44 protein-coding genes and 1 pseudogene (1 of these 45 running past the window's edge) are annotated in these 57,671 nt (G+C 64.7%); 22 read left to right on the forward strand and 23 right to left on the reverse strand.

Annotated elements, in window-relative coordinates:
- Positions 1 to 146, reverse strand: partial view of a ribonuclease PH gene (rph, locus tag ABD050_RS22630; RefSeq protein WP_343891786.1) — the start only. It extends 571 nt beyond the left edge of the window; the window shows 146 of its 717 coding nt (coding positions 1–146); its start codon is at positions 144 to 146; its stop codon lies beyond the left edge, outside the window.
- Between the two features lie 132 nt (positions 147 to 278).
- Between rph and hrcA the strand changes: the two genes are divergently transcribed.
- From hrcA to ABD050_RS22650, 4 genes are all read left to right on the forward strand, one after another.
- A complete protein-coding gene (gene hrcA, locus ABD050_RS22635; protein WP_343891787.1) occupies positions 279 to 1,322 on the forward strand; it encodes a heat-inducible transcriptional repressor HrcA in 1,044 nt (347 codons plus the stop codon).
- Between the two features lie 18 nt (positions 1,323 to 1,340).
- Complete coding sequence (grpE, locus tag ABD050_RS22640; RefSeq protein ID WP_343891788.1) at positions 1,341 to 1,901, forward strand: nucleotide exchange factor GrpE; 561 nt, start codon at positions 1,341 to 1,343, stop codon at positions 1,899 to 1,901.
- 52 nt (positions 1,902 to 1,953) lie between these two features.
- Positions 1,954 to 3,186: a threonine synthase gene (locus ABD050_RS22645; protein ID WP_343891789.1), complete on the forward strand. Its 1,233-nt coding sequence runs from the start codon at positions 1,954 to 1,956 to the stop codon at positions 3,184 to 3,186.
- A 182-nt stretch (positions 3,187 to 3,368) separates the two neighbouring features.
- The gene (locus ABD050_RS22650) at positions 3,369 to 6,683 is read left to right on the forward strand and encodes a PAS domain-containing protein (RefSeq protein ID WP_343891790.1); all 3,315 of its coding nucleotides are present in this window, start codon (positions 3,369 to 3,371) and stop codon (positions 6,681 to 6,683) included.
- Here the strand turns inward: ABD050_RS22650 and ABD050_RS22655 are convergent, their stop codons facing one another.
- A complete protein-coding gene (locus tag ABD050_RS22655; protein ID WP_343891791.1) occupies positions 6,684 to 7,832 on the reverse strand; it encodes an SET domain-containing protein in 1,149 nt (382 codons plus the stop codon).
- Positions 7,833 to 8,069: 237 nt separating this feature from the next.
- Complete coding sequence (dapE, locus tag ABD050_RS22660; protein WP_343891792.1) at positions 8,070 to 9,209, reverse strand: succinyl-diaminopimelate desuccinylase; 1,140 nt, start codon at positions 9,207 to 9,209, stop codon at positions 8,070 to 8,072.
- 11 nt (positions 9,210 to 9,220) lie between these two features.
- On the opposite strand from dapE, the gene ABD050_RS22665 reads away from it, so the two are divergent.
- On the forward strand, positions 9,221 to 9,667 hold the full coding sequence (locus ABD050_RS22665; RefSeq protein WP_343891793.1) for a cupin domain-containing protein: 447 nt from the start codon (positions 9,221 to 9,223) through the stop codon (positions 9,665 to 9,667).
- A gap of 28 nt (positions 9,668 to 9,695) precedes the next feature.
- On the opposite strand, the gene ABD050_RS22670 is transcribed toward ABD050_RS22665, so the two are convergent.
- Positions 9,696 to 10,361: a glutathione S-transferase family protein gene (locus ABD050_RS22670; RefSeq protein ID WP_343891794.1), complete on the reverse strand. Its 666-nt coding sequence runs from the start codon at positions 10,359 to 10,361 to the stop codon at positions 9,696 to 9,698.
- A 33-nt stretch (positions 10,362 to 10,394) separates the two neighbouring features.
- Positions 10,395 to 11,558, reverse strand: coding sequence for an acyltransferase family protein (locus tag ABD050_RS22675; protein ID WP_343891795.1), 1,164 nt, complete (start codon positions 11,556 to 11,558; stop codon positions 10,395 to 10,397).
- 118 nt (positions 11,559 to 11,676) lie between these two features.
- Between ABD050_RS22675 and ABD050_RS22680 the strand changes: the two genes are divergently transcribed.
- Positions 11,677 to 12,258: an acetate uptake transporter gene (locus ABD050_RS22680; RefSeq protein ID WP_343891796.1), complete on the forward strand. Its 582-nt coding sequence runs from the start codon at positions 11,677 to 11,679 to the stop codon at positions 12,256 to 12,258.
- A gap of 39 nt (positions 12,259 to 12,297) precedes the next feature.
- Here ABD050_RS22680 and ABD050_RS22685 read toward each other — a convergent pair whose 3' ends face one another.
- From ABD050_RS22685 to ABD050_RS22720, 8 genes are all read right to left on the reverse strand, one after another.
- Positions 12,298 to 12,759 carry a GNAT family N-acetyltransferase gene (locus ABD050_RS22685; RefSeq protein WP_343891797.1) on the reverse strand — a complete coding sequence of 154 codons (462 nt, stop codon included), beginning with the start codon at positions 12,757 to 12,759 and terminating at the stop codon, positions 12,298 to 12,300.
- Positions 12,760 to 12,761: 2 nt separating this feature from the next.
- The gene (yihA, locus tag ABD050_RS22690) at positions 12,762 to 13,403 is read right to left on the reverse strand and encodes a ribosome biogenesis GTP-binding protein YihA/YsxC (RefSeq protein WP_343891798.1); all 642 of its coding nucleotides are present in this window, start codon (positions 13,401 to 13,403) and stop codon (positions 12,762 to 12,764) included.
- Positions 13,404 to 13,431: 28 nt separating this feature from the next.
- Positions 13,432 to 15,180, reverse strand: coding sequence for a membrane protein insertase YidC (gene yidC / locus ABD050_RS22695; protein WP_343891799.1), 1,749 nt, complete (start codon positions 15,178 to 15,180; stop codon positions 13,432 to 13,434).
- 40 nt (positions 15,181 to 15,220) lie between these two features.
- Positions 15,221 to 15,433, reverse strand: a complete 213-nt coding sequence (gene yidD, locus ABD050_RS22700) for a membrane protein insertion efficiency factor YidD (RefSeq protein ID WP_343891800.1) — start codon at positions 15,431 to 15,433, stop codon at positions 15,221 to 15,223.
- A gap of 139 nt (positions 15,434 to 15,572) precedes the next feature.
- On the reverse strand, positions 15,573 to 15,926 hold the full coding sequence (rnpA, locus tag ABD050_RS22705) for a ribonuclease P protein component (RefSeq protein ID WP_343891943.1): 354 nt from the start codon (positions 15,924 to 15,926) through the stop codon (positions 15,573 to 15,575).
- Positions 15,923 to 16,057 carry a 50S ribosomal protein L34 gene (rpmH, locus tag ABD050_RS22710; RefSeq protein WP_010162954.1) on the reverse strand — a complete coding sequence of 45 codons (135 nt, stop codon included), beginning with the start codon at positions 16,055 to 16,057 and terminating at the stop codon, positions 15,923 to 15,925. Before rpmH ends, rnpA begins: the two co-directional genes overlap by 4 nt.
- Before the next feature lie 87 nt (positions 16,058 to 16,144).
- A complete protein-coding gene (locus tag ABD050_RS22715) occupies positions 16,145 to 16,426 on the reverse strand; it encodes a hypothetical protein (RefSeq protein WP_343891801.1) in 282 nt (93 codons plus the stop codon).
- A 189-nt stretch (positions 16,427 to 16,615) separates the two neighbouring features.
- Positions 16,616 to 16,816: a hypothetical protein gene (locus tag ABD050_RS22720; RefSeq protein WP_343891802.1), complete on the reverse strand. Its 201-nt coding sequence runs from the start codon at positions 16,814 to 16,816 to the stop codon at positions 16,616 to 16,618.
- 118 nt (positions 16,817 to 16,934) lie between these two features.
- On the opposite strand from ABD050_RS22720, the gene ABD050_RS22725 reads away from it, so the two are divergent.
- The 5 genes from ABD050_RS22725 (at position 16,935) to ABD050_RS22745 (ending at position 22,514) form a co-directional block, all read left to right on the forward strand.
- A complete protein-coding gene (locus ABD050_RS22725; protein ID WP_343891803.1) occupies positions 16,935 to 18,443 on the forward strand; it encodes a YifB family Mg chelatase-like AAA ATPase in 1,509 nt (502 codons plus the stop codon).
- A gap of 538 nt (positions 18,444 to 18,981) precedes the next feature.
- Positions 18,982 to 19,890, forward strand: a complete 909-nt coding sequence (gene rarD / locus ABD050_RS22730) for an EamA family transporter RarD (protein ID WP_343891804.1) — start codon at positions 18,982 to 18,984, stop codon at positions 19,888 to 19,890.
- Positions 19,891 to 20,022: 132 nt separating this feature from the next.
- Positions 20,023 to 20,172, forward strand: coding sequence for a hypothetical protein (locus ABD050_RS22735; RefSeq protein WP_343891805.1), 150 nt, complete (start codon positions 20,023 to 20,025; stop codon positions 20,170 to 20,172).
- Positions 20,173 to 20,294: 122 nt separating this feature from the next.
- Positions 20,295 to 20,828: a DUF805 domain-containing protein gene (locus ABD050_RS22740; protein WP_343891806.1), complete on the forward strand. Its 534-nt coding sequence runs from the start codon at positions 20,295 to 20,297 to the stop codon at positions 20,826 to 20,828.
- A gap of 231 nt (positions 20,829 to 21,059) precedes the next feature.
- Positions 21,060 to 22,514, forward strand: a complete 1,455-nt coding sequence (locus tag ABD050_RS22745; RefSeq protein WP_343891807.1) for an AMP-binding protein — start codon at positions 21,060 to 21,062, stop codon at positions 22,512 to 22,514.
- A gap of 14 nt (positions 22,515 to 22,528) precedes the next feature.
- Here the strand turns inward: ABD050_RS22745 and ABD050_RS22750 are convergent, their stop codons facing one another.
- On the reverse strand, positions 22,529 to 23,221 hold the full coding sequence (locus ABD050_RS22750) for a TetR/AcrR family transcriptional regulator (RefSeq protein WP_343891808.1): 693 nt from the start codon (positions 23,219 to 23,221) through the stop codon (positions 22,529 to 22,531).
- Positions 23,222 to 23,449: 228 nt separating this feature from the next.
- Between ABD050_RS22750 and ABD050_RS22755 the strand changes: the two genes are divergently transcribed.
- From ABD050_RS22755 to ABD050_RS22770, 4 genes are all read left to right on the forward strand, one after another.
- The gene (locus tag ABD050_RS22755) at positions 23,450 to 24,742 is read left to right on the forward strand and encodes a serine hydrolase domain-containing protein (protein ID WP_343891809.1); all 1,293 of its coding nucleotides are present in this window, start codon (positions 23,450 to 23,452) and stop codon (positions 24,740 to 24,742) included.
- A gap of 69 nt (positions 24,743 to 24,811) precedes the next feature.
- Positions 24,812 to 27,490, forward strand: a complete 2,679-nt coding sequence (locus tag ABD050_RS22760) for a TonB-dependent receptor plug domain-containing protein (RefSeq protein WP_343891810.1) — start codon at positions 24,812 to 24,814, stop codon at positions 27,488 to 27,490.
- 159 nt (positions 27,491 to 27,649) lie between these two features.
- Positions 27,650 to 28,936, forward strand: a complete 1,287-nt coding sequence (locus ABD050_RS22765; protein ID WP_343891811.1) for a serine hydrolase domain-containing protein — start codon at positions 27,650 to 27,652, stop codon at positions 28,934 to 28,936.
- Positions 28,933 to 30,267, forward strand: a complete 1,335-nt coding sequence (locus tag ABD050_RS22770) for a spinster family MFS transporter (protein WP_343891812.1) — start codon at positions 28,933 to 28,935, stop codon at positions 30,265 to 30,267. The genes ABD050_RS22765 and ABD050_RS22770 overlap by 4 nt, the downstream gene beginning before the upstream one ends.
- Positions 30,268 to 30,365: 98 nt before the next feature.
- On the opposite strand, the gene ABD050_RS22775 is transcribed toward ABD050_RS22770, so the two are convergent.
- Complete coding sequence (locus tag ABD050_RS22775; RefSeq protein ID WP_343891813.1) at positions 30,366 to 31,457, reverse strand: LacI family DNA-binding transcriptional regulator; 1,092 nt, start codon at positions 31,455 to 31,457, stop codon at positions 30,366 to 30,368.
- 464 nt (positions 31,458 to 31,921) lie between these two features.
- On the opposite strand from ABD050_RS22775, the gene ABD050_RS22780 reads away from it, so the two are divergent.
- Entirely contained in the window at positions 31,922 to 33,610 is a 1,689-nt protein-coding gene (locus ABD050_RS22780) for a carboxylesterase/lipase family protein (RefSeq protein ID WP_343891814.1), read from the forward strand.
- 53 nt (positions 33,611 to 33,663) lie between these two features.
- On the opposite strand, the gene ABD050_RS22785 is transcribed toward ABD050_RS22780, so the two are convergent.
- On the reverse strand, positions 33,664 to 34,173 hold the full coding sequence (locus tag ABD050_RS22785; RefSeq protein ID WP_345840387.1) for a DUF3237 domain-containing protein: 510 nt from the start codon (positions 34,171 to 34,173) through the stop codon (positions 33,664 to 33,666).
- Between the two features lie 109 nt (positions 34,174 to 34,282).
- A pseudogene (locus tag ABD050_RS22790) lies at positions 34,283 to 35,435 on the reverse strand (aldose epimerase family protein).
- A 196-nt stretch (positions 35,436 to 35,631) separates the two neighbouring features.
- Between ABD050_RS22790 and ABD050_RS22795 the strand changes: the two are divergent.
- Positions 35,632 to 37,983: a glycoside hydrolase family 95 protein gene (locus ABD050_RS22795; protein WP_343891816.1), complete on the forward strand. Its 2,352-nt coding sequence runs from the start codon at positions 35,632 to 35,634 to the stop codon at positions 37,981 to 37,983.
- A 24-nt stretch (positions 37,984 to 38,007) separates the two neighbouring features.
- On the opposite strand, the gene ABD050_RS22800 is transcribed toward ABD050_RS22795, so the two are convergent.
- Genes ABD050_RS22800 through ABD050_RS22810 form a run of 3 tightly spaced genes read right to left on the reverse strand, consistent with a single transcriptional unit; the run spans position 38,008 to position 45,289 of the window.
- A complete protein-coding gene (locus tag ABD050_RS22800) occupies positions 38,008 to 40,707 on the reverse strand; it encodes a glycoside hydrolase family 3 C-terminal domain-containing protein (RefSeq protein WP_343891817.1) in 2,700 nt (899 codons plus the stop codon).
- A gap of 56 nt (positions 40,708 to 40,763) precedes the next feature.
- Positions 40,764 to 42,308, reverse strand: coding sequence for a tryptophan halogenase family protein (locus ABD050_RS22805; protein ID WP_343891819.1), 1,545 nt, complete (start codon positions 42,306 to 42,308; stop codon positions 40,764 to 40,766).
- Between the two features lie 56 nt (positions 42,309 to 42,364).
- Entirely contained in the window at positions 42,365 to 45,289 is a 2,925-nt protein-coding gene (locus ABD050_RS22810; protein WP_343891821.1) for a TonB-dependent receptor, read from the reverse strand.
- Positions 45,290 to 45,616: 327 nt separating this feature from the next.
- On the opposite strand from ABD050_RS22810, the gene ABD050_RS22815 reads away from it, so the two are divergent.
- The 5 genes from ABD050_RS22815 to ABD050_RS22835 all read left to right on the forward strand — a co-directional run bounded on the left by ABD050_RS22815 (position 45,617) and on the right by ABD050_RS22835 (position 52,479).
- Entirely contained in the window at positions 45,617 to 46,303 is a 687-nt protein-coding gene (locus tag ABD050_RS22815) for a SapC family protein (RefSeq protein WP_343891822.1), read from the forward strand.
- 2 nt (positions 46,304 to 46,305) lie between these two features.
- Entirely contained in the window at positions 46,306 to 47,340 is a 1,035-nt protein-coding gene (locus tag ABD050_RS22820; RefSeq protein WP_343891823.1) for a cupin-like domain-containing protein, read from the forward strand.
- Positions 47,341 to 47,873: 533 nt separating this feature from the next.
- Positions 47,874 to 48,947 (forward strand): alpha/beta hydrolase, encoded by a 1,074-nt coding sequence (locus ABD050_RS22825; RefSeq protein WP_343891824.1) that lies wholly within the window; start codon positions 47,874 to 47,876, stop codon positions 48,945 to 48,947.
- 54 nt (positions 48,948 to 49,001) lie between these two features.
- Positions 49,002 to 50,543, forward strand: a complete 1,542-nt coding sequence (locus ABD050_RS22830) for a glycoside hydrolase family 43 protein (RefSeq protein ID WP_343891825.1) — start codon at positions 49,002 to 49,004, stop codon at positions 50,541 to 50,543.
- A gap of 37 nt (positions 50,544 to 50,580) precedes the next feature.
- Complete coding sequence (locus tag ABD050_RS22835) at positions 50,581 to 52,479, forward strand: NPCBM/NEW2 domain-containing protein (protein WP_343891826.1); 1,899 nt, start codon at positions 50,581 to 50,583, stop codon at positions 52,477 to 52,479.
- 9 nt (positions 52,480 to 52,488) lie between these two features.
- Here the strand turns inward: ABD050_RS22835 and ABD050_RS22840 are convergent, their stop codons facing one another.
- The 3 genes from ABD050_RS22840 to ABD050_RS22850 all read right to left on the reverse strand — a co-directional run bounded on the left by ABD050_RS22840 (position 52,489) and on the right by ABD050_RS22850 (position 57,426).
- On the reverse strand, positions 52,489 to 53,229 hold the full coding sequence (locus ABD050_RS22840; protein ID WP_343891945.1) for a FadR/GntR family transcriptional regulator: 741 nt from the start codon (positions 53,227 to 53,229) through the stop codon (positions 52,489 to 52,491).
- A gap of 183 nt (positions 53,230 to 53,412) precedes the next feature.
- A complete protein-coding gene (locus ABD050_RS22845; protein ID WP_343891827.1) occupies positions 53,413 to 55,008 on the reverse strand; it encodes an alpha-N-arabinofuranosidase in 1,596 nt (531 codons plus the stop codon).
- Between the two features lie 78 nt (positions 55,009 to 55,086).
- Positions 55,087 to 57,426, reverse strand: coding sequence for a beta-L-arabinofuranosidase domain-containing protein (locus ABD050_RS22850; RefSeq protein WP_343891828.1), 2,340 nt, complete (start codon positions 57,424 to 57,426; stop codon positions 55,087 to 55,089).
- Positions 57,427 to 57,671 lie beyond the last annotated feature (245 nt).

Raw genomic sequence — 57,671 nt, forward strand, 5'->3', positions numbered from 1 at the left:
GGCGGGACTTTCTCCTCGACCGACGCAGTCACCAGCACCTTGGTGTCGCCAAACCCGATCAGGACCGAGCCCTCGGCATGCTTGGTGAAGCGCGGTTCGATGGTGATCGCGCGCATTTGGTCGGGGGTGCGGCCGGATGGGCGCATTGGGAATCTCCTGAGACTGGTCGGGCACGGCACCTAGACGCGCGGACGCGAACGCGCCAGTGTTAGCGGATGATCTGTTGGTATATCGAGACCCACATTGAGAGTGGGAGCCTGCGCACCTAGATGGTTGGCATGCCCGCCCCGCCCATCACCGAGCTCAATGATCGCGCCCGCGACGTGTTTCGCGTGGTCGTCGACAGCTATCTCACCACCGGCTCCCCGATCGGATCGCGGACGATCGCGCATCTTTCCGGCCTGAACCTGTCGCCCGCGTCGATCCGCAACGTGATGCAGGATCTGGAAGAGCTCGGCCTGCTCGCAGCGCCGCATACCAGCGCCGGGCGGATGCCGACCGAGACCGGGCTCAGGCTGTTCGTCGACGGCATGATGCAGGCGCTCGAACCCTCGCCCGAGGAACGGGCTGCGATCGAATCGCGCGCGCACCAGGCCGGCCCGGTCGAGGAAGCGCTGGCCGCGACCACCGCGGCGCTTTCCGGCCTCTCCGCCTGTGCCGGGCTGGTGTTGGTCCCCAAGCGCGAGCTGGTGCTGCGCCAGATGAGTTTCGTGCCGCTCTCCGCCGACAAGGCGCTTGCCGTATTGGTGAGCGAAGAAGGCTCGGTCGAGAACCGGGTCATCGACCTCCCGGCCGGGGTCAACCTATCGGCGCTGGTCGAGGCCGGCAATTACATGACCGCGACGCTCGCCGGCCTTACGCTCGCTCAGGCGCAGGCAAGGATCGAGCGCGAGATCGGCGAGGAGCGCGCGCTGCTCGACAGCGTCGCGCGGACCTTGATCGACCGCGGCCTTGCGATCTGGAGCGAGGATGGCGATCGCCGCCCGGTGCTGATCGTGCGCGGTCAGGGACGGCTGATCGATGCGGCGGCCGCTGCCGATCTCGAACGGATCAGCGATCTGCTCGACGATCTCGAGGGCAAGCAGGAGATCGCGCAGCTGCTCGACAGCGCCGGCGCGGGCGATGCGACCCGGATTTTCATCGGTGCCGAGAATAAACTATTCTCGCTTTCGGGGTCATCGGTCATTGCGAAACCTTTCCGGGGGCTCGATGGGCGCGTGGTCGGCGTGGTGGGCGTAATCGGGCCGACTCGGTTGAACTATGCCCGCGTCGTGCCCATGGTGGATTTCACCGCCGCGACGCTGGCGCGGCTGATGCCATAACAGGACATAAGAGAAGACATGATCGAGGACGAAAAGATCGAGACCGCTGACAGCAACGACGCGGCCGACCTGCGCGAGGAAACCGCCGAGGGCGCGCCCGAGCTTGCCGAGCATGATCGGGTGGCAACGCTCGAGGCTGAGCTGGCCGAGGCGAAGTCGTCGCTGCTCTATGCTCATGCCGAGGCGCAGAATGTCCGCCGTCGCGCCGAAAAGGAAGCGACTGACGCCCGCGCTTATGCCGCGACGGCGTTTGCCCGCGATCTGCTCTCGGTTGCCGACAATCTCGCCCGCGGGCTCGAGGCGATCCCCGCCGAACTGCGCGAGGACGAGAAGCTGAAAAATGTGGTCGCCGGGCTCGAGGCGACCGGGCGCGAGCTCGAAACCGTATTCCAGCGCCACGGCATCAAAAAGATGACGACGCTCGGCGAGGCGCTCGATCCGAATTTCCACCAGGCGATGTTCGAGATCCCGAGCGACAAGCGCCCCGGCACGATCGTCCAGGAAATGCAGGCCGGGTACATGATCAAGGATCGGTTGTTGCGGCCGGCTCTGGTCGGGGTGGCGAAGAAGCCGGAGTGACCCTTTGGAAGCCCCGCTCCTTCGGGGGAGGGGCTTGCTGGAGTTGCCGGTCATGGCCCTGAACACAAACCTCACCACCGGTCGCCCGACCTTCGTCACCCATCTCGAATGTTCGATGACGGGCGAGCGCTACGAGGCGGACATGCTGCACGGCCTGTCGCGGGTCGGGCGGCCGCTGCTGGTTCGCTATGATCTCGAGGGGGTCGGCGCAGCGCTCTCCAAGGAAGCGCTGACCTCCCGCGAGACTGACCTGTGGCGCTGGCGCGAACTCCTGCCGGTTCGCCACACGAGCGACGTCGTCAGCCTCGGCGAGATCGAGACGCCGCTGGTGCCGATCCCGAAATCGGGCGGCAGCCCCAATGTGCTCGTCAAGGATGAGGGGCGGCTCCCCACCGGCTCGTTCAAGGCGCGGGGGCTGGTGATGGCGGTGTCGATGGCCAAGGCGCTCGGCGTGACGAAGATCGCGATGCCGACCAACGGCAATGCCGGCGCTGCGCTTGCGGCCTATGCCAGCCGGGTCGGGATCGAGACGATCATCTTCTGTCCCGACGACACGCCCGAGATCAACGTCCGCGAGGTCGCGGCGCAGGGCGGGCGGGTCTACCGCGTCAACGGGTTGATCGACGATTGCGGGGCGATCGTCGGCAAGGGCGCCGCTGAGGGGCGCTGGTTCGATTTCTCAACTCTCAAGGAGCCCTATCGGATCGAGGGCAAGAAGACGATGGGGCTGGAACTCGCCGCGCAGTTCGGCTGGAAACTCCCTGATGCGATCTTCTATCCCACCGGCGGCGGCACCGGGCTGATCGGCATGTGGAAGGCGTTCGACGAGCTCGAGGCGCTTGGCTGGATCGGGCCCGAGCGGCCACGGATGTTCGCTGTGCAGGCATCGGGCTGCGCGCCGATCGTCCGGGCCTTCGAGGCCGGCGAGGAACATGCCGAGCGCTGGGAGGATGCGGCGACCGTCGCGGCCGGCATCCGCGTGCCGCGTGCGGTGGGCGATTTCCTCATTCTGCGCGCAGTGCGGGCAAGCGGCGGCCGCGCGGTGGCGGTCGGCGATCCGGCGATCCTCAAGGCGGTCGAGGACTGCGCCCGGCGCGACGGCTTGCTGCTGTGCCCGGAAGGCGGTGCGACTCTCGCCGCCTACCGCGAGGCGCTGCGAACCGGCCTGGTCGATGAAGACGAGCGCGTCGTGCTGTTCAATTGTGCGACCGGGCTGAAATATCCGCTGCCCGAGGCGCCGCAGACGCTCGACCGCTTTGCCGAAATCGATCTGGGCGCGCTGTGACCTTTCGAGGTTAATGCCGCCGATCCCGATATTACCCGGCGGCCCGCATGTTGACAGCTGCGGCGCGGGATGTGCACGGTCCGAAGCGGCCGTAAAGCACCGACCGACGCCATGTTTACCGTTGCCGGGAGGACCGTCACCGATGGCTCTTCGCAGCCGATGCGCATCCCGGTGATCTGGTGATGCCGGCGCTTGGCTTCCTTGATGGCGGCGGCGAGATGAGCGCGTTGATTCGCGCATTCGACTGGTCGGCGCACCCCCTCGGCAAACCGAGCGACTGGGCGCTTCCGCTCAAGATTGCGGTCAGCCTCTGCCTTCATTCGAACTTTCCGACTGCGATCTACTGGGGCTCCGACCTGCGCGCGCTGTACAATGATGCCTGGGCGGCGACCTTCCCCGAGCGGCATCCCGAGGCGCTCGGCCAGCCGGGCGCCGAAGCCCGCCATGACAGCTGGGCGGTGATCGGGCCGCAACTCGAAACGGTGCTTGCCGGTGGCCCGGGCTTTTTTGCCGCTGACCTGAACCTGCCGATCCTGCGCGACGGAAAGCGCATCGACAGCTGGTGGTCCTACAGCCTTTCCCCGATCCGCGACGAGAATGGCAAGACCCTGGGGGTCGTCTGCCAGGGCAATGACATCACCGCCAAGATGCGCGCCGAAGCAACGCTCCGCGCAAGCGAGGAGCGGTTGCAGATGGCGCTCAATGCGTCGGGCGATGTCGGCACCTGGGAGTGGGACCTGACTACCGACACCGTCGTTGGCGACGAACGCATGGCGCGCCTTTACGGCGTGGATCCGACGCTCGCGCAGGTGGGAGCGCCGGCGTCGGCCTATATCGCGCATATCCATCCCGATGATTTCCCGGCGTTCAGCGCGGCGATGCAGGCTGCCTTCGCCAGGGAAGGCGCGGTGTCGCACGAATTCCGCCTGGCGCTGCCCGACGGCACCGAGCGCTGGCTCTCGGTGCGCGGCCGGGCGAATAACGGGCCGGACGGGCGGCCGCAGCGCTTCGCCGGCCTCAGCCTCGACATCAGCGACGCGAAGCGCACCGAGGCGGCGCTCCGGCATGCGAAGGATGAGCGCGAATTCATCCTGTCGCTGGTCGAGCGCCAACGCATGCAGCAGGATGCCGACGATGTGATGCAGATTGCGGCCGAGGCAGTCGGGCGTCGCCTCGGCGTCAATCGCGCAGGGTTCTTCCGGGTGATTGACGATCGGATCATCGATTATGGCGCGTGCTGGGTCGATGGCGTTCTTGGGCCGCTCACCGGTTCGGTGCCGTCGTTGAGCACTGGTGCGGAGCTCGGCGAGGCGATCCGTGCCGGCAGGACCCTGGTCTTCGGCACACCCTCCGATGCCGGCAGCCTGCTCGAGACAGCACTCGATACAACCGGCACGAAGGCCGGCGTCGTCGTACCCTTCATCCGCAACGGGCGATGGGAGGCCGGTTTCTATCTCAGCCATGCCGAGCCGCGCGCCTGGGCTCCGGCCGAGGTTGCGCTGGTCGAGGAAATCGCGCAACTCAGCTGGGATGCGGTTGCCCGGGTTCGCGCGACCGCCAGCCTGCGCGCGGTGAATCAGAGCCTTGCCGGCGAAGTGGCGCGAAGCACCGCTGAGCGGGATCGGATCTGGGAGGTCAGCCGCGATCTGCTCGGCGTGCTCGATCTGAAGGGCGTCTGGAAGAGCGTGAACCCGGCCTGGACCAAGATGCTCGGCTGGCCGCAGGAAGAGATTATCGGCCGCACCTCGGAATGGCTTCACCACCCCGACGACCAGGAAGCGACTCACCGCGCGATCGTGCGAGTCATTAGCGGCGAGGAGGTTTCCGGGTTCGAGAACCGGTATCGTACAAGGGCGGGCAACTACGTTACTCTGTCCTGGCAGGCGACGCGCGCCGAGGATCGCATCTATGTCACCGCACGCGACGTGACCGAGGATAGGCGGCAACAGGCGGCTTTGCTTGCGGCTGAGGAACGCACCCGACTGGTGATCGAGGCGATGGATGGGGTCGGGGTGTGGACCTATGATATCGCGGCCGACCGCTTCTACAGCGATATGGGCTTCGCCATCCTCTATGGCTTCGAGCCGGAGCAGGTCGCCAAGGGGGCGACGATGGCCGAGATCCTGGCGCGCACCCATCCCGAGGATCTTCCGCGTCTTCAGGCGACGATCGCGCGAGCGGGCAAGTCGCGCGGCGACAACGAGTTCGAATATCGCTTGTTGCTGCCTGACGGCACGATCCGCTGGATCATGTCACGGAGCCACATGCTGGTCGACGCGGCGGGCAATCCGGAGAAGGTGATCGGCGTCGGGCTCGACGTGACCCGCCAGCGCGAGCTCGAGGAACGGCTCCGCCAGTCGCAGAAGATGGAGGCGGTCGGCCAGCTCACCGGCGGGCTGGCACATGATTTCAACAATCTCCTCACCGCGATCTCGGGCGCGATGGAGATGATGCAGATGCGGTTGAAACAGGGCCGGATCGCCGATCTGCAACGCTATATCGGCGCCGCGCAGACGGCGTCGGGCCGCGCCGCTGCGCTGACTCACCGGCTTCTGGCCTTTTCGCGCCGCCAGCCGCTTGACCCCAAGCCGGTCGACGTCAACCGGCTGATCGCTGATATCGAGGATCTGGTGCGCGGCACGGTAGGCCCGGGCGTGCAGGTCGAGGTCGATGGAGAGCCCGGCCTCTGGCCAACCCTGGTCGACCCCAACCAGCTCGAAAATGCCCTGCTCAATTTGTGCATCAACGCGCGAGACGCGATGCCGGAAGGCGGCCGGCTGACGATCCGGACATCGAACGTCTCGCTCGACGAGCGCGCGGCGCACGACCATGATCTGCCGCCCGGCCAATATCTGTCGCTGTCAGTGAGCGACACCGGTACCGGCATGACCCCGGAGGTGATTGCGCGCGCCTTCGATCCCTTCTTCACGACCAAACCGATGGGGCAGGGCACCGGCCTTGGCCTGTCGATGATCTACGGCTTCGCGCGCCAGTCGGGTGGGCAGGTCCGGATTCAGTCCGTGGTCGGGGAGGGCACGGTGATGCACCTCCATCTCCCCCGGCATCATGGTCTGGTCGAGGATAGCGGCACGATGGGCCGGCGCGGCGAGATGGAACGGAGCGACAAGGGCGAGGCAGTGCTTGTCGTGGACGATGAGGTCACCGTGCGCATGCTCGTCGCCGAAATCCTCGATGATCTCGGCTATGCCTCGATGGAGGCCGGCGACGGCGCCGAGGCGCTCGCCTTCCTGCGTTCCAATGCGCGGATCGACCTGCTGATCACTGATGTCGGCCTGCCCGGCGGGATGAACGGGCGCCAGATTGCTGACGCCGCGCGCGCCGTCCGGCCGGAGTTGCCGGTGCTGTTCATCACCGGCTTTGCCGAGAATGCGGTGGTCGGCGACGGGCCGCTCGAGCCGGGAATGGAGCTGGTGACCAAGCCCTTCTCGATGGAAGCGCTTGGCGCCCGGATCAGGGAGATGATCGAGCGGGCGTGATCAGGCGGCCCTGTCCCGCTGCGGCACCACATCGTCACGACGGCGCAGATAGGGCGCGACCAGGTTTCGAGCGCGAAACCATTCCTGGCGCTCGGGCGCCAGGGTCTCGAAATTGCCGATCACCCGGCGGCAGTCGGTGCTGCGGCACTGGCAGATCATGTGCCAGTTCGATTCCTTGAGCGTCGTCGAATAATCCCAGGCGATCTCCTCGCCCGGCGCGATGGCGCGGATCGCGACGAGGAAAACGCCGCCGGCGGTGAAGCGCAGCCCGGCATTGGGTGCGCAGCTATGGTTGATCAGGTCGTCGATCAGCCCCGACGGCCCCATATAATGGTCTCGCGTCACCTGGACGAAACGGTCGCTCGCGCCGCGCATCAGGCTCGGCACCCGGTCGGCGCGGAAGCGGCGCCCGGTGAAGCGGATGATCTGCTCGCCCTCGGCAAAGCCCCGCGCCGCATAGACCGCCTTGCCGAGATGGGTCTCGCCGACCGAGAACAGGTTGGTCGCCGGGCTATAGGCGTCCAGCACGAAGAAGCGGCCATTGCGAAAACCGAGCGAGCGCAGTGGGTTGATCGTCGCCAGCCCGACCATGAACCAGATGCTCGCATGGCAGAGCAGCTCGACGAACAGATAGGCATATTCGCCGATCTGGCTGTGTCCGCCGCTGTGCCGGGCGACGAGCAGGGTCGCGAGATCGCCGACTGCCCACAGCCCCCAGGCCGGCGACCGCTCCCGGGTCCGGTCAGCCCAGACGCTTTCCCAGGTTGGCCAGAAGCTGACCGGCACTGCCGCGACCACCAGCATATGCGCCCAGAATGCATTGCCCGAGCCGATCCAGATCGCGAGCGCGGCCAGGCAGGCGGCCATGCACAGCAATTCGCCGCGGCTCGGCAGGCTCCAGTCAGAGCGACGCCATATCCCGATCGTCACGACAATGCAGGCGAAAGCAGACAGCGCCAGCAGCCAGCTTTGCACGACATGTGGATTGACTGCCGCATAGGTCCCGGCCTCGACCGCGGTCGCTGCGCTCCAGATCAGCCAGGAGGCGCGATTGGGGTGGACGAGCTGACGCCGAAGGCCCGTCAGATAAACGGCATATCCCCCAAGGCTGCAGATGATCGCGACAGGAAACCAGGGATCGATCGGCATGTCCGCTTACCATTATGGTTAAGTGGGCGTTACGATATGGGGCGACTCGCGTCTATCGAAAACCCAGGAGTCACCACGAGTCGTGGGGAATCCGGAGTCATCTGAATCACTTGGTTGGTGTGCGAAGGCATCATGCCGGACTTGTTCCGGCATCCATTGGTCTGCCGGGGCAACCATCGTCGAATCGGCGGACGGGTGGACCCCGGAACAAGTCCGGGTGACGTATTCGGCGGTGCGCTATGTTGATGCCACCCGGGTCAGAATATCCGCATAGATATCCGCCAGCGCCGCCAGATCCTCCACCGCCACCGCTTCGTCGAGCTTGTGCATGGTCGCATTCACCAGCCCGAACTCCACCACCGGGCAGAGCCTCGACAGGAAGCGCGCGTCCGAGGTGCCGCCGGTGGTGGACAGTTCGGGGCGGAGGCCGAGCCGGGCTTCGATCGCATCGCCGATCAAGGTCGAGAGCGCACCGGGTGCCGTGACGAAGGCGTCGCCCGAGACGCGGGCGATCATCGTTGCGGCAGGCGCATGGCGATGGACGATCGCCTCGATCCGCGCGGCGAGATCGTCGCCCCGGTGAAGGTCGTTGTAGCGGATGCTGAGCCGGGCCGAGGCCTGGGCCGGGATGACATTGGTCGCCGGATTGCCGACGGTGATGTCAGTCGCCTCGATGTTCGAGGGCTGGAACCACTCGGTCCCCGTGTCGAGTATGATCGCATCGATCTCGGCGAGGATCGCAACCAACTTCGGAATCGGGTTATCGGCGAGCTGCGGATAGGCGACATGGCCCTGTTTGCCCGGCACATCGATCCAGATATTGACCGAGCCGCGCCGGCCGATCTTGATCATGTCCCCCAGCCGCTGCGCCGAAGTGGGTTCGCCGACCAGGCAGAAATCGGGCTTCAGCCCGCGCTCGGCCATCCGCTCGATCAGCGCGCGGGTGCCGAAAATGGCGGGGCCTTCTTCGTCCCCGGTGATGATCAGGCTGGTCGTGCCGGTTGGCGGCGTCCGTGCCGCTGCGGCGACGAAGGCGGCAATCGCGCCCTTCATGTCGACCGCGCCGCGCCCGTGGAGCAGGCCGCCGCGGATCTGCGGTTCGAACGCGTCGCTCGTCCAGCCGGCGCCCGGCGGCACGACGTCGAGATGCCCGGCAAAGGCGAAATGCGGTGCGCCCGACCCGCGCACCGCGAGCAGATTCTCGACCGGCCCGTCGGGCGCCTCGCCCTCGATGAAGCGTTCGACCATGAACCCGAGCGGGATCAACGCCGCTTCGAGCACGTCGAACACGCGCCCAAGCGCGGGGGTCACGCTCTCGGCGGCTATCAGCGCCTTGGTGAGATCGACGACATCGGGCATTCTGGGTGTGGCATCCATGGGAGGCGACATTGCCCAAGCTCGATCTCGATACAATCCCACAGACCAATGCGACCGGTTATCCCCCGCAATATGCGACGGCGGTCGAAGGCCGCTGGTACCGCCGCCTCGGCCCGGCGAGCGGGCTCAGCGAATTTGGCGTCAGCCACGTCACGCTGAAGCCGGGCGCCTGGTCGTCGCAGCGCCACTGGCATGAGGGCGAGGACGAATTCGTCGTCATGTTGAGCGGCGAGGCGGTGCTGGTCGATGATTCCGGGGAGCATGCGATGAAGCCGGGTGACTGCGCGTCCTTCCCGATGGGAGACGGCAATGGCCATGTCCTCCAGAACCGCAGCGACTCGGACTGCGTGTTCATCGCGGTGGGCCGCAAGGGGGATAGCGACTGCCACTATCCCGATATCGACATGCATTTGTTCAGCGGCGAGGGGTTCAGACGAAAGGACGGAAGCGCCTTCTAATGCCTGCCTCGAGCCTGTCCGGGGATGACTAAGCCGTCGCCGGCGCCTCGAACTGCTCGATCACCCATTCCTCCTCCTGCGCCCCGGCAATCCAGTCCTGCATGAAGGGATGTTGCAGCACTGCGTCCATATAGCCGGCGGCGAAGCGCGCGATCGGCAGGCCGTAGGTGACGATCCGAGTCACGACCGGTGCGTACATGATGTCGGCCGCGCTGAAGTCGCCGAACAGGAACTTGCCCGTCCCGCCGAACCGCGCCCGGGCCTGTGCCCAGAGCTCCATGATCCGCGCGAGATCGGCGATCACGTCTTCGTCGGGGCGCTTGGGCGGGAAGACCTGGCGGATGTTCATGCTGTGCTTGCGGCGGAGCGCAGTGAAGCTCGAGTGCATCTCAGCCGACATGGAGCGCGCCATCGCGCGGGCGGCCTCGTCCTCGGGCCAGAATTTCGCCCTTTCGGTCTTCTCGGCGAGATATTCGATGATCGCGAGGCTGTCCCACACCACCGCTTCGCCGTCCCACAGGATCGGCACCTTGCCCGAGGACGGGGCGAACTCGTCCCCTTCGCGGCGCTTGTCCCAATCGGCGTCGTAGAGCGGCACGACGACCTCCTCGAAGACGAGGCCCGATTGCTTGCAGGCGAGCCAGCCGCGCAGCGACCAGGAGGAATAGGCCTTGTTGCCGATAATGAGTTTCATGGGCGCCGGGATAGCCGCACCCATTCGCCGGGGCTAGAGCCGGAAATGGATTCCCCGGCGATGCAGCGGGGCGACCGCCGCGAGAACCAGGGCAAGCAGCACCAGCGAACACAGGAAGGACGCGAGCCAGGGATCGGTCACGATTCCGACGATCCGCGCAAAGACCCAGCCCATCGGCGTGACGAATCCTTGCCCGGCGGGCACGATTGCCTTCATGCCGGCAATGGCGAGCAGGACGGACAGGCTATAGGCCAGGATGGCGTTCATCCCGAGCACGCGAAACGGCGCAAGCCGGCGGTCGATCCAGGCGCGGCGCGTTGCCGCCATGCACAGGGCAAAGATGATCGCCGATGCGCCTGAGGTCACCAGCGCGAAGCTGCTTGTCCACAGCCGCTTGTTGATCGGAAAGACCGGATCGAGCAGCAGCCCCGAAACGAGCAGCGCCACGCCGCCGATCGCGACCCAGAATGCCGCGCGCCCGGGCTGCCGACGCCAGGCGACAGCCGCGAACATCCCGAACAGCACATTGGCAAGCGCGGGGAAGGTCGAGAGCAGCCCTTCCGGATCATAGACGATCTTGCCCCGCGCATCGGTGCCGCCGCCCCACATATGGGCCGTGGTCAGCACGGCGCGATCGACATAGCCGGCAAGATTGCCCTCGGGCGTCAGCACGCCGGCGCCGATTCCGGGCACCGGGATCAGGGTCATCGCCGCCCAATAGGCCGCCAGGATCAGGAAGGCGGCGCTCGCGATCACCGGCAGGTTCAATCGCGAGAGTCCGTCCTGCCCGCGCCGCGCCGTCAGTATCGCCAGCGTTGCCGCCATGCCGTAGCACAGGCCGATCCGCTGCAGCACGCCGGGAAGGCGGAGCGTCGCGAGGCTCGGCTCCTCGATGAGCGCGAAGGCGAGCCCGAGCCCGATCAGCGCCAGCACGCGCCGGCCGATCCGGCCCCACAATATCCGGCGATCGCCCGGGCCGATCCGGCGCGGAAAGGACAGGCCGAGCGCAGCCCCCACCGCGAACAGAAACGCTGGAAAGACTATGTCGGTCGGCGTCCAGCCATGCCAGGGCGCATGGTCGAGCGGCCACCAGATATGGTCCCAGGAGCCGGGATCGTTGACGATGATCATCCCCGCGACCGCAAGCCCGCGGAAGACATCCAGAGCGGCCAGGCGCGGGGGTGAGGTGTCGGTCACCGGCGCCGGATAGACGGGCCGCGGCACGGCCACAACCGCCCACCGCTTGACATCGCATGGTAACGCTACCAGCCTCATTGTCCGAGCACGGGGAGCGTGCCGGAAGGGGAGAGGAAAAATGTCCGATACGATTGCACCGACGGCTGCGCCCGCCAACCCGGCCGCGCTCGGCCTGGTCGGCTTCGGCATGACGACAGTGCTGCTGAGCCTGGTCAATGCCGGCCTGTTGCCCGCCGGCGGGGAGGGCGTGGTGATCCCGATGGCGCTTGCCTATGGCGGGCTCATCCAGATCTTCGCCGGGCTGATGGAATTCAAGCTCGGCAACACCTTCGGGATGACCGCCTTTCTCAGCTATGGCGCCTTCTGGTGGTGGTTCGCGCTGCTGCTGATCTTCGCGCATACCGGGGTGATCGACATTTCACAGGCGGGGCCGACGGTCGGCGTCGCGCTGCTGCTCTGGGGCGGGTTCACTTTCTATCTGTGGATCAGCACCTTCAAGCTCGCGCGAATCCTGTTCCTGGTGTTCACGACCCTGTGGGTCACCTTCGCGCTGCTCGGGCTTGGCGCAGTGCTCGGCCAGCCCCAGCTGACCCATATCGGCGGCTGGCTCGGCCTCGTCTGTGGCACGCTCGCCATTTACGGCAGCTTCGGCATGGTCACCAACGCCACCTGGGGACGGACGGTTATTCCGCTGGGCTAATTCTGGTGCGCCTGGGGGCGCTGCGCTCGCGTGTGCCCCTCAGAGCAGCTTGCGATAGACCAGGAAACCCGATCGGTCGGCGACCTTGTCGTAGAGCGTCATCGCGACTTCGTTGGTCTCATGGGTTTGCCAATAGACGCGGGGTGACCCAACCTCGCGCGCCCGCGCGTAAACGCCCTCGATCAGCGCACGGCCGACACCGCGGCCGCGCGCCGACTCGGTCGCGAACAGGTCCTGCAGGTAACAGACCGGCGCGATCGCGATGGTGCTCCGGTGCAGCAGATAATGCGCAAGGCCAAGCAGAGCACCGTCCTGCTCGGCGACCAGGCCGTGCACCGGCTCATAGGCGTCGAAGAAACGGCTCCATGTCGTCCTGGTGATGTCGGCAGCGAGCGCGGTGTCGCCGCTGCGACCGTAAAAGGCGTTATAGCCTGCCCAGAGCGGCAGCCACTGGCCGTAATCCGAGCGGTCGACCGGACGGATTGTCAGGCCCTGGATCACGCTCAGCCGATCGCCTCGATCACCGCTGCCCGCAGCTCGGCAATGCCGAGCCCCGTCTCCGCGGATGTCGCAAGGATATCGGGGTGTGCGGCCGGCCGCTTGCGCGCCTCGGTCGCCACTGCTTCGGTCACCGTTTCGAGCTCGGTCGGCTTGATCTTGTCGGCCTTGGTCAGCACCAGGCGATAGCTGACGGCTGCCTTGTCGAGCATCTCGAGGATCTCGCGGTCGACATCCTTGATGCCGTGGCGTGCATCGATCAGCACCAGAGCGCGCTTCAGCGTGTCGCGACCGCGCAGGAAGTCATTCACCAGGAATCGCCATTTCTTGACGACATCCTTGGGCGCCTTGGCGAAGCCATAGCCGGGCATGTCGACCAGCCTGAAGGCAAGCGGCTCGCCGACATCGAAGAAGTTCAGCTCCTGGGTCCGCCCCGGCGTGTTCGAGGTCCGGGCAAGCGCGTTGCGGCCGGTCAGCGCGTTGAGCAGCGACGACTTGCCGACATTCGAACGTCCCGCGAACGCGACTTCGGGCACGTCGGCCTCGGGCAGGAATTCGAGGCTGGGCGCCGATTTCAGGAAGGCGACCGGACCGGCGAAGGTTTTCCGGGCGGCTTCGAGAGCTTCGGGTGGGAAGGGGGCGGTCATCCGGTTCCGTCCCGTGCGGGGGAGGATATCACTTCGCCACCGCCACTTTCATCCCCGGATGCCGCGCATAGAGCAGGCGCTGCTGGAGGATGGTCAGGCAGTTGGAGGTGATCCAGTAGACCTGAAGGCCGACCGCGAACGGCGCCATCACGAACATCAGCACCCAGGGCATGAACGCGAAGACCTGCTTCTGCGCCTCGTCCATCGGCGCCGGGTTGAGCTTGAACTGGAAGAACATCGAGATGCCGAGCAGGATCGGGATCACGCCGATCGCGATCATGTGCGGGGGAGTGAAGGGAAGCAGCCCGAACAGGTTGAGCGGGGTCAGCGGATCGGGCGCCGAGAGATCCTTGATCCACAGCGCGAAAGGCTGGTGCCGCATTTCGATCGTTACCAGCAGCACCTTGTAGAGCGAGTACATGATCGGGATCTGCAGGAAGGTCGGCAGGCAGCCGGCGAGCGGGTTGACCTTCTCGGCCTTGTAGAGCGCCATCACTTCCTCCTGCTGGCGCGCCTTGTCGTCCTTGTGCTTCTCCTGGAGCGCCTTCATCTTGGGCTGGATCGCCCGCATGTTGGCCATCGAGGCGAACTGGCGCTGCGCGATCGGGAAGAGCAGGCCGCGGATCGTCAGCGTCAGCAGGATGATCGCAACGCCGAAATTGCCGACCATGCGGAACAGCCAGTCGAGATAATAGAAGATCGGCTTCTCGACGATCCTGAACCAGCCCCAGTCGATCGCCTTGTCGAAATTGCGGATGCCGAGATCGTCCTGGTAATGATCGGTCAGCCGCACTTCCTTGGCGCCGGCGAAGAAGCGCGCACTCTGCGCGGCGACCTTGCCCGGCGCGACGGTGACCGGCTGCGCTGCGTAATCGGCTTGATAGGCCTCGCCATTGGCGGCCGGAAAGCCGGAATGGACTGACGCATTCTGGTCCGGGATCAGCGCGGTCAGCCAATATTTGTCGCTGAAGCCGAGCCAGCCGCCGGTCGCGTCGAAATAATTCGCGCCGGGCTTGGCGTTGCTGCCGAACAGCTTGCCGAAGAAGCTGGCTTCCTTGCCAGCGAGATTGGGGTAGCCGATGTCATAGGTCGCGCCCGTGCCGAACACGCCGATCGGGCCGACATGGTTGGTCCAGGCATCGACATCCTTGGTCGCGCCAAGCCGCGAGATGAGACCATAGGGGCGAACCATAACCGGCGTGGCCCCGGCATTGCCGACCTTCTGGGTGACCGAGAACATATAGTGCTGGTCGACTCCGATCACGATCTGGAAGATCAGCCCTTGCGGATTCTTCCAGCTCAAAGTGACCGGCTGGCCCGGCGTGAGCTCGGCGTGGTCAGCGGTCCAGAGCGTGTTCTTGTCCGGCACGACGACATTGTTGCCGGTCCAGCCGAAGCCGGCGAAATAGCTGTCGGCGCTACCGGCGGGCGAGAGCAGACGGATCGGCGGCGAATTCTTGTCGATCGTTTCCTTGTAGGTGCTCAGCACCAGATCATCGATCCGCGCGCCCTTCAGGTTGATCGATCCGCTCAGGGCGGGCGTTGCGATTCGGACGCGGGGGCTTTCAGCGAGCACCAGCTTGCGGTCGCGTACCGCACCGGCGGCGCCTGCGGCAGGCGTGGCGGGCGCCGCGACAACCTGTGTCTTGCCGGCTTCGATCTTCGTGACCGGCGGGTTGGCGGCCGGGAAGAATTTCGACGTTATCACCGGCCAGCCGAACAGGATCAGCGCCGCGAACAACGCGAACAGGATGAAATTCTTTTGGTCTTCTTTCACGCGAAGCTTTCCCGTCCGTGCTGGGGTGTCGTGGTGATCGTCATGGAACCGGATCGATGCCGAACCCGCCCCAGGGATGGCACCGTGCGATCCGTTTCACCGCCAGCCACCCGCCCCTGAGCGCGCCATAGCGGCGAAGCGCCACGATTGCATAGGTGGAACAGGTGGGGGTGTAGCGGCAGCTCGGCGGCAGGATGGCCGACGGGCCGACCTGCCAGAAGCGGACCAGCGCGATGAGAAGACGGGCGATCATTGAGCTGCCCCAATTTCTTCGTTATCCCGGACTTGTCCCGGGGTCCATCGGGCCGCAGCCGCGGCGCCGAATTTCGGGTCGCAGCCCTTGCCGAGAAAGGGATGCCGGAACAGGTCCGGCATGAGGAAAGAACGACACCTCACCGCGCCACCTTCGCCAACGCCTTGCGTAGCTCGGCGCGGAGCAGCGCGAAATCGCGCTCCACGCCGCCGTTGCGGCCGATCAGCACATGGTCCGCGCCGCGTACCCCCGATTCGGGGAGCAGCTCGCGGGCAAGGGCGCGCAACCGGCGCTTCATCCGATTGCGAACGACCGCATTGCCGATCTTCTTGGTGACGGTATAACCGATCCGCATCATCGGATCGCCATCGTCGCGCGCACGCATCAGCAGGACGAATCCCGGCATCGGCGCCCTTTTCCCCGCATTCGCTGCGAGAAAATCACGGCGGACGCGCAGGCCAACAACTTCGCCCTTACGGGCGGCGGTCGTCAGGCCGACAGCTTCTTGCGGCCGCGATTGCGGCGAGCGCGAATCACGTTGCGGCCGCCCGGAGTCGCCATCCGCGACCGGAAACCGTGCCGGCGCGCGCGCACCAGATTGCTCGGCTGAAAGGTCCGCTTCATCGTTCATTCCCTGGTCGTCTGAATAGAAAAGGGCCGCCACGCGGACGGCCTCGTAGCGGGTGCCCTTAGGCAAAGGTGCCGCCCAAGTCAACGCGATTGCTCTGCTCGCTCCCGCGCCCGGCGTCTCGCCGCGCTGGCCCGGCGCAGGCCGATATCGGCATAGTGGCCAAGGCGCGGCCAGCGCCGTTTGGTATGGACGAAGCGCCGCTTCGCCCAGTGCGAGTTCTGCAATACCAGCGCCAGCCCGCCGGCAAACACGAACACGCCGCCTGGCCCGGGAATCGCGCCGACGAACGGAGTAGCGACGATCAGCAGCGCGCCGGTCCAGAACAGGGCGAAGCGCAGGGCAGGGTGGCGGCTGTTACGCATGGCACCCGATGTGGGCGCAGTGTGTTGCTTTGACAAGACAGATGGGTCGAATCTCCCGGCCAGCCCCGGTTCCGCTCCGTCGCATCGCGCGTCCCGCGGCTCGTGCCGCGATGCCGTCTTCCCCGCCGGAACCCGATTGGTACGGCGCGGCGTGTAATCGTTGCGAAGCCGATTCGGTCCGCCGGGCTCCTACAATGCCGCGTCGCCCACGAACGGCAAGGTGACGAGTTGGTACAACAGGCGTTGCAGTTCGAGCGTGCACCGCTCGACGCTGATGCGCAGCGCGTGCCGTTCCTTCGGGCTCGTTGCTGCGAGCAATGCCGCCAGATCGATGTCGAGCGCGGCGCTCACCGCGTCGATATTTCGTGTCAATCCAACCACGTCGATCATGTTCGTCCCTTGCATCGCATTTGGCTCGATACGCGCGGGAAGCCGATCCGGATGCAACCGGGCGTTTGCAGCGGCAAAAAAACCGCTAAGGTCCGCGGGTTGTCCGGGGGAGTGGCGGATGGTCGCGAGCGTATCGACAGTGGCGTATCTCGGCCTCGAGGCACGGGCGGTCGAAGTCCAGGTCCAGCTCATCCCCGGGCTTCCCGCCTTCCATGTCGTCGGGCTCGGCGACAAGGCAGTGGGGGAAAGCCGCGAACGCGTGCGCGGCGCGATCGCGGCGATGGGGCTGTCGCTGCCGCCCAAGCGGATCGTCGTGAACCTCTCGCCGGCCGATCTGCCCAAGGAAGGCTCGCATTTCGATCTGCCGATCGCGCTTGCCCTGCTCGGCGCGATGGGCGTGATCGATGCCGAGACATTGGCCGATTATGTCGTGGTCGGCGAGCTCGGCCTCGACGCCCGGATCGCGCCCTCGCCCGGCGTGCTGCTCGCGGCGCTCCACGCGTCGGAGATCGGCAAGGGGCTGGTCTGCCCCGCGCCGCAGGGGTCGGAAGCGGCATGGGCCGGCTCGATCCAGGTGATCGCAGCGCCGGACATTCTGTCGCTGATCAATCATTTCAAGGGCCATGGCCTGCTCTCGCCGCCGCAGCCGGGCGAGGCGGACGACGTGGCCGGCGGCCCGGATCTCGCTCAGGTAAAGGGCCAGGAGACGGCCAAGCGTGCGCTCGAAATCGCAGCGGCCGGCGGGCACAACCTGCTGATGATCGGCCCGCCCGGCGCGGGCAAGTCGCTGATGGCGTCGTGCCTCCCGGGAATCCTCCCGCCGCTTGACCCGGCCGAGGCGCTCGAAGTGTCGATGGTGGCAAGCGTCGCCGGCACGCTCAACGGCGGGCGGCTGACCCGCACCCGGCCCTATCGCGCGCCGCATCATTCGGCCTCGATGGCGGCTTTGGTGGGCGGCGGGCTTAAGGTGAAGCCGGGCGAAGTCAGCCTCGCTCATCTCGGCGTGCTGTTCCTCGACGAGCTGCCCGAATTCCAGCGCGCGGTGCTCGATTCGCTGCGCCAGCCGCTCGAGACCGGCACGGTGAGCGTGGCGCGCGCCAACGCCCATGTCACCTTCCCGGCGAGAGTCCAGCTTGTCGCTGCGATGAACCCCTGCCGCTGCGGCCATCTCGGCGACGCGGCGCTCGCCTGCTCGCGCGCGCCAAGATGCGCGGCCGATTACCAGACCAAGGTTTCCGGGCCGTTGCTCGACCGCATCGACCTGCACGTCGAAGTCCAGGCGGTGAGCGCTGCCGATCTGGTCCTCCCGCCACCCGCGGAAGGATCGGCCGAGGTCGCGGCCCGCGTGGCGGCAGCCCGGGCGCTGCAGGCGGCCCGCTATGCCGATCATCCGATCCGGACCAACGCCGAGATTGATGGCGTACTGCTCGAAACGGTCGCGACGCCTGACGAACCGGGCCGCAAGCTCCTCGCCCAGGCCTCGGAAGCGATGCGGCTGTCGGCGCGTGGCTATACCCGCATCCTGCGCGTCGCGCGGACGATCGCCGATCTTGCCGGGAGCGAGGGGGTGGGGCGGATCCATGTCGCCGAGGCGCTGAGCTATCGGCGGCAGGCACCGCGGAGTTAGCAGGGCGATTACGGGGAGGGCCCGTTATCGAGGCAGGCTGATAAAGGCGCGCGCGATAGTCGGGCGTGCGATTGTCGGGCGGGGCATTGCGCCAATGCCGAGACGCTGGACTCTATGGGGCGGCGCGCTGTTGATGTCCTGCGTCGCCATCGGGAATCCGGCTGTGCGACGTTGATCGAGGGTGAGGCCGGATTTCCGCCGTTGTGGCAGGTTGTTTGCTGAAATCGAATGGTGTGAAACACCAGCCATCGAACAGCATGGCGACCTGCGTTGCGTCCTAGCGGTTCTGTTCAGACATAGGCACCCAATCGACTCAATTGGTTAAGTCGTCGTGAAGCATGTAACGCATTGCCTGATATCTCCAATTTGGCGGCATCTCTGATCAGCGGTGTGGTCTGCCGAGCATCGTGCGGGGGATAGGATCCAGTTTATCGGAGGCGATGGGTATCGTTTCTCCCATCTTCCGATGAAGGCGTCTTTGCGGGCCGCAAGATTTTCCTCCCTTGCGACGCGCGGTCTCCCCGCCGAGAGGCCGGCCATGACCCGGTCCCAATCCGCCACGAACGGCGGCATCCTGCTCGGCATCGGCGCCTATGTCTTCTGGGGCCTGTTGCCGCTTTATCTCAAGCTGCTGAAGTCAGTGCCCGCCGCACAGGTGCTCGCGCACCGTATCCTCTGGTCGCTGCTGCTGCTCGCCGTCATTGTCGTCCTCATGCAGCGCGTCGGCGCGATCCGCGCCGCCGCGCGGGGACGCACGGTGCTGCTGCTGACGGCGAGTGCCTTTCTCATCGCGGTCAACTGGCTGGCGTATATCTGGGCGGTCCAGAACGGCCATGTGCTCGAGGCGAGCCTCGGCTATTTCATCAATCCGCTGATCAATGTCGCGCTCGGCGTCGCTGTGCTCGGCGAGAAAGTGCGGCGCGTGCAATGGTCTGCGGTGGCGCTGGCGGCGCTCGGCGTTGCGATCATGGCTGCGTCGGGCGGCGGCGCGATCTGGATATCGCTTGTCCTCGCGCTCAGCTTCGGCACCTACGGCCTGCTCCGCAAGATCGCGGCGATCGACGCGCTTGGCGGCCTGTTCGTCGAAACACTCCTTCTCGCGCCTTTCGCCGCCGGCGCCCTGATCCTGGCGAGCGCGCAGGGCGACGCCGCCTTCGGCCATGATCGCGGGCTTGATACGCTGCTGGTGCTCGCCGGAGCGGTCACCGCAATTCCGCTGTTGATGTTCGCCGCCGCTGCGCGCCGAATGCCCTATGCGACGCTCGGCCTGCTGCAATATATCGCGCCGACCCTCCAGTTCGCTGAAGCGGTGCTGCTGTTCAGCGAGCCCCTTCACCCGGCCGATATGGTGGCGTTCAGCCTGATTTGGATCGGGCTCGTCATCTACGCGGCCGATGGCCTGCGCGCCGCGCGCGCCGTCGCAGTGCGGCCTGCCGTGACCGCCTGACCTCGATTCGACGCCCTTGGCCGAACGTGATGGTGGCGGGCTCTGATCCGTCCGCGCCATGGCGGGGCGGGAGCAGCGAAGCCGATGCTTAATCAGGCGCGCGCTTCGCTGATTTGATGTATCGGGAACCGCATGAGGCGCCCAATCAAACTCTGGCTTTATATCGCGCTCGGCGTGAGCCGCATCCTGTGGACTGCATTCCTGCTGCTGTTCGATCGCGGCGGCGCCAGGACGTTGCCGGCGGCCGGGCCAGTCAAGCCGACCGATCCTGCATCGCCCTGATCTTGTCGCGTGCGGGCGGTCGTTTTTGCGTGTTGCGCCCGTAACTTCAGCTAGGGATTGCAGTTCTTGCCCATTCGGGTCAGGTTCTCGTTGCGCACGACGCGCAACAGGGGAGACTTGCGATGGAATGGATGTTCCTGCCGCTGAAGCGGTATGCACAGTTCAGCGGCCGCTCACGCCGCAAGGAATATTGGATGTGGGTGCTGTTCACTGTTCTTGCCGGGATCGTGTTGGGTTTCATCGACAGGATATTGGGGCTCGGCGGTCGCTCGGTGGTGTTGCCGCAGCCCGGCTCGAGCGGCGTCTTCTATAGCGCGTTCATCAATCGCGGCTTGCTTGCCAATCTGTTCACGCTCGCGACCATCATTCCAAGTCTTGCGGTATCTGTCCGACGGCTGCACGACACCAATCGCACGGGCTGGTGGCTCCTTCTGCCGGTGTTGCCCTATTTGATCGGTTTCGTTCTGCTCTTCACCGGAATGGCGACTGCGAACCAGTCGCTGACGATTATCGGCGGAGTTGGTGTTTTCGCCGGGGTCATCTGCGCGATCGTCCTGCTCGTCTGGTATTGCACCGCCGGCACGCCCGGCCCGAACGATTATGGCGACGATCCGCTGAGCGACACGCCCGAGGAACTGGCCCGGACCTTCGAATAGGCTCGGAGCGCTCGTCCGACTATATCATGCCCGCTGCCGTCCGGTATTTGCCGGGCGGAAGCGGGCAGTGGTTCGCTGGGAAAGGGCGCTGGTATCGGCTGAATTCCGCTTGTGATTAATTTAGCACTAAATTAATGAAGTAGGACTTATCCGAGCTTTCGCTCGGTCCGGACCTGTCAAAAAAGGAGCGCCGGGCTCGGGGGAGAGGGCTTACCGAAAGGCGTTTCCGCAGTGTCAAATGATGGTATCGCGCTAGGCTCCATTCTGGCGCACCATGCCCGTCGATCCCCATCCCGAACCGCGCTGGTCTTGGGTAATGTCGCTGTCGGTTATGACGAGCTTGACGCACGGTCGAACCGACGCGCGAGGATGATGGCAGCGCAGGGCGTAGGTCATGGCGATTTCGTGACGGTCGCGCTTCCCAATGGCCTGGAGTTCTACGAGACCAGCTTCGCGATCTGGAAGCTGGGTGCCATTCCGAATATCGTTTCCGCCAAGCTCGCGCGTCCGGAAATGGACGCGATCCTGGATATTGTCCGCCCCAGATTGTTCGTCGGCCCGTCGCCCCGCTTCGACGTCCCCACGCTTCTCGCAGTTCCGGCAGCCCTGGACCAATATTCGGCCGAGCCGTTGCCGGAAGCGGTTTCGCCGCACTGGAAGGCGATGACGAGCGGCGGCTCGACCGGGCGGCCCAAGGTCATCGTGGACGCAATGCCGGCACGGTGGAATCCGGAGCAGGGCTTTTTGTGCCAGCACCCCGGCGACGTGATCCTCAACCCCGGGCCGCTCTATCACAACGCGCCGTTCCACTGCATCCATATGGGTTTGTTCGTTGGCGCTACGATCGTCGAGATGGGCAGGTTCGACGCGCTGCGCGCGCTCGAACTGATCGATGCCCACAGAGTGAACTGGGTGACCATGGTGCCGACGATGATGCATCGTATCTGGCGGCTGGGTCCGGAAGTCTTGTCACGCTTCACGCTGCCGAGCCTGCGCATGATGCTGCACATGGCTGCCCCTTGTCCCGCATGGTTGAAAGAGGCGTGGATCGGCTGGCTCGGCAGCGAGCGGGTCTGGGAATATTACGGCACGACCGAGGCGACCGGATCGACGATGATCTCCGGTACTGACTGGCTCGCCCATCGCGGCTCGGTAGGCCGGGTCCGCGACGGATATGCGGTCAGGGTCTTGAACGGGGATGGGCAGCAATGCCCGGTCGGCGAAGTGGGCGAGATCTATTTTCGCCCGCAGGGCGGTGCGGGATCAACCTACCATTATCTGGGGAGCACACCCAAGCGGGTCGGCGAATGGGAAACGCCGGGCGATCTCGGGTGCCTCGACGCGGAAGGCTATCTCTATCTTTCAGACCGTCGCAACGATCTGATCATCTCCGGTGGCGCGAACATCTATCCGGCCGAGGTCGAGGCGGCGATCGACGAGCATCCCGATGTGCGGACCAGCGCCGTGATCGGGTTGCCTGATGAGGAGTGGGGTGCGCGCGTCCACGCCATCGTCCAGCCGATCGAAGGCGCCGTTCTTGGGCAGGCCGAGTTCGCTGCGTTTCTCGCCGAGCGGCTCACTGGGTACAAGCTGCCCAAGAGTATCGAGTTCACCGGCGAGTCATTGCGCGACGAGGCCGGGAAAGTGCGCCGCGTCGCGCTTCGCGACGCGCGGCTTGGCGGGTAACGGAACGATACGGGCTAGTCCGCCGCCGCCTGCCTCCGGTTATAGACAGCCTCCAGGCCGCCGGTCATGAAGGTGACGAACCGGTCCCGGACTGCCTCGAAATCGTCGGACTTGCATAGATTGTCGGACAGGCGATCGATGCGCCCCGTGCGCGACAGGATCAGCGAATAGGCGCCGGAGGTGAACTGGAAGCTCCAGAACAGATCCTCGGGCTGGGCATCAGGCAAGGCCTTCTGCAGAAGGTCGATCAGCCGCAGCACCAGGGGATCGAAATAGGTGTCCATCTTCTCCGCGCCATAGCCGGGCGCGTTGTTCACCTGCGAGAAGATCCGGCCGAAGTTGCGCCAGCCTTCGTCGCCGTTGATGTAGACGTCGAACGCCCCGTCATAATAGGCGCGCAGCGCGCCCTCGACGGTCGGATGGTCTCCCACTTCAGCTTCATAGGCATCGAGGCCGGCGGTCCGCGTCGTGACCGCATATTCCACCCGGCGCTCGAAGACGGCGTCGAACAGTGCTTTCTTGCCGTCGAAATAATAATGGATCAGCGCTGCATGGATTCCCATCCGGTCAGCGACATCCTTGATGGTCACCCCGAAATAACCGAGCTGCGCGAACAGCTCTTCGCTCGTGTCGAGGATCAGCTTCAGGCTCGCAGCCCGCTGTTCGGCGCGTGTGCGGCGACCCTCGGGTTTCTGCGCTGCTGCCATAAGCTTCGGCCTTCCTGATCGGGCGCGTCGGGGGGAGATGCCTCCACCCGATCATTCATGATGACGATGGGGCGGTGGCCTCATCCGGTCAAGCCGCGCTATGGTGCGTCGATATTTGATTTAGCACTAAATCAATGAACTTGACATGGGAAGGCGTGTCGGCCTAACGCTTGGCCAATGGGACGACGGCCATCGGCCGGCGAAATCACCAGGCGGAGAGGCCGAGAGATGCGCACCAAGCTGATAGTGACAGCCTCGGTTGTTCTCGCCCTGGCGGCCGGCGCGCCCGTCGCGGGATGTGAGGCGTTGCCGTCCCAGGCTGCCTCCGCCACCGCTGACGTCTCGCTGCCGGCGCTGCAATCGCTGCTCGATTCCTATGTCAGCTCCGGCAAGGTGCCGGGGATTGTCGTCGCCATCGGTCGGGGGGACGCGCCCCCGGCATTCGTCTCTGCCGGCACTATTTCCGATGATCCGGGCGCGCCCAAAGCAGGCCCCGACAGCCTGTGGCGCATCTATTCGATGACCAAGCCGATCACCGCGACCGCGGCGATGATCCTGGTCGACCAAGGCAAGCTCAGGCTCGACCAGCCGATCAGCGACTTCATCCCCGCCTTCAGGACGATGCGTGTCCTGGACTCACCGGCGACGTCGCTTGCAAGCCACCCAGCGACTCACCCGATCACTGTCCGCAATCTTCTCACCCACACCAGCGGTCTTGGCTATCAGATCCTGGGCACCGGCCCGTTGCCGAAAGAATATCAGCGGCTTGGCCTGCTGGGCGGGCGTGTGGACCCCGAGGCGAGCAAGGCGCAACCGAAAACGCTGGCTGAATTTGCCGACCGGCTCGCCGGCGTGCCCCTGCTGGCCGAGCCGGGGACCCAGTGGCACTATTCGGTCAGCATGGACGTGCTGGGGCGAGTCATCGAAGTCGCGTCGGGCATGCCATTCGATCGCTTCGTGAATACCCGGGTGCTTCGCCCGCTCCGCATGACCTCGACCTATTGGACGGCGCCGCAAGCCGAAGCCGCGCGACTGGCGACCAGCTACGCCTGGGTGGGCGGAAAGCGGGTGCCGGTCGACCCGGGTATGAGCTCGCTGTGGTTGTCTCCGCCGCTGGTGCCCTATGGTGGCTCGGGTCTCGTCTCCTCGGCACGGGATTATGACCGATTTCTCCAGATGCTCGCCGGGTCAGGCAGCGTCGGCGGCGCGCGCATCCTGAAGCGCGAAACCGCGCAGCTCGCCATGTCGAACCTCCTGCCGGAGGGCGTCCGCATCGTGGAGAACGTCACGCCGGCCAGGACTGTTGCCGAAGGCTTCGGCGCTGGCGGTTCGGTTTATCTCGCTGACGTTCCTCAAGGCGTTCGCGCCGGAACATATGGCTGGTTCGGCGCGGCAGGAACCATCGCCTTCATCGATCCAAGACAAGATCTGCGAGTAACAGTCATGGTCAATTACTTTCCGATGAAAGAATGGCCTCTGTACGACGACGTCGTGAGTGGGCTTTATTCTAAGCATAACTAACAAAAATACCGGAAATAATTCCTAGTAAAGATCGAAATTTGCCAAATTCAAGGGGAGGATTTTATGCTAATGACTTGGAAAACCAAGAAGCGAATGGCGCTGTCGGGTACATCGCTCATCGCCGCCATGCTTTTTACATCTGGACCGGGATGGGCCCAGGCGGCGAACGCGGCGCCGCAGGACGCCAGCGGAAATCCCGCGGCAGATACCTCCCTTGCGCAATCCGCCAGCGATACCGCGCCGACCGCAGCGTCGGATGAGACGCATGACATCATCGTAACCGGCACCAGCATCCGGGGCGTGCCGCCGGTCGGCTCGAACCTCATCAGCGTCTCCCGCGACGACATCAAGACCATCGGCGCGGCGACCACGCCGGACCTGCTCGCCACCGTGCCGCAGCTGAACAGTTTCAACAGCGCGCCCAGGGCCAATAATGGCGGCGCGGGGTCGTTCGCGCCGGGCCTGCGCAGTCTGCCGCCAGCCGCGACCCTGGTGCTCATGAACGGTCACCGCCTGGTCGCCGGGGGGGCGAACGAAACAAACCCTGATTACCCGCTCATCCCGGACCTGGCGATCGAACGGGTCGAGATCGTCGCGGACGGTGCATCGTCAATCTATGGTTCGGACGCAGTCGCCGGGGTCGTGAACTTCGTCACCCGGAAGAGCGCTTCCGGCGTGGAGGCCAATGTCCGCTACGGGATGGCGGACAATTATCACTCGTTCAGTGCAAGCGGCCTGATTGGCCATGATTGGGGAAGCGGGTCTGTCCTGCTTGCGTATCAGTACGCGGAAAACAGCAATATCAGGGGCGGTGATCGCGATTACCGCGTTCAGGACTTCAGGCCCTATGGTGGCGTCGACACGCGCGCCACGGCCTGCCCGTCACCCAATGTGGTGGTCGGGGCGACCGTCTATGCGGCGCCCGCCCTTGCGCCGAATACGATCAATCACTGCGACAACGGTGCCGTCGCCGACCTCTTCCCGAGTTCCCGCGTGCATAGCGCGTTCCTCACCGCCCATCAGGGCCTTGGCGCTCACGTCACGGTCTGGGGCGACCTGCTCTATTCGGATCGCAAGGACATCGTGCGGAGCGCGCCACCGGTCCAGGGGGTGACGATCTTCAGCAGCAATCCGTTTTTCCGGGCACCGCCCGGCAGCGGGGCCACCGTCGAGACCGTCTATTTTCGTCCCGACAATCTCTTCGGCGCTGATCACCTCAACAACACTTACCACACCAAGGTCGGCAATTCGTCCGCCGGCGTCGATGTGCGGTTGCCGCGCGACCTGAAACTGAGCGTCTACGGGACGTACGACTGGGCGACGAACGACGCCTTCCTGCCCTCGATCAGCCCGGTGGCGCTCGCGGTGGCGGGGTTCGGCACCACCGCAGCCACGGCGCTCGATCCGTTCGGTTCGGGCACATCGCCGGCGGTTACCGCCGCCATCACCAATAATCCGACCGCAGTGACGATCCAGCAACGCACCAAGCTGGCCGCGGTCAAGCTCGATGGGCCGCTGGCCGACCTGCCGGGCGGACAGCTGAAGATCGCGGTGGGCGCCGAGTATCGGCGTGAAACCTTTCAGCAGCGGGGGTTCGTCGGAACGACTCCCGTGCCCGAAAACCTCGGTCGGAACATTTATTCGCTCTACGGTGAAATCTTCGTGCCGATCTTCGGCGCAGGCAATGAAGTGCCTTTGCTGCATCGCCTCTCGCTGTCGCTTTCAGGCCGATACGATCATTACAGCGATTTCGGATCGACGACCAATCCGAAGGTCGGCCTCACCTGGGATCCAGTGGAGGGTGTCACCTTCCGCGGCACCTATGGCCGCTCGTTCCGGGCACCGGGCCTGCGCGACGTCGGCGCGACGGTCGGCGCCTATTATTACGATGCTGCCACCGCGGCTGTCCTCGCCCGCGATCCGACGCGCGGCGCGGCGCAGGTCAACACGGTCTACCTGCTCGGCGGCAATCGCAACCTCCAGCCCGAAAAGGCCCGCACCTATTCGCTGGGCGTCGATCTGCAACCGCGCTTCCTGCCCAACCTTCGGGCGAGCATGACCTTCTACGACATCAATTTCACCAATGTGATCGGCACCCCGCCGACCAGCCTCATCTTCACCGACCCGACCTTCGCGTCGGTGGTGTATCGCAACCCCACCGCAGCGCAGCTCGCCAGCCTGCTGGCGATCGCCGTACCGGTCAACCTGCCGACCCCGCTGCCCGCGATCGGAAACCTGCTCGACGAGCGTCGCGGCAATTTCGGCGTGCGCAAGACCAACGGCCTGGATTTCGACGTCAATTATCGCCATCCGACTGGCTTCGGCAGCCTGTTTGCCGACGTCGCCGGCAATTATATCCTCAAGTTCGACACGCAGCTTTCGCCTTCGGCACCGGTGTCGAACGGGTTGCGGCTCGGCGTGCCGCGCACCACCCTGCGAGGAACATTGGGGCTGACCGCCGGCCCGATCAGCGCGGCGGCCTTCGTCAACTATCGGGACGGCATCACGAACGCGTTCAACACGCCGACCGGGACGAGCGTGTACAGCGCCCATTCCTACACGACGGTCGATCTTCGGGTCGCGGTAACGTTGCCAAACACCGGTCTTGCGTCGGGGACTCAGCTGTCACTGCAGATCAACGACCTGTTGGATCAAACGCCGCCTTTCTTTCCCGCAACGGACGGGATTGGCGGCAACTATAATCCGATCGGGCGTTTCGTGGCCCTCAACCTGCGGAAAACCTTCTGAACGTGCGGCAGCGGTCAGGCGGGCTCACTGCTACGGCCCGCACCCCCGCAGGAGGTGGCGACCGTCGTCGCCATCTCCTGCGGCACGACCGGCGGGATACCGCCACACCCGACCTCACCGCCCGATTCCCTCCTCGCGCGGCCGGAGCGCTCTGTTGTTATGATAAGTGACGCCTTCAACCGCGCAGGTCGCTTCGACCCGGCGACGCTCGCCACGATCGGACCGGCGCTCCAGGCGTTTGTCGATCGCGGTGAGCTCGCGGGTGTCGTGACCCTGACCTCGCATCGGGGCGAGATCGTTCAGGCCGAGACGATCGGCTGGCGCGATATCGAGACGAAGACGCCGATGCGGCCCGATACGCTTTTCCGCATCGCCTCGATGACCAAGCCGATCACCTCGGTGACGGCCCTGATGCTGGTCGAGGAAGGCAGGATCGCCCTGGACGACCCGATCTCGCGCTGGGTTCCGGAACTGGCCGCGCCGCGCGTGCTGCGCGATGCCACGGGGCCGCTCGACGACACGGTGCCTGCCAGGCGCGCAATCACGATCGAGGATCTGCTCACCCATCGCTCGGGCATCGCCTACGGCTTCTCCTCGGAGGGGCCGCTCAAGCAAGCCTATGAGGAAACGCTCGGCGACCCGGCGATGAACCGGTTGACCCCTGACCTTTGGCTGGCTGCGCTAGGCACGCTTCCGCTGGCCTATCAGCCAGGCGCGCTGTTTCATTACGGTCATTCGACTGACGTGCTCGGCTTCCTGATCAGCCGGGTCGAGGGCAAACCGCTGCGCCAGATCCTGCAGGAACGCCTGTTCGCGCCACTCGGCATGGTGGATACCGACTTCTGGCTCCCGCGCGAGAAGCGAGGGCGTCTCGCGAGCCTGTACGGATATCACGAGGCGCCAGGCCAGCTCGTGAAGATCGAGCCGGAGATGTACGACGAGCCGGCGGCCTATTCGCCGGGCGGTGGCGGGCTGATCTCGTCAGCGCCCGATTATCACCGTTTTGCCCGAATGCTCCTTGGGGAAGGCGCGCTGGAGGGAATTCGCGTGCTGCGACCCGAGACGGTTCGACTCATGCGGGCCAACCGGCTGACTGAGGCGCAGCGCGAGGTTCCCTTCGGGGGCATGGCGCTCTGGCAAAAAAACGGCTTCGGGCTTGGGCTCTCGATCGCCGAGGATCCGGTCGGCAACCCCTATGCCTGTGGCGCGCCCGGCTCGATGACATGGCCGGGCATCTTCGGTACCTGGTGGCAGGCTGACCCCGTCAATGACCTGATCATGATCTATCTGATCCAGCATCAGGTGCCGGTTTCCGCAAATTCGGGGGCGACGATCGCCACCGGACGCGGCGCAGCCGGGCGCCGCGCCTTGCCCCTGTACCAGCAGGCCACCTATGCCGCGCTGCGGGGAACGCTCGCACTCGCAGAGCAAGGCAGCCACCGATGACCATCGCGCCATTCACATCGACCGAAGGGCTTGACCTCATTGCGGTCGAAGGCGGCGCCATGACTGCGCATGAGCGCCCCAGCGTCCGCGAATGGATCGTCCTGCTGACCCTCCTCACCGTCTATGTGCTGAATTTCCTGGACCGCTCCCTGCTCTCGATTCTCGCGAAGCCGATCCAGGACGACCTGCATATCTCGGATTCGCAGCTCGGGCTGATCGGCGGGCTCTATTTCGCGCTGTTCTACTGCTTCATCGCCATCCCGGTCGGTTGGCTCGCCGACCGGAGCAACCGAGTCCATATTCTCTCGCTCGCCTGTGCCGTCTGGAGTGCGGCAACCATGTGCTGCGGATTCGCCGCCAGCTACCCGCAGCTGGTCGCGGCGCGCATGCTGGTCGGTTTCGGCGAAGCCGGCGGCGTGCCGCCATCCTATGCGATCATCACCGACACCTTCGCGCCGCGGCGGCGCGGGATGGCGTTCGGCATCTATAACCTCGGCCCGGGGATCGGCGCGGGGCTGGGGATCGCCTTTGGGGCGACGATCGCGGCATCGTTCGACTGGCGCTATGCCTTTATCGGTATCGGCGCGATCGGGCTGGTCGCTGCACTGCTCGTCTTCTTCATCATCCGCGACCCCGTCCGAGGCGGCAAGGATGGCCCCCGCGCGGTCGCGCGCCCGCAAGGCAAGGCCGGCTTCTTCGCAACGGCCGCGATGTTCTTTTCCCGTCCTGTCCTGCTGCTCGCGGCGCTCGGAAGCGGCGCCACCCAGTTCATCACCTATGGCCTCGGCAATTTCGCGACGTTGTTCCTGATGCGCGAAAAGGGCATGACGCTGCGCGAAGTCGCCGTCTGGTATGCGATCGTCGTGGTCATCGGCATGGGAACGGGGATGATCGTGTCCGGGCGGGTGATCGACCGTTTCGTCGGCCGCTCCAGACAGGCCTATGCCCTTGTCCCGGCAGCATCGCTGACGCTGGCGATCCCTTTCTATCTCGGCTTTCTATGGGCGCCGGGCTGGCCGCTCGCGCTCGCGCTGCTGCTGCCGCCGATGGCCCTCAATTTCTTCTACCTCTCGCCTTCGATCGCGCTCGTCCAGGAGGAGGTGCGCCCCGATCAGCGTGTCATGGCGGGCGCGCTCTATCTGCTCGTGATGAATTTCATCGGCCTCGGGCTTGGCCCGACCTATGTGGGTGCCGCGAGCGATTATTTGCGGGCGAGCCACCCCGCGAATTCGCTGCAGATCGCTCTTTGCACCCTCACGCCGTTCTACATCATCGCCATCCTGTTGTTCCTCTGGCTCGCCCGCCTGCTGAAACGGGAAGCAAAGGCATGAGAATGGCCCTCGCGACGCTTTCGTCCGCCTGGGGAAATGCATCGGCACTATCCCGCGAGGCGCGATACGCCGTGGCTCGCGCGATATAGCGCCGAAACCTATGACGAGGCTTGGCGCACCACCGCCGCCGGCCGCCTGCGGGGCGCGGCGTCCGACTGGCGCCGGATCAATCGATAGTCGGCCATGATATGCCGCTTCTCGAGGTCATTCGATCGGCCCATCCGCTCGAGCCTTATCGCGTCGAGGAGCAATTCGACTGCCTTGCCCACCATTTTCACGACCGGCTGATGGATCGTCGTGAGCGCCGGCCAAATTCTCGCGGCGAGCGAGGAATCGTCGAACCCGCAAACCGTCAAGTCGCTCGGGACTTCCAAGCCACGGCGATGAGCCACCGCCACGATCGCAGTGGCCATCTCGTCATCGAGAGCGAAAACAGCCGATGGCGGGGACGGAAGGCCCAGCAGCTGTTCCGCAGCGTCGAGCCCGGACCTGTAGGTGGACAGTCCCTGGACGATAAGCTCAGGTGACGGGGGAATTCCCAGGTCGTTCAGCGCATCGCAATAGCCTGCGGGGCGGTTGGTGCTGCCGACATATTCGCTCCTTCCCGTCACCAGACCGATCCGCCGATGGCCAAGGGCGGCAAGATGGCGTGTCATTTCATAGACCGCCTTGTAGCCGTCGACTCGCACCGACATCTCCCACCCCGACAGGGCGCCCGGCGCGACCGCGACCACCGGAACCCCGAGGCTGCAGACTGAATCCCTGACCGATGGGAGATCGCACAGCGAGGGAGACACGATGATGCCATCGAGGCGGGGCGGAAAAGGTTCGGCGCACGCAATATCCTGTCGCCAGTCGCAGTGATATTCCTTCACGATGAACTTGATCTTGCCGCCCCGCGACCACGCAAAAGCGCCGACCAGAAACTCGTCGAGATAGGTCGAACCGATTCCGGCATGGAGCAGGACGATATCGACATCATCGTCCGCAGCAGATTCTGCCTCCCCTCGGCGCGGAGCATATCGCAATGTTTGCATGGCTGCTTCGACGCGCTCGCGCGTTTGCCGCCGTACCGCAGTTCCGCCGGCGATGACACGCGACACCGTCGCCGTTGATACGCCGGCTCCCGCGGCGACGTCATCGAGTCTCACAGCCTTGAAGCGGCGCCCGACAGGCCGCGGTTCGTTCATGGCCGGGTTTCCCCGGAGTGCCTGCGACGCAGATTGCCGCAATTTCCGTCAGCGATCGAACTGCCGTCGCAAATCTCGGAATGAGCTTCGCTCACTCGCATGGCGCGCCGCCGATTATCGAGAACCACGATACGCCTCCGCCGGCTTGGCATTGCAGAAGCCTGATTATATAATGTCAGAGTAATGCATATGAAAGTGATTTTTCACCTATGCCATTCGGGCGTGTCGGTGAATCAGGCAAGGTTTTGGCTGGCCTTGCCTGGCCTGGAAGGCTTCCGATTGCACAAGTCTGGGATCCGCCACTGCGTCGACGCCCTTACCGCGTGAACTGACTACCCGATCCGGTGCGCGCGCGTGCCCATCCCGGCTGTTCAGCGCCCGGACGCCGGGTTTCATTGCCGAAACAGTAGCTAGGCAAGAGAACTTGTCAGAGTATAGTTAGAACATAATAGAGGGAGAGGTTCATGGGTGACGATCCAACGGCCAGTCTGGTTTTGAACCGGCGCCGAGCGATGATCGCGTCCGCCGGCGCTGGTCTGGGGCTGGCGCTGCCTTTCGGCGCTCTGGCATCCGACAGCGTGAAGACTGCTGCTCATACCGGGCCGGGTGGCTGTTCGACCCCACGCTCCGCGATTGCCAGGACCCAGTATGGCAAGGTGCGCGGCTATGTCGCCGGCGACGTCTTCACCTTCAAGGGCATTCCCTATGGTCAGGATACCGGCGGCGAAAACCGCTGGTTGCCGGCGAAGCCGCCCAAGCCCTGGACCGATGACTATCCCGCCCTGGTCTATGGCGCCAATTGCCCGCAGAGCCTGCACAACTTCCGGGCAATCGAGCAGACCTTCCTGCAGGACTGGGACGATGGTTTCCTGGGCGAGGATATGCTCAAGCTCAACATATGGACGCCCTCGCTGAGCGGCAGCCGCGCCGTGATGGTCTATCTTCACGGCGGCGGCTACAGCTTCGGCTCTTCCTATGAACTGCCTTCGCACGAAGGCGCGCAGATGGCGCGCAATCACGATGTCGTGCAGGTTTCGGTCAACCATCGCCTCAATGCGCTCGGCTTCCTCGATCTCGCCGAAGTTGGCGGCGCTGCTTATGAGGATTCAGTCAATGTCGGCATGACCGACCTCGTCGCGGCCCTGCGATGGGTACGCGACAACATCGCCAATTTCGGCGGCGATCCCGACAAGGTGATGATCTACGGCCAGTCGGGTGGCGGATCGAAGGTGACGACTCTGCTCGGCATGCCGTCGGCCGCGGGGCTGATCCACCGCGCCGCGGTCCAATCCGGCGGCGGCGGCAACATTCCCGCCGCCGAGCAGTCGCGCGAACTGGCGCGCCAGACGCTGAAGGAACTGGGCATCGGCGCGACCGACATCGGCGCGCTCCAGAAGATCGAATGGGCGAGGCTGATGGCGGCCGGAACGGCTGCAGCGAGCCGGATCAATGGGCCGGTGCGCGGGCTGCCGGGGCCCGGCGCTGCACCTTCCCCGGTGCCGCGGGTGGGCTGGGGCCCGGCCATGGACGGCCGGCTCATCAATCTGCGTGCCTATCATGACACCGCTCCCGCCATCTCGAGCCATGTGCCGGTGGTGATCGGCAATGTGAGCGAGGAAGGGATGCGCTACAGCCAGAATCCGACCGAGGACGAATGGCGCCACCAGCTGGCCGAGTCGATGGGCGCGGCCAAGGCCGACCTGCTGATCGAGGCGATGAAAAAGGCCCATCCCGAAAAGACCATCCGCACGCTGTCCTACGGCGTCCAGGGTCTGAGCGCGCGGAACAATGTGCAGCGCATGGTCAAGCTCAAGGCGGATCAGCGTGGCGCGCCGGTCTATCAATATCTGTTTCAGTGGCAGTCGCCGCAGCTCGACGGGATTGCCGGCGCCTGGCACACGGCTGAGCTGGCTTTCTGTTTCGACAACACCAAACGCTGCGAGCAGGGAACCGGCGATACGGCCGAAGCGCGTGCGCTGGCGCACAAGATGGCCCGGGCCTGGGCCAATTTCGCGCGAACCGGCAATCCGAGCCAGCCTGGTCTGACCTGGGCACCAAGCGATTCCGATCGGTGCCAGACGATGATATTCGACAATCAATGCCGGATGCAGGACGATCCTGAAGGTGAGGTTCGCAAGATCCTGCTAGGGTGAGTCGGCCGTCCGAGCCCGGACGTGGCTCGGACGCCTGGGCCGTGGTTTACGAATCAGCCCACGCGGTAGAAGCGAATCCGCACGGCGGGCTTTCCGTCCAGGGTCGTTACCTCCAACGTGCCGACAAAGGCGGACTGCGCCAGCCACTCATATTTGCCGAGCGGCGCTTCAAAGACCGGGGCTGTGCGAATGGGCAGCATCTCGCCGCCCTTTGGGCCGCATATCGCTCCCCTGTTCACGACGTTGATCACCACGCCGTCATCGGTCTTGAGCATGTAGTCGGCCTTGACGTCGAGGCAGCCATCGGCACGCCGCAACTGCCAATCCCAGCCGCCGGGCAGGATCGTCCCCGTGATTCCGGGGCCCTGAAAGGTACCGCCGGTTATCGGGATGATGTTGCGCTCTCCGTACGGCGTCCGTCCGGCCGGGATCGGCGCCGCCAATGTCACCAGCTCCTCGAGCGCGAATTCGAGCCTTGGCACATCCGGTGTGCCTGGCGATTTCAGTTCAGCGGCAGGGATGCCCGCGGTCGCGGCGCCAAGCGCTATCGTCAATATCCACATCTTCTGCCTCGCCCTCTGTCGCGATCCCGGCCGGGCCGCTTCTCGCCATTCGGTCGCAGATCATGGGTCAGGCCTTGACCGTAACGCAGGGACCGCGCCCGCCCGGGTTTCAGCCTGATTTGGCGGTGCTCGTCGAGAACCGATAGACGATGATGTTGCGATATGTCTGGCCCGGGTCAAGCCGCGCCGAGCCGAAGGCCGGCTGGTTCGGCGTATCGGGGAACAACTGGGGCTCGAGCGCCATGCCGTCGCCCTGGCGATAAGCGTGCCCCGACCTGCCGATCGCCGATCGCCGATCCGTCGAGGAAGTTGCCGGTATAGACTTGAACGCCCGGCTGGTTGGAGAGGAGTTCCATCACTCGTCCGCTGGAAGGGGCCTCGACCCGGGCCTGGAGACGCGGCCGGTCGGCCACGTCGCGGGCGATGACGAAATTCTCGTCATAGCCCTGGCCGAAGACGATCTGCGGATCGCGGCCGTCACGAATCCGCGCGCCGACCGCCATTGGCCGGCGGAAGTCGAAAGGCGTTCCCTCGACCGGACGCAGTTCGCCGGTCGGGATCAGGGTCTTGTCGACGGGGGTTGTTGCCTCAGCGGGGATGGTGAGGATTTCGTCATAGATGCTGCGCTGCGCCGCTTCGCCGGCGAGGTTGAAAAAGCTGTGGTTGGTAATGTTGACGATGGTCGGCTTCGTCGTTGTCGCGGCATATTCGACACTGAGCTCATTCTGGTCATTGAGCGAATAGGTGGCAGTCACTGCCAGGGTGCCCGGGTAGCCCTCCTCGCCATCGGCGCTGCTATAGGCGAGCATGACGCTCGCGACAGGCCCGCTCGTCACTTTCACGACTCCCCAGAGCCTCTTGTCGAAGCCGTGCACGCCGCCATGAAGGGCATTGGGACCATTGTTGAGGGCAAGCTTGTAGGCTTGCCCGTCGATCGTGAAGCTGCCGCCCCGGATACGGTTGGCGTAACGGCCCACGGTCGCTCCGAAATAGTTCGGCGCAGTGAGATAGCCTCTCATGTCATCATAGCCGAGCGCGATCTCTTCGGCCTTGCCGGCGCGATCGCGAACGATGACCGACTGGAGGATGGCGCCGTAGCTGATGATCGTGGCGCGCATGCCCTTTGCGTTCGACAGCGTTATCGCGTCGACGGTCCGTCCGTCAGGCATCGTCCCGAATACCGCCCGCTGCGCCTCGCCGGCTTGAGCTGCCGCCGGGAACATCAATGCCACAGCCAGACTCGCGACGATGCACTTGTTCATTCAGGCTTCCCCCCAGACCTTGTGGTTATGGTCTTCGAGGCCCGGTTGACGCCCCGTCCGGGCTTCAATACTCCGACTATAATGGCAAGGGCAACCCCGTCGTCACCGGGCATTGGTGGGACTGCGTTGCGCACGCGTCTCTGTCGGTCCGACATTTGTTCGGGGACAGCCACGGCAGCGATCGGGAGGGTGAAATATGTCCGACAGTAAAGCCGTCACGCGACGCGCGGTCATCGAAGGTTCGGCCGCCGTCGCGGTCGGTCTCGCGCTTCCCGCGGCGGTTCCGGCGCGCGCCGTGCCCGTCCGACCGGACCGGCTGTGGTACCGGCAGCCGGCGCAAAAATGGGTCGAAGCGCTCCCGGTCGGCAATGGCCGCATCGGCGCGATGGTGTTCGGCGGCATCGGCCACGAACGTTTGCAGCTGAACGAGGACACTCTGTGGGCTGGCGGGCCATATGATCCAGTCAATCCCGAAGCGCACGACGCGCTGCCCGAGGTGCGCCGGCTGATCTTCGCCGGGCGCTACGCGGAGGCACAGGCGCTGGCCAATGCGAGGCTGATGGCGAAGCCGCTGAAGCAGATGCCGTACCAGACACTCGGCGATCTGTTGCTCGACATACCGGATCTGCGCGACGATGCCGTCAGCGGCTATCGCCGCGAACTCGACCTGGATTCAGCCCTCGCAACCACCAGCTTCACGACAGCAAGGGGCGGTTTGCGCCGCGATGTGGTGGTGTCGCCGGACCATCAGGTCATCGCGATCCAGGTCAAGGCTGATCGGCGGGCGGCACTCGACATCGATATCGCGATCCGGTCGCCCCAGGCGGCATCGGTGACGGCCAGCGGTGACACGCTGGTTCTGGCTGGGCGGAATTTGCCTGCGAGCGGCATCGCCGGTGCGCTACGCTTCGAAGCCCGGGTGCGCGTGCTGCCGGTCGGGGGCAGGCTGGAGGCGCGCGATGGCGGCATCGCGGTGCGTGGCGCCGATCGCATCCTGATCCTTGTCGCCATGGCGACCAGCTATCGCCGGTTCGACGATGTTACCGGCGATCCGACGGCGATCACCCGCGCGCAGATCGACAAGGCGAGCCGGCTTTCCTTCGCACAGATCGCGGCCGCTACCGCCGCGTCGCACCGACGCCTCTATCGCCGCGTCAGCATTGACCTCGGCCATGGCGCCGCCGCCGACCGCCCGACCGACGAGCGCATCCGGACGAGCGAAACGAGCGACGATCCCGCGCTGGCTGCGCTTTACTTCCAATATGGTCGCTATCTGTTGATCTGCGCGTCGCGCCCCGGGAACCAGCCGGCCAATCTCCAGGGCATCTGGAACGACAGCATCGCCCCGCCCTGGGAATCCAAATACACGATCAACATCAACACCGAGATGAACTATTGGCCCGCGGAGCCGACCGCGCTTGCCGAATGCGCGGCGCCGCTGGTGGAAATGGTCAGGGGCCTGGCGGAAACGGGCGCCCGGACGGCGCGTGAACTGTATGGCGCGCGGGGCTGGGTGGCGCATCACAACACTGATCTGTGGCGGGCGACGGCACCGATCGACGGCGCGCAATGGGGACTTTGGCCGATGGGCGGCGCCTGGCTCTGCACGCACCTCTGGGACCGTTATGACTATGGGCGTGACGCGGCCTATCTGCGCTCCGTCTATCCGCTGATGCGGGGGGCGGCCCTGTTCTTTCTCGACGTGCTTCAGCCCGATCCACAAACCGGGCATCTCGTTACCAATCCGTCGCTGTCTCCGGAGAATGTTCATCCGATGGGCGCTTCGATCTGCGCGGGGCCGGCGATGGACATGCAGATCCTGCGCGATCTGTTCGAGCAGACGGCAAAGGCAGCGGCCATCCTGCAGGTCGATTCCGCCTTTGCGGCGCAACTGAAGGAGACGCGTGCCCGTCTCGCGCCCGACCAGATCGGCGCTCAGGGACAGTTGCAGGAGTGGCAGGCCGATTGGGACGCTGCTGCGCCAGAACCCCAGCATCGCCACGTCTCTCATCTTTATGGCCTTTATCCAAGCCACCAGATCAACCTCGACGACACGCCGGCGCTGGCGGCGGCCGCGCGGCGCTCGCTCGAATTGCGCGGCGATGAATCGACCGGCTGGGCGACCTCGTGGCGCGCGAATCTCTGGGCTCGGCTGCGCGACGGCGAGCATGCCCACAAGATCCTGCGCTTCCTGCTGGGCCCCGCGCGGACCTATCCGAACATGTTCGACGCGCATCCGCCCTTCCAGATCGACGGAAATTTCGGCGGCGCCGCCGCCATTGCCGAAATGCTGATGCAGAGCCGGGGCGACCAGATCCTGTTGTTGCCCGCTTTGCCGCGCGCCTGGCCGACCGGATCGGTCAGGGGTCTGCGCGCCCGCGGCGCATGCCGGATCGACCTGAGCTGGCGCGACGGCCGGCTCGAGGCCGCAACGCTGATCAGCGACATTGCCGCTACGCGAACCATTCGCCTGGGCGATCGCCGCGTCACGCTCGCCTTGAATCCGGGAAGACCAGTCCGGCTGAGCGGGCCGGACCTTTCCCGCTGAACAGGCCGGCGCGTGGAGTCGGGGCTATTCCGGCAGCGTGACGGCGGCCTGGACCGAGAAGGTCGCTGACTGGACCGGAACGTTGCTCTCGGGCTGACCCGAACCGACACTGACGCGATAGTCGCCGGCGAGAACCTTGCGCACGCCTTCATTCGTCACCGCGCTCAGGTCGCGCGGCGAAAGATCGAAGGACAGGGTTCGCGCCTCGCCGGGCTTGAGGGTGACGCGCTGAAAACCACGCAACGCAATGCGAGGCGCCCCGGGATCGCCGGGAAAGTTGAGATAGAGCTGCGCGACATCGTCGCCGGCGCGCGCGCCGACATTGCGGATCCGGGTCGTCACGCGAATGCCCCGGGCAGCCTCATCCCCCGTGCGTTCGATCTTGAGCGGCGCATAGTCGAACCGGGTATAGCTGAGCCCATAGCCGAACGGATAGACCGGCGTGCCGGTGAAATAGCGATAGGTTCGCCCGGTCATCGCATAATCGCCGAACGGGGGAAGGTCGTCGATGCTCCTGTAGAAGGTAAGCGGCAGGCGGCCGGCCGGATTGGTCTTGCCCGACAGGACATTGCCGATCGCGAGCCCGCCGGACTGGCCGGGATACCAGGCCTCGAGGATCGCCGCCGCATTGTCCTTCGGCCAGGACAGGTTGATCGGGCTGCCGTTCATCGCGACAACCACGATCGGCTTGCCCGTCGCCTTCGCCTTTTCGAGCATCGCCTGCTGGTCGGGTGGCAGGTCGAGCGTCGTCTTGTCGCCGCCCTTGAAACCGGGAATCTCGACCGGCGATTCCTCGGCCTCGAGATCGGAGGTGAGACCGACGACTGCAACGAGCACGTCCGCCTGTGCGGCTGCGGCCCGCAGGGCGCCGTCAGGGTCTGCCCCTGTGCGTTTCCAGACGAGGTCGATGCCCGAAAGCCCATGCGATTCGGACGTGATCTCGATGGGATATCGCCGGCCCTTGCGAAGATGGATCGTCTTGAGCGTCGGCAGGCTGCCCCAGCCGGATTTGCTCAAATCAGCGAACGGCTTGCCGTCAAGCTTCATCGCACCGTTGAAGCCGGTGATCCCGAGGCGGTAATCGCCATCCTCGGGCGGCACCAGGAAGCCAGTCCAGACGACCCGGTGGTGGTCGGACACCTGGCGCAAATCAAGGCTTCTGGCCGCGACATCGGCCTCCTGTCGCGTCACGATGGGCGTGTCCGCATAGCGCATGCCGGCGACAACATCGCGGAACGTGCCGGGCGCGAAGCGGAGCGGCGGCGTTTCAACGGGGTTGAAATAGCGGGCCAGCAGGCCTGGCTTGCCGTCCGGGGTCCGCAGTGCCGATGTCGGGACGCGGTCGCCATCCGTGAACGACTGACCGAACGGGACATAGCTGATCCGCGCGGCGGGCAGGGCGCGCCTGAGGCCTTCGACCACCGAGATCGGCGGCGCCGACAGCGCCGAGGAATAATTGCCTCGCAAAACGCGCGTCGCGTCGCCGAGCGGCCCGATCACGGCGATGCGGAGGTTCGGGCGAAGCGGCAGGATGCCGTCATTCTTGAGCAGGACAAGGCTCTTCTCGGCCGCCTCGAGCGCGAGCGCGCCATGGGCCGGCGTGCCGATCATCGCGGCGGGCGCAAGGCCCGCGTCCGGCTTGCGGATGCCCGGCAGATCGCCATTGCGATAGCGCGCTGAAAAGAGGCGGACGAGGGTACGGTCGATATCCGCTTCGGTAATCAGGTTCCGCTTCAGTGCTTCGCGGTAACGATCGCCGAGTCCGGCCGTGTCGCTGAGCGTCGCGCCATTGCATTCGTTATCGACTCCGGCCCGCATCGCGGCGGCAACCGCCGTGGCTGCGTCGGGCGCATATTTGTGGCCGTCGCTGATGTCCTTCACTGCGTCGCAGTCCGAGACCACATAGCCGGCAAATCCCCATGCCCCGCGCAAATGCTCCTTCAGGAGCAGATCGCTTGCGCAGGCCGGCTGGCCGTCGATGCGGTTATAGGCGCACATCACCGACCCGGCGCCGCCCTCGACGATCGCGGCGCGGAAGGCGGGAAGGTAGGTATCCTCGAGATCGTGGCGCGAGACATAGACATTCGCACTGTGACGCGTCGATTCAGGCCCGCTATGGACAGCGAAATGCTTTGGCGTTGCGATCACGTTGGGGAGGTCGGGATTGGGCCCCTGCATGCCCTGCACGAAGGCCACGCCCAGACGCGCGGTGAGATAGGGATCCTCGCCATAGGTTTCCTGCCCGCGGCCCCAGCGCGGATCGCGAAAGATGTTGATGTTGGGCGACCATGTGTCGAGCCCGGTGCCGATGCGCCCCAACCGGCCGGTTTCGCGCGACAATGCGTGCAGGCCGCGGACCTCGGTGCTGACCACGCCGGCCACGTCATGGACAAGCGGCGCGTCGAAGCTCGCCGCCAGCCCGATCGGCTCCGGGAAATTGGTGGTCGGCCAGGTGCCAAGTGCGCCGTGCAGCGATTCAGTCCACCAGTTATAGGCGGGAATATCCAGGCGCGCGATGGCGGGGGCCGTGTTGACGAGCTGATCCAGCTTCTCGTCGAGCGTCATCCGGGCCACCAGCGCGGCCGCTGTCCGATCCGCCTGGACGCGAACGGGCGATTGCGCCGGTTGCGGCGCAGCCTGGCCTGCAGCGGGCAGCGGCGCCAGGGCGAAGCCGGCAAGCAGCAGCTTGCGAAGGCCGGAAAAATGCGGGCGCGAGCCTGTCATTGAATATCCCTTTTTCCTGGTCGGGTTCCCCGCCGGCGCAGCCCCTCCGGGGCTGGTCAGACGGGCTGCAGGCCGTGGTCGACGATCTTGCGGATGAGGTCGCGGTGCCGCGGCAAGCCCGTGCGCAGACGATCGGTCTGGACGGCATTTTCGCGCATCACGCGCTCGGCCAGCCTGGCCTCGCCGGCAATCGCCTGGGGCTCGACTTCAGTGCGGAAGCCCATGCCGTACAGCACATATTGATAGCTCGCGGCGGGGAAGACCTCGTCAATTCGGTCGAATTCGTCATGAAACCAGGGGGACTGGTACTTCCACAACAACAGCAGCTCCCGCAGCCGCTCCGGGATCGTCTCGGGCAACACATTGTCGCGCCAGAACTGGCTGTCGGTACGTTTGGTCAAGGCATAGTGGAGCTTCAGGAAATCGATGATCCGGCCCCAGCGATACTGCGTGGTCGCATTGAAGCGCGCGGCGATGACATCCATCACTTCGCGGCAGGCGGGCATCTGCTCGGCGATCATCTTGGCGGAGAGCTCGATGAGCACGATCGCCGAGGATTCGAGCGGTTCCATGAAGCCGGCGGCAAGCCCGACCGCGACGCAGTTGCGCTTCCAGAAGGTCTCGCGGTGGCCCGATCGGATCTTTATCTTGCGCACAGGCAGGTCGCGGCCTGCTGCCCCTAGATAGGCTCGCAGCTCGCGCTCGGCCTCGTCGTCGGAGATGTGCCGGCTCGAAAAGACATGGCCGGTGCCCCGCCGGGTGGGCAATCCGATATCCCATATCCAGCCGGCCGACTGTGCAGTGGAGATGGTTTGCGAGGGGATCGGGCTCGCCTCGCTTTCATAGGGCACCTGGACGGCGAGCGCGGTGTCGCAGAACAGCACATCGCCGCACTCCTTGAACGGCACGCCGAGCGTTTCGCCGAGCAGGAGCGAGCGGAAGCCGGTGCAATCGACGAACAGATCGCCGTCGATCTCGCCTGCCTGTTCGGTAACGATGCTGCGGATGTCGCCGGTTTCGGCCAGCGTCACGTTCCGAACATCGGCGAGGATGTGGCGCACCCCAAGCTTCTCGCAGCAATGCCGTTGCAGGAAGGGTGCAAACTTGCCCGCATCAAGGTGATAGGCGTAGTTCGCGGCGCCTTCATATTCCGGGGTCGTGATCGCCTTGGGGGCAAGGCCATCGTCGCAGATCTTGCCCTGGGCACACACTGCGTCACAGAAACTTTTCCCGCGATCGCCCTTGAGCCAATGCGGTACGAGATTCAGCTGCGCGAATCCCTGGGGCAGCATCAATGGGTGGTAATAGGCGTCGTCCTCTGCGCCCGTGGCCCATTTGGCGAAGAGCGCGCCTTGCTTGAAAGAGGCGTCGCATTCGCGAAACAGATCGGTTTCAGAAACCCCGATCTTCTTGAGCGTGGAGCGTAGTGTCGGCCAGGTCCCTTCGCCGACACCGATGATGGGCACGTTGGGCGATTCAACCAGTGTGACGGTGAAATCGTGCGGAATCCGGCTGCGATGCCTGGCAGCGATAATTCCCGCCGTGAGCCAGCCGGCTGTGCCGCCGCCGACGATTACGATATTGCGCGTGCGAGTGACCATGGAAACCTGTAAAAAATTCGGGGACGCCTGCATAGGCGCCCCCGACAGTTCGAAGGTCAATAGTGGAAGCGCGCTCCGAAGGTGAAGCGGCGACCATAGGAGTAGACGTCAAGCACCTGGTTATCGAAGCGACCATGCGTGCTGTAGGTGGAGTTGTTGATGTTGGTGACTTCACCGAAAATAGTGATCTGCTTCGTGATGTCGTAGCTCCCCGACGCGTCGACTTGCAGCTGGCGATCCACATAGACAGGCTCGGCGCCAAAGGTGCCGCCCTGGCCTTGACCCAGCTGCAGCAGATAGGTGTCACGCCAGTTGACGGCACCGCGGATCTGGATGCCGTGCTTGTCATAGAAGCCGACGAAGTTCGCCGACTTCGCGAGACCCGTGATCGAGAACGACCCGCCATTGACGTTGGTGGGATCATAGGGACGGTTGGATGACGGCAAGGTGGCGTTGGCGTTGAAGCCGAACCCGCTGTCGCCGAACACATGTTGCAGCGCGATTTCGACACCCTTCACCGTGGCTTCCGGTCCGTTGACCTTTGCGTTGATGTTGAAGATGGCGATCTTGCCCGTGCTCGGATCGATCACATTGTCGATCGGCCCCTGCGTCACCCCGCCAACGATGAAGTTGGTGATGTGTTTCAGATAGAAGTTCACCGCGAAGTACGAGTTGCGCTGATAATACCACTCGAGCGCAGCGTCGAAATTGTCGGACAGGTACGGCTTCAAGTCGGGGTTGCCGCCGCTGGCCGACAGGCTGCCGACACGCAGCGTGCCGACGTTGACGACTGGTTTGAGATCCGCGAGCTGCGGGCGTGTCAGCGTCCGTGACGCATCGAGCCTGAAGATCAACTTGGGCGTAAGCTCCAGCTTCGCATCGATGCTTGGCAGCAGGAAATTGTAGCTCGACGAGCGGATGATCGGCACAGCTGCCGAACGGCCATCGTGGAGCGGTCCCAGTGCCGGGTCAGGCTGGATGAGCGTCGGGTCACCCGCAGGGATCGAAAGACCCAGCAGATGGCGCCCGATCGCCGTGGTGGTTACGTGCGTGCCCTCGTCGCGCAGGCCCGCCGACAAATGGAAGGGCATGTCCGCGATTTCAGTATCGAAGCTGGTCTTGAAGAAGATGGCGTAGGTCTTCTCCTGGACCTGCAGCACGCTGTCGGGATTGAAGGACGGCGCAACCGAGCCACCCGTGGCCTCGAGCAGCTTATACACCTGATACGGGTCGTACACGATGATGGACGGCCCCAGATTGCCCGAATAACCAGGGATCCAGCCTGCGGTGCCGATCGTGCCCTGGTACACGCTGCCGGGCAGCGGCGCGATGCCGCCGTTGGGGCCGCCAGGACGACCCGATGGCGTGCCATAGCCCGAACGGCTGGCAAACACGCCGTTGGAGAAGGTGCTGGTGGCCTCCTGATACAGGCGGTCCTCCATATACTGACCGCCGAGCTTGATCTTGAAGCCGTCCTTTTCCCAGCCAAGTGCGCCGCGCACCTGCTTGACGAGGTCGGTGTTATAGTTCGCGCCGCGAACGATCACGTGCGAACCGATCACGGTCTGATCAGTGAAGCGCGAGACATTCCCCGACGGACCGATGTCGTGGATCTGCGGCAGGAAGCTGCTGCTCGGCCCCAATATTGTCAGGCCGGTATTGGCGCCCAGGACGGTGGTATTGCCGGCATTGGTGCCGCCATATCCAATGTCCATGCTGTCGCCATAGCCGCTCTTGCCCGGATTGCGCGTGCTGCGCGCGATCGCACCGTCCAGCTCGAACGTCAGGTGTTCGAGCACTTCCCACTTCAAATTGGCGCCGAGCTGATTGGTCTCGTAGACGTTGCGAGACACATTGGCGCTGAAATCCATCGGTGTGCCGAACTGGTTGAAATCAACCACCGTCCCGTTCGAATCATGTTTCACGTTGCGAAGATCGCTGCCGTTGAACCAGGCGGCATAGCCGTACGCCGTGCTGTGCAGGGTCTGGCGGCTGAAATTGTCGTCAACCGTTAGCGTCATCGTGTCGGTCGGACGCCATTGGAGTGCAACGCGGCCGTCAATGCGTTCATCCCGGTTATAGTCCTGCTCGATGCCCTGTTGTTGCGGGAACCAGGTAAGGACCGTGTCCCGGTTATTGGGATCAGCCCAGGCGGCACTCGTATTATCGGCGGTGGGTGTGCATGATGCCGCGGCCACATTAGCCTGGCACGGTGCGAAATAGGCCCCGATCCAGCCGGGGATGAACGCCCGGTTCGATGTGGTGTCGCGGCGAGAATAGGCGACATCCGCCAGCACGCCGATCGTATTGTCCGCAAAGGTATCGGAAATCAGGGCGCCGCCCGTCGCCGTCACATTCTTGGCGCGCGACTGGAGTGAACCCGAGGCAGTCGCCGCCAAGTGCAAGCCGTCGCGGTCGAAGGGCTTGGGCAACGATACGTCGATGGTGCCGCCAATGGCGCTGGTGGAGAGCTCGACGTCGGGCGTCTTGTAGACGCTCAGCCGGCCGACGAAATCAGAGCCCACCGTAGTGAAGTCGACGCCGCGGTTGCCGGTCGCAGTCGAGATGTGACGGCCGTCGTACAGCGTATCGACGAAGTCGCCGCCGAAACCGCGGATGGTGACACCATTCGCATCGCCGCGCGCGCCAACGCGCTGGATCGACACGCCAGGCAGGCGCTGCAAAGCCGAAGCGACGTTCGAATCCGGAAATTTGCCGATATCTTCGGCGGAGATTGCATCGACGATGCCAGGTGATGCGCGCTTGACGTCCAGGTTCCGCTGAAGCGATCCGCGGATGCCGGTGACGATGACATCCTGTTCCGTCTGGTTGCCATCGGTAGCGGAGGTGGTTGGCGCGGTTTCCTGTGCCGCGGCGGGAGTGACAATCGCAAGCGCGATCGCGCCGGATGCGGCCGTCAGCAAAAGCTTCCTTGCATCGACGCGGTTTCCGGCCTGCACATATCGAGTCAATCGAGTCATAAACCCCCTCCAGTTCGTTCCAGAGCGGATGCGGGTTTCTCCCGCACACCTGCCCATTGCGCTTTGACCGCGCTCACGAATCTGGGGCACGCCTGAACCCCGCAGGGTACGCGAACATCCTCCCAAAATCCGAACTCTATCGCTCCGGTCAAGTTACAGGTAACGCGCAAAGGTAGCGCTATCAAGAGGAATTTGTCAGGGTAATGAAACTTGTGGTCCGCCTGTTGCAAGGAACGCACAGTGGCATCGTGGCGAGGGCTCACGGCGCCCCAAAGACTTGCCGCGAGGCCAAGGCGCAGGCAGACCCTTCGCCCAGGGAGAGGCAATGTGACTGAACAACTCGAGTTGCTGAACGTCGAATCGCACGGGAATCTTCGGATGCGAATTGACACGGGTGCGCCGCATCCGCATTTCGTCATGGTCGTCCTCAGCGAATTCCCTGCAGCTGCAAGCAGTTGTCCGATTTTCTTCGCGAAGGACTCGGCTACCGGCGATTTCTACGCAGCAGCCCTGTTCGGCTTCCAGCCCGGTGAGGTGCTGGTAGAGTCAGCTGCGGCGGGTAGGGCTTGCTTCCAGCCGCTTGACCTCCAGCGCCAGGGCTTTTTCGCATCCGAACAAAATATTGCGATCGATCCCGCGCATCCGCGATTCGGAGCCGGCGCGACGGTCGCATTATTCGAAGAAGATGGAACGCCGAGTAATGCACTCCGCAAGGTTCAGCGTATCATTGGCCAGCTTGCCGGGGGCGTCGAAGCGACCCAAAGCTTCATCCGGGAGCTCCTTCGGCTCAAGCTGATCGAGCCGATCGACATCTCCCTGCAGTTTGACGACGGCGAGCGCCTTTCGCTCGACGGACTTTACACCGTCAGCCGCGACAACCTCAATGATCTGGATGATAGCGATATCTTGGCGCTTTTCCGAAGCGGCTATCTGCAGGCGGCGTTGTGCATGACCTTTTCGCTGAATCAGATCGCCATTCTGGCGCAGCGCCGCAACGAGCGCCTGACCGCCTGATCATGGGCGCCGTGACGGAAAGCCTAGCCGCGGTCCCTGAAGTCGACGCCGGGGTACTGAGCGACGGCGAACGGTTTCGCCGCGAGGTCGTTGAGCACTGCCGGCCGGTGATCATACGCGGCGCCTTCAGCGAGTGGCCGGCGGTGCGCGCAGCCAGGATCTCGCCCGAGGCGCTGCGAACCTATCTCGGGCGTTTCGCCAACGCCAGACGGGCGGAAGCTTTCGTCGGCGATCAGTCGATCGGCGGGCGGTATTCCTACGCGGAAGGTCTCGACGGCTTCAATTTCGATCGGGTCGAGATCGACCTTCCCGGCGCGCTGGACCGGATATTGGCAAGCGCCGCCCAACCGGGCTCGCCCACGGTCTATATCGGCTCGCTGGAGACTGACATCTATCTGCCCGGCTTTTCCGGCGAGAATCGCGTGGCCGTACTTCCGTCGTCAGTCAGTCCGCGAATCTGGATCGGCAATGCGTCAATCGTGTCGTGCCACAATGATACGTTCGACAACATAGCATGTGTGATCGCGGGCCGGCGGCGGTTCACGCTCTATCCGCCCGATGCCATCGGGGACCTTTATATCGGCCCGATCGACTATACCATGTCAGGCCGGCCGATCAGTCTCGCAGCCGGCGCAGACCCGGATGACCCGCGCTATCCGCGCTTCGCCGCTGCTGCCGCGCGCCGTATCGTGGCCGACCTTTTGCCCGGCGACGCACTCTACCTGCCCAAGCTCTGGTGGCATCAGGTCGAAGCGACAGAACCGTTCAACATTCTGGTCAATTACTGGTGGGATGCCTCCAGCATCGGCCCGGATGCGCCCTACACCACGATGTTGCTTGCGATGATCGCGATCGCTGATCGCCCAGCCGCCGAGCGAGCCGCGTGGCAGTCCTTATTCAACCATTATGTCTTTCGACCCGAAGGCCACCCGCTGGCGCATCTGCCGGAGGACCGGCATGGTATCCTGGGCCCGCTCCGCAGCGGCAATTACGGCCGGATCCGCGCGCTCGTCATGCAGCTCCTCCGCGGCGGCTGATCTGAACCTTCACCGCAAATGGCCAGTGTGGCGGTGGCGCCGGATATTCGATGATCGATGTCGAAATCAGCGGAACCGCAAGGCGGGGGCCGAGCGCCGGCAATTATCTCGCCATTCACCTCCGGGCAGATGGTAGCGCTACCGAGTCGCTCCCGATACGGCCTGACACGACTGCCCTGCTGCTCGCCACTGAAGCGGCCGGGGCGATGTGGATGGTCAGCACCGCTTTGGTGAAGGCGCTCCTCGCCGGAAAATCGGCGAGTCGAAGCATTTTCATGGAAGGTATCACCGCCCTTATACTCAGTCTATATTGCCTCCACGTCCTGCCCCGCCACAGAAGCAAATCCAGGCTGTCCGGGCGATAATCGCGCTGCACGCAGGAGTGGGCGATGCTCCCCGCTGCTCTTTAGCCGCCACAGACAGCCGAAAAACGGGTGCCCGTGATCAGAGCCCAGATTGACTATGAGAGAAAATACCCCGACAAATATGGCAAGAACGGAAGACGCGCGAAGCGCGGCAGGGAGGACGTCGGAATGAAGGCAGTTCATGCGATGGGTGTGGCATTCGCCCTGTTCGCGCTTGCCGGCGCCATCCCGGCGACAGCTCAGGTCGCGACCAGCGTGCCGGATCCCGTCATGGGCGCCAAGCCGGTGACGATCGAACGGATCAAGGTTCATTCGCCGGCGATCGAGGGCAATCTCGAGGGCGAAAGCGCTGATCGTGACGTTCTCGTCGTGCTGCCGCCAAGCTATGCGAAAAGCCCGCATCGCCGTTATCCGGTCGTCTACGCCCTGCACGGCTATTCGATCGGTGCGGAGCAATGGATCCGCGAAATCCATGTTCCCCAGACGATCGAAGGCGCGTTCGCCAACGGTGCGAAAGAGATGATCGTCGTGCTGCCCGACAGCAAGACGATTCATAACGGCTCGATGTATTCGAGTTCCGCCACGACCGGCGACTTCGAGACGTTCGTGTCCCGCGACCTCGTCGCCTATATCGACGCGCACTACCGTTCCATCGCTGATCGCAAGAGCCGCGGCCTGGTCGGACACTCGATGGGCGGATACGGCGCCAGTCGCATCGGGATGAAGCATGCGGACGTGTTCGGCGCGCTTTATATCATGAGCCCCTGTTGCCTCTCGCCGAGGGAGCCGGGCCAGTTCGACGCCAAGGCCGGTGCCGAGCTGGAAGGCGTGAAATCGCTTGATGAAGCCACCAAGCTTTCCTGGGGACAGCGCGCGCAGCTGGCGACCGCCGCAGCCTGGTCTCCGGATCCCCTGAACCCGCCGCTCTATCTCGATTTGCCGACCCGAAACGGCGCGGTTCAGCCTGATGTGCTGGCGAAGTGGGCAGCCAATGCGCCGCTTGCCTTTGTCGACCAATATATCGGCAATCTGCGACGCTACCGAGCGATCTCGATCGATGTCGGCGACCAGGACGGGCTCCGCTTCGATGCGAAGAAGCTGCATGAGGTGCTCGATACATATCGCATCGCCAACAGCTTCGAAATCTATTCCGGCACGCATACGAGCGCGGTCGCGACTCGGTTCCAGAATTATGTGATGCCGTTCTTCAGCCAAAACCTGGTGTTCGGCGCGCACCGGTGATCACCGCGTGGCCGGATCCTGGCAGCAGACGGTCGTGAGCCGGTGAGAACTGGCGTGCGGATCGGTGCGTTCCTGCTGGCGGCGTCAGTGGCCGGCGCCGCACCGACTCAAGTCTGGCGATCCGACCAGGGGGACGGGACATTCCGCAACCCGGTGCTCTATGCCGATTATCCCGATCCCGACATCATCCGGGTCGGCGGTGATTATTATTTCGCCACCACCACCTTTGTGAACGTGCCCGGCATCACCATCCTCCACTCGAAGGATCTGGTGAACTGGCAGCTCTATGCGCACGTCGTCGGGCGGCTCGAGGGAAGCGAGCATTACGACCTCAAGGGCGGCAGCGCGTACCGCAAGGGGCTCTACGCAGCAAGCCTGCGGCATTATCGCGGGATGTTCTACATCGTCGTGACGCCGGTGGGCCTGAAAACCCGGGTCTATTACGCGCGCGATCCGCGCGGCCCCTGGAAATATCACCAGCTCGATCGCGAAGCGTTCGATCCCGGCTTCTTCATCGACGATGACGGCACCGGCTATATCGCGACCTCGGCGACTTCGGACGGGACGATCACGCTGTTGACGCTCGACAAGAATTTCAGCGCAGTCACCGCCTCGCGCAAGATTCACTATATCAAAGGCGCCGAGGGCTCGAAGATCATCAAGCGGGACGGCTGGTATTATATCTTCAACGCGATTCCGCCGCGCCTCGGCCTCACCGTCTCGCGTGCGCGCAGCCTGTTCGGGCCGTGGGAGACACGCAACCAGATCGACGACAAGACCGGCGGCCATCAGGGCGCTCTGGTCGATCTGCCCGATGGACGGTGGTTCGGCTTTGTCATGGCCGATTCCGGTTCGATCGGGCGGATGACCAATCTCAGCCCGGTCTCCTGGCAGGACGACTGGCCCGTATGGGGAACGGCGGAGTCGCCCGGCCGCGTGCCCGATCGCGCGCCCAAGCCGATCGCCGGTTTCGCCTTCGCCGAGCCGGCGACCTCCGACACCTTCGCGCGACCGACCCTCGGCCTGCAATGGCAATGGAACCATAATCCCGACAACAGCCGCTGGTCGCTCCGGGCCCGCCCTGGATATCTGCGGCTGCGGCCGACCGTCGCGCCGGATTTCTGGTCGGCGCGCAACAGCCTGACTCAAAAGGCGCAGGGCCCGAAGAGCCGCGCGGTGGTCAAGCTCGACATCACGCATGTCCGGCCGGGCGATCGCTGCGGTTTCGGGACATTGGGCCAGTATAGCGCGACAATCGCCGCCAGCCGGGCGGCGACGGGCGAGCCCTATCTCGCCATGTCGGTGATCGAGAGCACCGAGGCTGGCCCGAAGATCGATGTGCGGGTCGCCCATCAGGCGATTGCCGGGTCCCGTTTGTGGATCGGCGTCGATACCGATTTCACCAGCGATCGTGCAGTCCTCTCCTACAGCGTCGATGGTCGGCACTGGCAGGCACTCGGCGGCAGCTTCCCGCTCGCCTTCGCCTGGCGGACCGGCACCTTCCAAGGCGAGCAATATGCCCTTTCCTGTTACAACCCGCGGCCGAGCGCGGGCTATCTCGATGTCGATTCCTTCACCCTGGCAGCACTGCCATGAGGCTCGACCTGACAGTCAATAAAGCGGGGAGCCAACGATGAAGCGGACTGGCCGGCTATGGGCGTTGCCGGCAACGGCCCTGGCGATGACGCCGGTCGCGGCCAGCGCCGATGCGCTTGCGCCCACCGGGCTATGGAGCGCCAATACGCACGGTAGCGCAACGCTGCCGCCGATGGGCTGGAACAGCTGGAATGCCTTCACCAGCGACATCGACGAGGAGAAGCTGCTCGCCTCGGCCCGGGTCATCGTCGATTCCGGTCTCGCGGCGAAGGGCTATCGCTATGTCGATATCGATGACGGCTGGTGGCTGAAGCGTCACCAGCCCGATGGCCGGATGATGATCCGGACGGCGACGTTCCCGTCGGCGGCGATGCCGGATGGCAGCACGAGTTTTCGTCCGCTCACCGATCGGCTGCACGCAATGGGCCTGAAGGCGGGAATCTATTCCGACATCGGCCGCAACAGTTGTGGCCAGGTCTTTACGTCGACCTTTCCCAACCAGCCCGAAGGGAGCGTCGCGGAACGCGAGGTGGGTTTGTTCGGTCATGTCGACCAGGACATCCGCCTCTATTTTGCTGATTGGGGTTTCGACCTGATCAAGGTCGATGGCTGCGGCATCCGTGGATTGCCCGCGAGCGATCCCAAGGTTCAGTCTGGGCAATATCGGGCATTCACGCCGCTGGTCGACGTCGATTCGCTCGGGCGCACTGACGTGGCCGCCGTCCGGGACCTCTATACGGAGGTCGGGCGGGCGCTCGATCGCTACAATCCGGATAATGACTATATCTTCTCGATCTGCATCTGGGGCGCGGCCGATGTCCGGTCCTGGGCGAAGGACGTGGGCAATATCTCGCGGAGCAGCGAGGATATCTCGCCCAACTGGAGCCGCATGCTCCACAATCTCGACAGCGTGATCCGGCGCCCGCTTTATGCTCATCCGGGCTCGTGGAACGATCCCGACATGCTCTTCATCGGCACCGGGGAGTTCGATGAGCAGCATCTCGTCGAGGCGCGGTCGCATTTCGCGCTCTGGGCAATGGTCAATGCGCCGCTGTTCATCGGCTATGATCTGCGCAAGGCGCCCAGGTCGCTGATCGATATCCTGGGCAATGACCGGATCATCGCGCTCGACCAGGATCCCGCCGGTAACCAGGCGGTGCCGGCCTATGATTCGGGCGACGTCTCGATCCTGGTGAAGACGCTCGCCGGCGGCGGGAAAGCAGTCGCGATCCTCAACCGCACCTCCGCGCCGGTCGCTGCGGTGCTCACGGCAGCGCATCTCAAACTGCTCGCCGACGCCGATATCGACCTGACCGATCTGTGGACGGGCGCGCATCTTCGTTTCCGCGGCGAACAAAAGCTGCAGCTTGGGCCCCGTGAGACGCTGATCTTCTCGGCGAGCGGCAAGCGCAGGCTGGCGGACGGGCTCTTTCTCTCCGAAATGCCGGGTAGGGTGAATCCGGCCGTTGACGGCGTGGTGGTGCCGGAGGCCGAGCCACTGATCCACCGCGCAATCCTTCCCTGGCAGAGCACGCGCGGCACCGGCGAGCACCCGCGCTATGGCGGGTGGGGCGGTGCGCAGGCCGACAGCACGCCCTTCGGCCAGGAGCTGGCGATATCGGGGCACCGGTTCGACACTGGATTGGGCGTACTGGCCAATTCGCGGCTTCAGGTGCGCAATCCCGGTTTTACGCGATTCAGCTCCATGGTTGGCCTCGACGATTCAGCGCGAGACCGGAGCCATCCGGTGACCTTCGCCGTCTATGGCGACGGCAAGCTCCTCGCCCAATCCCGGCCGATGCGGTACGGCGAGGCGCCGGTCGCTCTGTCTGCAGAGGTGCGCGGCGTGAAACTGCTCGAACTGGTGGCGCGCAGCGCGGACGCGACACGTTTTCCGGATCCGGTTAGCTGGGGCGACGCCGCGCTGGAGCGGTAGCGGCCGACATCACATCGCCGTGCGCGTGTCTTCGAGCGCGAGATCGACCAATGTCCGCATCGTGGCACTCGCCATCTCAGGGTCGCCGGCGACGATCGCATCGCACACGCGCGCATGGTCGGGCACCGGGTCACGCGGCAAGGCGCGTGCGCGCTGCTTGAACTGCGTCGTCCAGCTGACGGCCGCGACGATACTGGCGGACAAGGCCATCAACGCGCTATTGTGGGTTGCGCACAAAATCGCATTGTGAAAATCGCGGTCCGCGGCGCGCCCCAGCTCGTTTGCGAGCGTATGACGCCGCATTCTGGCCAGGGCATCCTTCATTTCCTTGATGTCGCCCTTCTCGCGCCGCTCGGCCGCCAATCGGGCTGCGGCGGGCTCGACGATGGCGCGCAATTCGAAAAGATCGCGGACGAAGTCGAGATCGGGCTCGCCCGAGAAAGCCCAGGCGAGCACTGCCGGGTCCAATATGTTCCAGCGGCTTCGCGGCAGCACCCGCGTTCCCACCTTGGGGCGGCTCTCGACCAGGCCCTTTGCGGTGAGAACCTGGACTGCCTCGCGATAGGCGCCACGCGAAACATCGAGCGCTTCGGCATTCTCGACTTCGCCGGTGAGGATTTCCCCCGGCGCGATCTGCCCGGACACGATGGCAGTACCCAGATAATGCGCAACCGCGCCCCGCAATCGCCGACCTGACCCTTTCGGCGCCTGAGTCAGGGCTTCCACGAGAGCCTCTCCGGACGCCGTCATACCCTCCTTGTCGATCGGCATCCAATCCGCCTCCTGCTCACCAGCCCTGCCTCATTGGCGAAACGATGCCAGGCAACGCCAAACGATTCATCCCTGAACCCTCGATGCCCGATCAATCAAGGCTGGACTTGCGCTGTCGAGGGTCGGCGATTTCAAGTCGCGCCACTTCATCCTGCAATCGGATCAGGATTCGATCTGCACCACCACGATCGATTTTGCCGGGAGGTCCAGCGTCACCCCGCCACCGCTGCTTGCGCTTGCCGAATAGGGCTTTGGCGACACCGTATCGGGCTTGTCGAAGCTGTTCACGCTGTCGATCCGCGCCGCGGTCAAAACCTCGCCCTGCGCCCGGTGCACCCGGATGCCGGCGAACGACGCCCTCACGCTTGCCGGCCGCTTCGGGTCGAGGTTGGTGATCGCCATCCACAATCTGCCGCTGGTGTCGCGTGCCGCGATCGCGTCGACGCGCGGAAGCTGGATGCCGCCCTCAGCATAGGTGCCGGCGTCGAAGGTTACCGGCACGAAGGTCGCATCCTGGAACGGCAGGTACATCTTGAAGACGTGATAGGTCGGGGTGAGGACCATCTTCTCCTTGTCGGTCAGGATCATCGCCTGCAGCACATTGATCATCTGGGCGATATTGGTCATCCGTACGCGATCGGCGTGGCGCGCGAAGATGTTGATGTTGAGTGCGGCAATGATGGCGTCGCGCATCGAATTCTGCTGCTGCAGGAAGCCGGGATTGGTGCCCGGCGTGGGGGCAAGCCACACGCCCCATTCGTCGACCACGAGCGGCACTTTCTTCTCGGGATCATATTTGTCCATGATCGCCGAATGCCTGGCGATCAGGCCTTCCATCCCGAGCGTCTCCTTGACGAGCTTCGCATAGGCGGCCTCGTCGAAGCCCGTGCTTGGGTAGGAAGGGGGCCAGCCGCCGGTCGTGTAGCTGTGAAGGGAAAGTCCCTCGAGGCTCCACGCCCAGTCATGCCCCTTGTACGCCTTCATCACCGCTTCGGTGTAGGAGGTGTCGTCGCCATTCGGTCCGACCGCGATCCGCTGCATGGCGTCAGCGCCGGTCTGCTTCGGATTGAAGTTGTGCGTGAAGCGGGCAAACGGCTTCATCACATCGACATAATGCTCGGGCGTCATGGAGCCGCCGCAGCCCCAGCTTTCGTTGCCCAATCCGAGATATTTGACCTTGTAGGGCGCCGGATGCCCGTTGGCGGCCCGCTCCTTGCCGGCGCTGGTGGAGGCGTCGGCGGTCATATAGGCCAGCCAGTCAGCTGCCTCCTGTACCGTGCCCGAGCCGACATTGACCGAGACATAGGCTTCAGCGCCGATCTGATCGACAAAATCCATGAACTCGTCGGTGCCGAACGTGTTCGGTTCGCCTGCGCCGCCCCAATTGGTGTTGACACTGCTGGCCCGGTTTGCGGCCGGACCGATCCCCTGGCGCCAGTGATATTCGTCAGCGAAGCAGCCACCCGGCCAGCGCACATCGGGCACCCGGATCGCGCGCAAGGCTGCGACGATGTCCTTGCGGATGCCGCGGACGTTGGGGATTGACGAATCCTTGCCCACCCACACGCCGCCATAGATGCCGGTGCCCAGATGCTCGGCGAACTGGCCGAAGATGTTGCGATCAATCTTGCTGCCCCCTTTGGTTGCTTCCACCGTGAGGGGAATGGGAGCATCGGCGTTCGATTGCGCGAATGCCGAGACTGTCGATGCCAGCAGGAGCAGCGTGGCTGCGGCGAAGGAACGTCCGGGTTTCTGCATCAATTCTCTCCGTTGCGGAAATGTCGTGGGGATTGGGCGGCGACCGTGAAAGCAACGCCCCGGTGCGCGTGGGTGGGATCAGCTGGCGGCAGGCGCGATCACGCGCACGTCATAGACGACCGTGTCGCCCTGTCGGGCAGCGAAGGCGATCTCGGAGCTCGGCGTCGTGACCGGGGGGAGGGGATAATCCACCACCACCCAGTCGCTCTTGCCCGGCGCCGCGCGGCGCTCGGTCGCGATCGGGCTGCCATCCGCGCTGATCTCCGCGAGACGGTCGACATCGTCGCCCCAATAGGTGACGCGGAGAATGGCTGCTCCGGGGCGCCGTGCCATCCGGAAGCGCATCGTCTGGCCGGCCGGCAGCCGGCGCGAGCTGCGTCCGTAGAATTGCCCGGCGGCACTGTCGGTCGACGTGAAGCCATGATCGCGCTCGGACTGCATCTCGCCGATATGGAAAATGTCGGCAGTACGGCGGACAAGATCGGCGCGCGCCGCCTCCGCCGAAAGATAGCCCTCCTTGCCGGCAGCCCAGCTTTCAGCGGTGAAGGTTCGAAAATAGACTGCGGTCCGGCGATCATACATCGCGAAGAAGGGCTTCAGCTCCACCGCTTCGCCCATGATGGGCGAGAGACGATAGCGATGGGCTTCGCCCGGAACGGGCTGCGGCACCGCGGTGGCATCGCCCGGCACGAGCAGGGCGGGCGGCGTGCCGTCGAACGGGACCGCGCCGGGGCCGAGATCAGCCGCGAGGACCAGCGGACCGCTCAGGAAAGCGACAGTCGACGGATCTCCAGGGATCGCCTCGCTCCGCAGCGTCATCGGGAGCGACAAAGTGAGCCGTTCGCCGGCGCGCCAGCGCCGGTGAAGCACTGCATAGCCGTCGCGGCGCGCTGGCTCGATCGGCTTTCCGTCGAGCATCACCGTGGCCCCGGTCGCCCAGCCGGGAATGCGCAGCGCAATCGCGGTGGCGGCCGGCGGGGCGGCGCGGACGGCGAGCGTCACCTCGCCGTCCATCGGATAGCGCGTCTCGAGATCGATCGTCAGCCCGCGCTCCCGCCAGTCAAGCCGGGAGGGAATGAAGAGGTTCACATAAAGGGTCGCCGGATCATGCCAGTAGATCGAATCGGCGTGCTTCGCGTGGCTCTCCATTCCCGATCCGACGCAGCACCAGAAGCTGTTGTCAGGCGTCGAGAATTCGCGCCGGGCGCCGGTTTCGAGGGGCATGAAATAGGCGAACATGCCGGTATCGGGCCGCTGGTGCGCGATCATGTGGTTGAGCTGCACCCGTTCGTAAAAGTCGAACAGCGCGGCGCGCGGTTGCCAGCCATAGAGATGGCGCGTCAGCTTGAGCATGTTGTAGCTGTTGCACGCCTCGCACGTCGCGGTGCTCAGCCGGTCGGCGAGCTGGTCCGGCTGGCCGAAATGCTCGCGTTCCGAGTTGCCGCCGATGACATAGCTGTGATGATAGGCAACGCGATCGAAGAAAAAGCGCGCGGCCGTCGCATGGGCGGGGTTGCCGGTCAGCTCGTGCAGACGAGCGAGCCCGACCAGTTTGGGTATCTGCGTATTGGCATGCAGGCCGGCGAGGATGTCGCGCTGTTCGGTCAGGGGATCGAGAACCTCGCGGTGGCGCAGCTTCTCGGCGATGCGCAGCCAGCGGGGGTTGCCGGTCAGCGCGAAGGTTTCGGCATAGGCCTCGTTGATTCCGCCATGTTCGGCATGCAGCAATTGCTGGACCTGCGCGTCGCTCAGGCCTTCGACGATCCTGCCGAAATAGTCGGCGACGCCGAGCAGGATCGGCAGCGCGCGCTGGTTGCCGGCGGCCTTGTAGGAGTCGATCAGCCCGGTCTGAACCTTGTGCCATGTATAGACCGGCACCCAGGCGCCATTCAGGTCCCAGCCCCTGGTCCGGATGTCACCGCGCCTGACCTCCTCGAAGACGATCTTGCCGTCGATCGTCTTACCGTTTCGCTCGACCGTCCCGCCCGCGAGATAGCCGTCGCCCTGGGCAGCCTGGATTCGCGCCATTTCGACCAGCGCACTGTCCAGCTTCGCGGCCAGTTCCGGATCGCCGTCATGGGCAATGCGAAGCGAGCAGGCCGACATCCAGTGGCCGAGCGTGTGGCCGGCGATGCCCTGGGCCTCCCATCCGCCATAGGCCGGGCCGCGAACTGGCAGACCGGCCGACACGTAGAAATTGTGCAACAGGCGCAGCGGATCGAGCGACAGCAGGAAGCGGCGATTGGCCGCGATCGCATCGGCAAAGATCGAAGGCTTGAGCAGCACATGGCGCGATGCAATCGGCGCAGCCGTCGACAGGCGGGCCAGGGCAAATGCCGGTCCAGCCAGGCCGGCTGCCAGCGCCACGGCGCTTGTGCCCATGACGAACTGCCGGCGTGTCGCTGCGAAGTCCCTCAAGTCACCTCCCCCGTGTCATCGTACGTATGCGGCGACATCCGTGGGCAATCGGCCTGGTCGGCGCCGCTCTTCGCGATTGGCGGACTTTAGTCCGACAAGTTGTTCCGTCAAGCGGCGAGGGTGCGCGCCATTTTCGAGGGCTCCAGTCGTAGGCGGCAGCGCTGACCGGAGTTGAGAGCGCGCGCGCATGCTCAATGCGTCTGTTTGAAGTCCGGCTGGCAGGCATATTCTTGTCAGAGTAAACA

Origin of the sequence: Sphingomonas oligophenolica (assembly GCF_039522915.1) — a bacterium.
In the GTDB taxonomy this organism is placed as follows: domain Bacteria; phylum Pseudomonadota; class Alphaproteobacteria; order Sphingomonadales; family Sphingomonadaceae; genus Sphingomonas; species Sphingomonas oligophenolica.

Coding starts and splice junctions, on each gene's coding strand:
- ABD050_RS22795 (WP_343891816.1), top strand. CDS start 35,632: ATGTCCGACAGTAAAGCCGTCACGCGACGCGCGGTCATCGAAGGTTCG.
- rarD (WP_343891804.1), top strand. CDS start 18,982: ATGACCCGGTCCCAATCCGCCACGAACGGCGGCATCCTGCTCGGCATC.
- ABD050_RS22750 (WP_343891808.1), bottom strand. CDS start 23,221: ATGGCAGCAGCGCAGAAACCCGAGGGTCGCCGCACACGCGCCGAACAG.
- ABD050_RS22670 (WP_343891794.1), bottom strand. CDS start 10,361: ATGAAACTCATTATCGGCAACAAGGCCTATTCCTCCTGGTCGCTGCGC.
- ABD050_RS22825 (WP_343891824.1), top strand. CDS start 47,874: ATGAAGGCAGTTCATGCGATGGGTGTGGCATTCGCCCTGTTCGCGCTT.
- hrcA (WP_343891787.1), top strand. CDS start 279: ATGCCCGCCCCGCCCATCACCGAGCTCAATGATCGCGCCCGCGACGTG.
- yihA (WP_343891798.1), bottom strand. CDS start 13,403: ATGACCGCCCCCTTCCCACCCGAAGCTCTCGAAGCCGCCCGGAAAACC.
- ABD050_RS22725 (WP_343891803.1), top strand. CDS start 16,935: ATGGTCGCGAGCGTATCGACAGTGGCGTATCTCGGCCTCGAGGCACGG.
- ABD050_RS22770 (WP_343891812.1), top strand. CDS start 28,933: ATGACCATCGCGCCATTCACATCGACCGAAGGGCTTGACCTCATTGCG.
- ABD050_RS22650 (WP_343891790.1), top strand. CDS start 3,369: ATGCCGGCGCTTGGCTTCCTTGATGGCGGCGGCGAGATGAGCGCGTTG.
- ABD050_RS22820 (WP_343891823.1), top strand. CDS start 46,306: ATGGGCGCCGTGACGGAAAGCCTAGCCGCGGTCCCTGAAGTCGACGCC.
- rpmH (WP_010162954.1), bottom strand. CDS start 16,057: ATGAAGCGGACCTTTCAGCCGAGCAATCTGGTGCGCGCGCGCCGGCAC.
- ABD050_RS22755 (WP_343891809.1), top strand. CDS start 23,450: ATGCGCACCAAGCTGATAGTGACAGCCTCGGTTGTTCTCGCCCTGGCG.
- ABD050_RS22780 (WP_343891814.1), top strand. CDS start 31,922: ATGGGTGACGATCCAACGGCCAGTCTGGTTTTGAACCGGCGCCGAGCG.
- ABD050_RS22760 (WP_343891810.1), top strand. CDS start 24,812: ATGACTTGGAAAACCAAGAAGCGAATGGCGCTGTCGGGTACATCGCTC.
- ABD050_RS22720 (WP_343891802.1), bottom strand. CDS start 16,816: ATGATCGACGTGGTTGGATTGACACGAAATATCGACGCGGTGAGCGCC.
- ABD050_RS22735 (WP_343891805.1), top strand. CDS start 20,023: ATGAGGCGCCCAATCAAACTCTGGCTTTATATCGCGCTCGGCGTGAGC.
- ABD050_RS22655 (WP_343891791.1), bottom strand. CDS start 7,832: ATGCCGATCGATCCCTGGTTTCCTGTCGCGATCATCTGCAGCCTTGGG.
- ABD050_RS22775 (WP_343891813.1), bottom strand. CDS start 31,457: ATGAACGAACCGCGGCCTGTCGGGCGCCGCTTCAAGGCTGTGAGACTC.
- ABD050_RS22810 (WP_343891821.1), bottom strand. CDS start 45,289: ATGACTCGATTGACTCGATATGTGCAGGCCGGAAACCGCGTCGATGCA.
- grpE (WP_343891788.1), top strand. CDS start 1,341: ATGATCGAGGACGAAAAGATCGAGACCGCTGACAGCAACGACGCGGCC.
- ABD050_RS22715 (WP_343891801.1), bottom strand. CDS start 16,426: ATGCGTAACAGCCGCCACCCTGCCCTGCGCTTCGCCCTGTTCTGGACC.
- dapE (WP_343891792.1), bottom strand. CDS start 9,209: ATGGATGCCACACCCAGAATGCCCGATGTCGTCGATCTCACCAAGGCG.
- ABD050_RS22840 (WP_343891945.1), bottom strand. CDS start 53,229: ATGACGGCGTCCGGAGAGGCTCTCGTGGAAGCCCTGACTCAGGCGCCG.
- yidD (WP_343891800.1), bottom strand. CDS start 15,433: ATGATCGCCCGTCTTCTCATCGCGCTGGTCCGCTTCTGGCAGGTCGGC.
- ABD050_RS22845 (WP_343891827.1), bottom strand. CDS start 55,008: ATGCAGAAACCCGGACGTTCCTTCGCCGCAGCCACGCTGCTCCTGCTG.
- ABD050_RS22645 (WP_343891789.1), top strand. CDS start 1,954: ATGGCCCTGAACACAAACCTCACCACCGGTCGCCCGACCTTCGTCACC.
- ABD050_RS22800 (WP_343891817.1), bottom strand. CDS start 40,707: ATGACAGGCTCGCGCCCGCATTTTTCCGGCCTTCGCAAGCTGCTGCTT.
- ABD050_RS22805 (WP_343891819.1), bottom strand. CDS start 42,308: ATGGTCACTCGCACGCGCAATATCGTAATCGTCGGCGGCGGCACAGCC.
- ABD050_RS22765 (WP_343891811.1), top strand. CDS start 27,650: ATGATAAGTGACGCCTTCAACCGCGCAGGTCGCTTCGACCCGGCGACG.
- ABD050_RS22680 (WP_343891796.1), top strand. CDS start 11,677: ATGTCCGATACGATTGCACCGACGGCTGCGCCCGCCAACCCGGCCGCG.
- ABD050_RS22740 (WP_343891806.1), top strand. CDS start 20,295: ATGGAATGGATGTTCCTGCCGCTGAAGCGGTATGCACAGTTCAGCGGC.
- ABD050_RS22835 (WP_343891826.1), top strand. CDS start 50,581: ATGAAGCGGACTGGCCGGCTATGGGCGTTGCCGGCAACGGCCCTGGCG.
- ABD050_RS22785 (WP_345840387.1), bottom strand. CDS start 34,173: ATGTGGATATTGACGATAGCGCTTGGCGCCGCGACCGCGGGCATCCCT.